The organism is Acinetobacter sp. YH12108 (assembly GCF_013419055.1).
In the GTDB taxonomy this organism is placed as follows: domain Bacteria; phylum Pseudomonadota; class Gammaproteobacteria; order Pseudomonadales; family Moraxellaceae; genus Acinetobacter.
In genome coordinates, this window is sequence record NZ_VPAW01000017.1 from 1 (window position 1) to 57,671 (window position 57,671).

At 43.0% G+C, this 57,671-nt stretch carries 51 protein-coding genes, 1 tRNA gene and 1 rRNA gene; 23 read left to right on the forward strand and 30 right to left on the reverse strand.

The window, feature by feature from the left end; genetic code table 11:
- Positions 1–104: ribosomal RNA gene (gene rrf / locus FTU46_RS11395) — 5S ribosomal RNA — on the forward strand; the annotation flags it as partial.
- Positions 105–300: 196 nt separating this feature from the next.
- Here rrf and FTU46_RS11400 read toward each other — a convergent pair.
- On the reverse strand, positions 301–1,698 hold the full coding sequence (locus FTU46_RS11400; RefSeq protein WP_180105047.1) for a dihydrolipoyl dehydrogenase: 1,398 nt from the start codon (positions 1,696–1,698) through the stop codon (positions 301–303).
- 172 nt (positions 1,699–1,870) lie between these two features.
- Here FTU46_RS11400 and FTU46_RS11405 point away from each other — a divergent pair, with 172 nt between their 5' ends.
- A complete protein-coding gene (locus FTU46_RS11405) occupies positions 1,871–6,703 on the forward strand; it encodes a hypothetical protein (RefSeq protein WP_180105018.1) in 4,833 nt (1,610 codons plus the stop codon).
- Positions 6,704–6,921: 218 nt separating this feature from the next.
- On the opposite strand, the gene FTU46_RS11410 is transcribed toward FTU46_RS11405, so the two are convergent.
- Entirely contained in the window at positions 6,922–7,257 is a 336-nt protein-coding gene (locus FTU46_RS11410; protein WP_180105019.1) for a TIGR01244 family sulfur transferase, read from the reverse strand.
- Between the two features lie 125 nt (positions 7,258–7,382).
- On the opposite strand from FTU46_RS11410, the gene FTU46_RS11415 reads away from it, so the two are divergent.
- The 3 genes from FTU46_RS11415 (at position 7,383) to FTU46_RS11425 (ending at position 9,161) form a co-directional block, all read left to right on the forward strand.
- The gene (locus tag FTU46_RS11415) at positions 7,383–8,279 is read left to right on the forward strand and encodes an alpha/beta hydrolase (RefSeq protein ID WP_180105020.1); all 897 of its coding nucleotides are present in this window, start codon (positions 7,383–7,385) and stop codon (positions 8,277–8,279) included.
- Positions 8,280–8,714: a thioredoxin TrxC gene (gene trxC, locus FTU46_RS11420; protein WP_004783672.1), complete on the forward strand. Its 435-nt coding sequence runs from the start codon at positions 8,280–8,282 to the stop codon at positions 8,712–8,714.
- 75 nt (positions 8,715–8,789) lie between these two features.
- A complete protein-coding gene (locus FTU46_RS11425; protein ID WP_171523022.1) occupies positions 8,790–9,161 on the forward strand; it encodes an acyl-CoA thioesterase in 372 nt (123 codons plus the stop codon).
- Positions 9,162–9,218: 57 nt separating this feature from the next.
- On the opposite strand, the gene FTU46_RS11430 is transcribed toward FTU46_RS11425, so the two are convergent.
- Positions 9,219–9,722, reverse strand: coding sequence for a DUF4442 domain-containing protein (locus FTU46_RS11430; RefSeq protein ID WP_180002955.1), 504 nt, complete (start codon positions 9,720–9,722; stop codon positions 9,219–9,221).
- 25 nt (positions 9,723–9,747) lie between these two features.
- Positions 9,748–10,236, reverse strand: coding sequence for a YajQ family cyclic di-GMP-binding protein (locus FTU46_RS11435; protein ID WP_004783667.1), 489 nt, complete (start codon positions 10,234–10,236; stop codon positions 9,748–9,750).
- Positions 10,237–10,327: 91 nt separating this feature from the next.
- Here FTU46_RS11435 and FTU46_RS11440 point away from each other — a divergent pair, with 91 nt between their 5' ends.
- A complete protein-coding gene (locus tag FTU46_RS11440) occupies positions 10,328–10,642 on the forward strand; it encodes a rhodanese-like domain-containing protein (RefSeq protein ID WP_179993326.1) in 315 nt (104 codons plus the stop codon).
- Positions 10,643–10,793: 151 nt separating this feature from the next.
- Here the strand turns inward: FTU46_RS11440 and mnmC are convergent, their stop codons facing one another.
- From mnmC to FTU46_RS11460, 4 genes are read right to left on the reverse strand one after another with little or no spacing between them, the layout of a single operon-like run.
- Positions 10,794–12,701, reverse strand: coding sequence for an FAD-dependent 5-carboxymethylaminomethyl-2-thiouridine(34) oxidoreductase MnmC (mnmC, locus tag FTU46_RS11445; protein WP_180105021.1), 1,908 nt, complete (start codon positions 12,699–12,701; stop codon positions 10,794–10,796).
- Positions 12,702–12,740: 39 nt separating this feature from the next.
- Positions 12,741–13,259, reverse strand: a complete 519-nt coding sequence (locus FTU46_RS11450) for a hypothetical protein (RefSeq protein WP_180105022.1) — start codon at positions 13,257–13,259, stop codon at positions 12,741–12,743.
- A 5-nt stretch (positions 13,260–13,264) separates the two neighbouring features.
- Positions 13,265–13,567: a YciI family protein gene (locus FTU46_RS11455; RefSeq protein ID WP_004783657.1), complete on the reverse strand. Its 303-nt coding sequence runs from the start codon at positions 13,565–13,567 to the stop codon at positions 13,265–13,267.
- Between the two features lie 28 nt (positions 13,568–13,595).
- Positions 13,596–14,207, reverse strand: a complete 612-nt coding sequence (locus FTU46_RS11460; protein WP_005233839.1) for a septation protein IspZ — start codon at positions 14,205–14,207, stop codon at positions 13,596–13,598.
- Positions 14,208–14,251: 44 nt separating this feature from the next.
- Here FTU46_RS11460 and FTU46_RS11465 point away from each other — a divergent pair, with 44 nt between their 5' ends.
- On the forward strand, positions 14,252–15,103 hold the full coding sequence (locus tag FTU46_RS11465; RefSeq protein ID WP_159123093.1) for a PHP domain-containing protein: 852 nt from the start codon (positions 14,252–14,254) through the stop codon (positions 15,101–15,103).
- A 2-nt stretch (positions 15,104–15,105) separates the two neighbouring features.
- On the opposite strand, the gene FTU46_RS11470 is transcribed toward FTU46_RS11465, so the two are convergent.
- From FTU46_RS11470 to radC, 3 genes are all read right to left on the reverse strand, one after another.
- The gene (locus FTU46_RS11470) at positions 15,106–16,128 is read right to left on the reverse strand and encodes a hypothetical protein (protein WP_159123092.1); all 1,023 of its coding nucleotides are present in this window, start codon (positions 16,126–16,128) and stop codon (positions 15,106–15,108) included.
- A 67-nt stretch (positions 16,129–16,195) separates the two neighbouring features.
- Positions 16,196–17,107, reverse strand: a complete 912-nt coding sequence (locus FTU46_RS11475; protein WP_159123091.1) for a bestrophin family protein — start codon at positions 17,105–17,107, stop codon at positions 16,196–16,198.
- Positions 17,108–17,179: 72 nt separating this feature from the next.
- The gene (radC, locus tag FTU46_RS11480; RefSeq protein WP_159123090.1) at positions 17,180–17,875 is read right to left on the reverse strand and encodes a DNA repair protein RadC; all 696 of its coding nucleotides are present in this window, start codon (positions 17,873–17,875) and stop codon (positions 17,180–17,182) included.
- Between the two features lie 113 nt (positions 17,876–17,988).
- On the opposite strand from radC, the gene coaBC reads away from it, so the two are divergent.
- Together coaBC and FTU46_RS11490 are read left to right on the forward strand one after the other, a co-directional pair.
- Entirely contained in the window at positions 17,989–19,263 is a 1,275-nt protein-coding gene (gene coaBC / locus FTU46_RS11485) for a bifunctional phosphopantothenoylcysteine decarboxylase/phosphopantothenate--cysteine ligase CoaBC (RefSeq protein ID WP_180105023.1), read from the forward strand.
- Positions 19,264–19,485: 222 nt separating this feature from the next.
- Positions 19,486–19,998, forward strand: coding sequence for a hypothetical protein (locus FTU46_RS11490; RefSeq protein WP_004783647.1), 513 nt, complete (start codon positions 19,486–19,488; stop codon positions 19,996–19,998).
- Between the two features lie 49 nt (positions 19,999–20,047).
- Here the strand turns inward: FTU46_RS11490 and dusA are convergent, their stop codons facing one another.
- Positions 20,048–21,070: a tRNA dihydrouridine(20/20a) synthase DusA gene (gene dusA / locus FTU46_RS11495; protein ID WP_159123087.1), complete on the reverse strand. Its 1,023-nt coding sequence runs from the start codon at positions 21,068–21,070 to the stop codon at positions 20,048–20,050.
- 294 nt (positions 21,071–21,364) lie between these two features.
- Between dusA and FTU46_RS11500 the strand changes: the two genes are divergently transcribed.
- Positions 21,365–22,009: a HEPN domain-containing protein gene (locus FTU46_RS11500; protein WP_180105024.1), complete on the forward strand. Its 645-nt coding sequence runs from the start codon at positions 21,365–21,367 to the stop codon at positions 22,007–22,009.
- Between the two features lie 6 nt (positions 22,010–22,015).
- On the opposite strand, the gene FTU46_RS11505 is transcribed toward FTU46_RS11500, so the two are convergent.
- Entirely contained in the window at positions 22,016–23,203 is a 1,188-nt protein-coding gene (locus FTU46_RS11505; RefSeq protein WP_180105025.1) for an MFS transporter, read from the reverse strand.
- 968 nt (positions 23,204–24,171) lie between these two features.
- Here FTU46_RS11505 and FTU46_RS11510 point away from each other — a divergent pair.
- From FTU46_RS11510 to FTU46_RS11520, 3 genes are read left to right on the forward strand one after another with little or no spacing between them, the layout of a single operon-like run.
- A complete protein-coding gene (locus tag FTU46_RS11510) occupies positions 24,172–25,299 on the forward strand; it encodes a Re/Si-specific NAD(P)(+) transhydrogenase subunit alpha (protein WP_180105026.1) in 1,128 nt (375 codons plus the stop codon).
- 11 nt (positions 25,300–25,310) lie between these two features.
- The gene (locus FTU46_RS11515) at positions 25,311–25,634 is read left to right on the forward strand and encodes a proton-translocating transhydrogenase family protein (RefSeq protein ID WP_004783638.1); all 324 of its coding nucleotides are present in this window, start codon (positions 25,311–25,313) and stop codon (positions 25,632–25,634) included.
- 3 nt (positions 25,635–25,637) lie between these two features.
- Positions 25,638–27,083, forward strand: coding sequence for an NAD(P)(+) transhydrogenase (Re/Si-specific) subunit beta (locus FTU46_RS11520; RefSeq protein ID WP_180105027.1), 1,446 nt, complete (start codon positions 25,638–25,640; stop codon positions 27,081–27,083).
- A gap of 328 nt (positions 27,084–27,411) precedes the next feature.
- Here FTU46_RS11520 and rsfS read toward each other — a convergent pair whose 3' ends face one another.
- From rsfS to FTU46_RS11545, 5 genes are all read right to left on the reverse strand, one after another.
- Positions 27,412–27,813 (reverse strand): ribosome silencing factor, encoded by a 402-nt coding sequence (gene rsfS, locus FTU46_RS11525; RefSeq protein WP_004783634.1) that lies wholly within the window; start codon positions 27,811–27,813, stop codon positions 27,412–27,414.
- Between the two features lie 81 nt (positions 27,814–27,894).
- A complete protein-coding gene (locus tag FTU46_RS11530) occupies positions 27,895–28,683 on the reverse strand; it encodes a hydroxypyruvate isomerase family protein (RefSeq protein ID WP_159123083.1) in 789 nt (262 codons plus the stop codon).
- A gap of 41 nt (positions 28,684–28,724) precedes the next feature.
- The gene (locus FTU46_RS11535) at positions 28,725–29,591 is read right to left on the reverse strand and encodes an NAD(P)-dependent oxidoreductase (RefSeq protein WP_180105028.1); all 867 of its coding nucleotides are present in this window, start codon (positions 29,589–29,591) and stop codon (positions 28,725–28,727) included.
- Between the two features lie 36 nt (positions 29,592–29,627).
- Positions 29,628–30,416, reverse strand: coding sequence for a crotonase/enoyl-CoA hydratase family protein (locus FTU46_RS11540; protein ID WP_005233879.1), 789 nt, complete (start codon positions 30,414–30,416; stop codon positions 29,628–29,630).
- Positions 30,417–30,518: 102 nt separating this feature from the next.
- Positions 30,519–33,326, reverse strand: coding sequence for an ATP-binding protein (locus FTU46_RS11545; protein ID WP_180105029.1), 2,808 nt, complete (start codon positions 33,324–33,326; stop codon positions 30,519–30,521).
- A 331-nt stretch (positions 33,327–33,657) separates the two neighbouring features.
- Between FTU46_RS11545 and cysM the strand changes: the two genes are divergently transcribed.
- The 5 genes from cysM to FTU46_RS11570 all read left to right on the forward strand — a co-directional run bounded on the left by cysM (position 33,658) and on the right by FTU46_RS11570 (position 39,883).
- Positions 33,658–34,587 (forward strand): cysteine synthase CysM, encoded by a 930-nt coding sequence (gene cysM, locus FTU46_RS11550; RefSeq protein WP_034702431.1) that lies wholly within the window; start codon positions 33,658–33,660, stop codon positions 34,585–34,587.
- A 17-nt stretch (positions 34,588–34,604) separates the two neighbouring features.
- The gene (locus FTU46_RS11555; RefSeq protein WP_034170844.1) at positions 34,605–35,423 is read left to right on the forward strand and encodes a 3'-5' exonuclease; all 819 of its coding nucleotides are present in this window, start codon (positions 34,605–34,607) and stop codon (positions 35,421–35,423) included.
- A 6-nt stretch (positions 35,424–35,429) separates the two neighbouring features.
- Complete coding sequence (gene rlmD / locus FTU46_RS11560; RefSeq protein ID WP_180105030.1) at positions 35,430–36,806, forward strand: 23S rRNA (uracil(1939)-C(5))-methyltransferase RlmD; 1,377 nt, start codon at positions 35,430–35,432, stop codon at positions 36,804–36,806.
- A 44-nt stretch (positions 36,807–36,850) separates the two neighbouring features.
- A complete protein-coding gene (locus tag FTU46_RS11565) occupies positions 36,851–39,160 on the forward strand; it encodes a bifunctional (p)ppGpp synthetase/guanosine-3',5'-bis(diphosphate) 3'-pyrophosphohydrolase (RefSeq protein WP_159123078.1) in 2,310 nt (769 codons plus the stop codon).
- 93 nt (positions 39,161–39,253) lie between these two features.
- Positions 39,254–39,883 (forward strand): hypothetical protein, encoded by a 630-nt coding sequence (locus FTU46_RS11570; RefSeq protein ID WP_180105031.1) that lies wholly within the window; start codon positions 39,254–39,256, stop codon positions 39,881–39,883.
- 76 nt (positions 39,884–39,959) lie between these two features.
- Here the strand turns inward: FTU46_RS11570 and secF are convergent, their stop codons facing one another.
- The 8 genes from secF to queA form a co-directional block, all read right to left on the reverse strand.
- Positions 39,960–40,934 carry a protein translocase subunit SecF gene (secF, locus tag FTU46_RS11575; RefSeq protein ID WP_171064806.1) on the reverse strand — a complete coding sequence of 325 codons (975 nt, stop codon included), beginning with the start codon at positions 40,932–40,934 and terminating at the stop codon, positions 39,960–39,962.
- A 7-nt stretch (positions 40,935–40,941) separates the two neighbouring features.
- Complete coding sequence (secD, locus tag FTU46_RS11580; RefSeq protein WP_159123076.1) at positions 40,942–42,840, reverse strand: protein translocase subunit SecD; 1,899 nt, start codon at positions 42,838–42,840, stop codon at positions 40,942–40,944.
- 52 nt (positions 42,841–42,892) lie between these two features.
- Entirely contained in the window at positions 42,893–43,222 is a 330-nt protein-coding gene (yajC, locus tag FTU46_RS11585; RefSeq protein WP_004783613.1) for a preprotein translocase subunit YajC, read from the reverse strand.
- A gap of 100 nt (positions 43,223–43,322) precedes the next feature.
- On the reverse strand, positions 43,323–44,453 hold the full coding sequence (gene tgt, locus FTU46_RS11590; RefSeq protein WP_004783611.1) for a tRNA guanosine(34) transglycosylase Tgt: 1,131 nt from the start codon (positions 44,451–44,453) through the stop codon (positions 43,323–43,325).
- A 122-nt stretch (positions 44,454–44,575) separates the two neighbouring features.
- Complete coding sequence (locus FTU46_RS11595) at positions 44,576–45,430, reverse strand: DUF4303 domain-containing protein (RefSeq protein WP_180105032.1); 855 nt, start codon at positions 45,428–45,430, stop codon at positions 44,576–44,578.
- A 111-nt stretch (positions 45,431–45,541) separates the two neighbouring features.
- A complete protein-coding gene (locus FTU46_RS11600; RefSeq protein ID WP_180105033.1) occupies positions 45,542–46,111 on the reverse strand; it encodes a LemA family protein in 570 nt (189 codons plus the stop codon).
- Between the two features lie 24 nt (positions 46,112–46,135).
- The gene (locus FTU46_RS11605; RefSeq protein WP_180105034.1) at positions 46,136–47,164 is read right to left on the reverse strand and encodes a hypothetical protein; all 1,029 of its coding nucleotides are present in this window, start codon (positions 47,162–47,164) and stop codon (positions 46,136–46,138) included.
- 18 nt (positions 47,165–47,182) lie between these two features.
- Positions 47,183–48,217, reverse strand: a complete 1,035-nt coding sequence (gene queA, locus FTU46_RS11610) for a tRNA preQ1(34) S-adenosylmethionine ribosyltransferase-isomerase QueA (protein ID WP_004783603.1) — start codon at positions 48,215–48,217, stop codon at positions 47,183–47,185.
- A gap of 167 nt (positions 48,218–48,384) precedes the next feature.
- On the opposite strand from queA, the gene FTU46_RS11615 reads away from it, so the two are divergent.
- A tRNA-Leu gene (locus FTU46_RS11615) sits at positions 48,385–48,471 on the forward strand.
- Positions 48,472–48,735: 264 nt separating this feature from the next.
- Here FTU46_RS11615 and FTU46_RS11620 read toward each other — a convergent pair.
- Complete coding sequence (locus FTU46_RS11620; RefSeq protein ID WP_180011732.1) at positions 48,736–50,379, reverse strand: acyl-CoA synthetase; 1,644 nt, start codon at positions 50,377–50,379, stop codon at positions 48,736–48,738.
- Between the two features lie 241 nt (positions 50,380–50,620).
- On the opposite strand from FTU46_RS11620, the gene FTU46_RS11625 reads away from it, so the two are divergent.
- The 4 genes from FTU46_RS11625 to infC all read left to right on the forward strand — a co-directional run bounded on the left by FTU46_RS11625 (position 50,621) and on the right by infC (position 55,790).
- Positions 50,621–51,904 (forward strand): D-arabinono-1,4-lactone oxidase, encoded by a 1,284-nt coding sequence (locus FTU46_RS11625; RefSeq protein WP_180105035.1) that lies wholly within the window; start codon positions 50,621–50,623, stop codon positions 51,902–51,904.
- A 12-nt stretch (positions 51,905–51,916) separates the two neighbouring features.
- On the forward strand, positions 51,917–53,083 hold the full coding sequence (locus tag FTU46_RS11630; RefSeq protein WP_180105036.1) for an alanine racemase: 1,167 nt from the start codon (positions 51,917–51,919) through the stop codon (positions 53,081–53,083).
- 227 nt (positions 53,084–53,310) lie between these two features.
- On the forward strand, positions 53,311–55,233 hold the full coding sequence (gene thrS / locus FTU46_RS11635; RefSeq protein WP_004783592.1) for a threonine--tRNA ligase: 1,923 nt from the start codon (positions 53,311–53,313) through the stop codon (positions 55,231–55,233).
- A 5-nt stretch (positions 55,234–55,238) separates the two neighbouring features.
- Positions 55,239–55,790, forward strand: coding sequence for a translation initiation factor IF-3 (gene infC, locus FTU46_RS11640; RefSeq protein ID WP_081400954.1), 552 nt, complete (start codon positions 55,239–55,241; stop codon positions 55,788–55,790).
- A 61-nt stretch (positions 55,791–55,851) separates the two neighbouring features.
- Here infC and FTU46_RS11645 read toward each other — a convergent pair whose 3' ends face one another.
- The 3 genes from FTU46_RS11645 to FTU46_RS11655 all read right to left on the reverse strand — a co-directional run bounded on the left by FTU46_RS11645 (position 55,852) and on the right by FTU46_RS11655 (position 57,588).
- Positions 55,852–56,247, reverse strand: a complete 396-nt coding sequence (locus FTU46_RS11645; RefSeq protein ID WP_004783587.1) for a hypothetical protein — start codon at positions 56,245–56,247, stop codon at positions 55,852–55,854.
- A gap of 225 nt (positions 56,248–56,472) precedes the next feature.
- The gene (locus FTU46_RS11650; protein ID WP_034590072.1) at positions 56,473–57,024 is read right to left on the reverse strand and encodes a hypothetical protein; all 552 of its coding nucleotides are present in this window, start codon (positions 57,022–57,024) and stop codon (positions 56,473–56,475) included.
- A gap of 99 nt (positions 57,025–57,123) precedes the next feature.
- Complete coding sequence (locus FTU46_RS11655; protein WP_180033834.1) at positions 57,124–57,588, reverse strand: Hsp20 family protein; 465 nt, start codon at positions 57,586–57,588, stop codon at positions 57,124–57,126.
- Positions 57,589–57,671: the final 83 nt, after the last annotated feature.

Genomic DNA, 57,671 nt, shown 5'->3' on the forward strand with positions numbered 1-57,671 from the left:
TAGCAAGAGTGAACCACCTGATCCCTTCCCGAACTCAGAAGTGAAACCTCTTAGCGCTGATGGTAGTGTGGGGTCTCCCATGTGAGAGTAAGTCATCGCCAGCTCATTATTCCAAAAGCCCTCTGCTAGCGCAGGGGGCTTTTTTATGCGTGGGATTTCATGGTTATAGATTTTTCTATTGATACTTTATGATCTAAAAAAAGAGTTAAAGAGTAACAAGGTGCAGCCAAAACTTCAGAGCTATTAGCTGCACCATATTGTTTGAAGTAATTAAATTTTATCTATCCTTCTTTAAGATATTTAAGAATTGTCAATTACTTCCTGTTGATCAAGCTGACGACGAGCATGTTTAAATGCTGTTCTTAGCCCTTCTTCTAAAGTCGGATGATAGTAAGGCTTTGCCAGAATCTGATGAATATCCTGCTCTGCATCAATCATCCAGGCTAGTATGTGTGCTAGATGTTCGGCTTGAGGGCAGAATAATTCAGCACCTAATAATTTTCCTGACATTTTATCTATATATACTTCAGCCCCACCTTTATTTTCTGAAAGAATTAACGCGCGTCCCTGTCTTTCATAAGATACAAAGCCTCTAATATATTCCGTATTTTTCTCTTCTAGCTGTTTGAAACTTTGTCCAATAATCGCCATTTCTGGTTGGCTAAATACGATTGCCAAAGGAGTTAGGGCAGAAATAGTCTGAACATCTGGAAAATTTAAGCAGTTCTGGACCACTTCTTTACCATTATGGGCAGCTTCATGTTGAATTGGGACATCAGGGGCTGCATCGCCAACAATAAAAATAGGCAAGTTTTCTAATTGCTTGGTTTTTTTATTAATAGGTAGCTTTTTAACATCTTGGAATTCAGGATTAATTTTTTCCAAACCTAATCGATCCAAATTAGAACTACGTCCAGTAGCTGAGAGTACATAATCTACTTCAAGACTTTGTTTTTGATCATTCTCTATATAGTCAATTTTTACCTGATCAGTAAGGAGTTTGACTTGATTAGGTAAAGTTTTAAATTTGATATCCAGCTCGTTATTTAACTGCTCTCTAACCAAAGCTTGTAGAGTTGGGCTGGTGAGTGCACCTATTTTCTGACTACGAGCAAACATAGTAGTACGTACCCCTAAACGTTGCATGGCTTGAGCCAATTCAATTGCAATAACGCCACTACCAATCACTGCTAAGGATTTAGGTAGCTGTGTAAGTTCAAAGATTTCATCAGATGTCAGGAGTTTATCGCCTAGTTCATCTTTTAAGGTAGCATCAAAATTTGGTCGAGAGCCTACTGCAATAATAAAACTTTTAGCTTGATAAGAATTTCCTTTTACTTGGACTGTTTGAGCATTGGTAAATTCTGCGTGCCCAGATACCTTGTGAGTTGAATCCCATTGTTCTACTTCTTTTAAAGTGGCTCGAATATAATGATCACGAAGCTTATGTAGGCGATCCATAACGGTGGAGGTATTTATTACGGCATCATGCTGTAATCCGAGATTTTCTGCAGTTTTTATCTCATGCATACGGTTAGCAGAAGAAATCAGAAGCTTGCTCGGCATACAGCCTACACGAGCACATGTTGTATCCCATGAACCGGCATTAATAATTAAAATATTTTGGGTATATTTAATAGCTTCTTTATAAGCACTAATTCCTGCTGTGCCTGCACCGATAATAATAATGTCATACATAAATTGTTTACCAATTCTCAGAACATGAATATTTATATGCATGATTTACAATGTTTCTGATGTAAATTATGTAACTAGATTGCTTATTTTTGCTATTTTGAGTAAATTTTGTGTAAAAGCCAGAAGATTAACTTTTATGGCAGCTTAACTATTATATGCAGTGGGAAAAAACATGAGTTTGTTTATAAATTTAAAAAAACTTGGGGTCAATACAACAATCTTGGCAACGTCAATTTCTTTAGTGGCGTGTGGTGGTGGTGGAAGTGACGGTTATTATGATAACGGTTCTTCAGGAAATACTGGTGGAGGCAATTCAACCGGTAATAATGGTGAGCAAACTGAGTTAAAGGAGGTTGCAGCGCTTGTTATTAGCTCTTTTGATGAAAAGAATAATGTAAAAACAAATATTACCCGTAAAGGCGATACACTTATTGTAAAATTACAAGCTGTTGATAAAGATGGTGGTGGTATTGCTGGTCGCGAAGTTAAATTATCTATTAAAGACTTTGAAAAATATAACATTACAAGTGATGCATCAGTAAAAACTACAGATGAAACAGGTTATGCCAGTTTTACAATTACTGTTCCTGAGATTACAGCTGAAATTAAAAATCTTAATCTTACAGGGTCAATTGTTGGGACTAGTATTACTCAATCACATTTGATTGGCATTACAGGCGGTACCGAAAATGTTGCTCAAAGTAAACTTGAAGTAGTATTTGAACCAATTAATGCAATTAATGTAACAGGTGGTGAAACTGAAATTAAACTACGAGCTAGAGATGTTAATGGCGGTGGAGTACCAAATCAAAAGATTTCATTATCTGTTCCTAAAGACCAGCAAAATATTTTTTCTATTTCTGGACAATCAGAACTTTCCACAAATAATGATGGTTATGCGACATTTAAATTAAAACTATTGTCAGGTAAAGAATCTGATCGACAAACATTGGTAAAAGATGGCTTAACCTTGAATGCCATTTTAGTAGATAGTGAAGGTGCAGTAGCAACTCAAACTTCCAATCTTGCGGTTCGTTCTGCAGTTGGTATTGTAGATAAAGTTATTTTTAATACTGATATTTCTAATAATAAAATTAATGCTTCTAATGGTAATGCACTTGTAGAAGTAGTACTTCTTAATCCTGAAGGCTTACCTGTAGCTAATCAACGTGTAAATCTTGAAATCGTCGATTCAGTAAAAACTGTAGGTGGAGAACAAGTCGCTATTAATGCTTCTTCTTATGGCACCAGTATTTTAAAACCAACCGTATTTACTGATAAAAATGGTGTGGCAAAATTTGATGTGTCAGTTTTAGAAAATAATACTAGCGCGCAAAGGCTACTGGCTGAATATGGTATTTCTTTAAGAGCTACAGTAATTGATGTATTGAATAAAAGTACAGTTCAACAACATAAATTAACAGCTGTTGCGAACATGAATGAAGCTGTTACAAACTTAACTTTCTTGACAAATCAGATGGATATCTCTGAAGGGGAGGGTAAGGTTACCATTAAAGCTGTTGATGAATATGGTGGTGCTGTTGCAAATCAAAGTATACAGTTGAATATTAAAGATTCGGATATACTTGGGGTAATATCAAATTCTTCATCATCGCTTACCACTAATGAGAAAGGTGAAGTCACTTTTGATTTGGTATTTAGTAAATTAGGAAATGAAGTAATATTCAAAGAGTTGATTGCAAAAGGTATTCAACTAACCGTTACACATACCAATACAAAAAATGTGAAAATAACTCAACCTAATACTATTACGTTGACTTCAAAGACTGATGTACAGGATCCGTTATTTGATATCCAGCGTCTAGAATTAATGTCAACTAAAGGTGTTGTTGCTGCTCAAGGTGGTGAATTTGAGATTACAGTGAAAGCCATCAACAATGCTGGGGAACCTGCTTCACAAAAAATTATTGCATTTGCTTTAAGTGAAAATGCCGTAAAAAATGGAGTTACATTTGTGGGCTCTAATACTCAGCCAACAGATGCTAAAGGTCAGGCAACTTTTAAAGTTAAAACAAATGCAGCTAATACTGCAGCAATTGAAAATCTTGTACAACAAGGTATTGGAATTGGCGTATCTACTAAACTGGCTGACCAAACCACTGTTACCAACAGTATGTTAATTCAAGTACAAGAGGATTTAGTCGTTAGTCCTAAAGATAGCGTTGCCTATGTTGCCATTGATTCATTACAGCAAGATGCAATTTTAGATGTTATTAAATCTGGTCAAACAACTATTCGTGTGAAAGCCTTGAATGTAGAAGGTGCTACTTTAGCCGGTCAGCCTGTAAAACTATCAATTGCAAATCTCTCTGATTTAATGTTGAATGGTGTAATTCCTCTTTCAATCGTAGGTGGTTCAGAAAAACCTACAGGTCAAGATGGATACGCAGAATTTACTTTGTCATACAATGCTACTAATGATAAACAACTCATTTCTAAACTAACATCAGGTAATGGCGTTAAGTTAAAAGCCGCTGTTGGGGAGAAATTTAATAATACTCAATTGTATTTAAAAAATTCAAATAATGAATCGACCACTGTCCAGCTCCAGCGTATTCAAATTACATCGAATACTGGTACAGTAACTGCATCAGGAAATAAAACAGTTACCTTTACATTACAAGCGTTTAATACAGATGGTACACCTGCCAAAAATCAATCTATCGGTTTAGGATTAAATGAAGTTGCAACACAAAATGGTGTGACTTTTACAGGTACTAATAGTGTTAAAACAAATGACAATGGTATCGCGACTTTCACTATAAATGTGAATGCTCAAAACTTAGATGCTATTAAGAATTTGGTAGAAAGTGGTATTACCTTAGCAGCAGTTCATAAACGTGCGGATGGTGTATCAATTAATAATACTTATCGCATCATGGTAACAGAACCTGCAACACCAATCACTTTAGTCAATCAATTACTGATTAATGCAAGTGCACCAACAGTCAGTGGTCTTGGTGGTGAGGTAGTTGTTGCTGTTCGGGCTGTAGATGCAAATGGTATAGGATTAGAGGGTAAGTCTGTTGCTTTTGCTTTAACTCAAAATGTTTCTTCTCGTGTCACAGTTGATCAAAATTCTGGTATAACAAATGCTCAAGGCTATGCATATTTTAAACTAAATGTAGCACCTGGTTCGATTGAAGAGGAAATGGTTAGATCTGGCATTACCTATGCTGTATCGACATTAAATTCAAGTAATGGTTCTACTGTAAACCAAGTGAATAGAATTCAGGTAACTGTGCCTCAGCAAGCATTAGATGTGAGTCTTTCTAAATCTAAAGCCACAGTATTTGAAACAGGTGATACACTTGATATTGGTATTAAAGTAGTTAGTAACGACATTAAAGTTACAGGTTATCCTGTGAACCTGGAAATTTTAGATGGCGCAATCAATGGTTTAAGTCTGAATGCTGCAACTTACGCTGTTGATGCTAATGGTAATGCTAAAGCGATATTGACAGTACCAGCTACTTTAACCGCCGAACAGCGTTCCCGTTTGCTGCGTGATGGTATTGTTATTCGTGCAACTATTACATTACCAAATGGTGAAAAACGTGGTAAAGAACTAACTATTGATGTTGATGAAGTTTCTAATACTAATCATCTCAATATTCAACGCTCAAAAACTTCTTTACTAAATAGCGGTGATTCAGCATTAGTAACAGTAAAGCTGTTAGATGATAATAATGGTGGTGTTAAAGAACAGCCTGTAACTCTTAAATTAGAGGATAATCCAAATGCAACGATCCGTGGCGGTTCTACAGTCGTTACGAATGAATTTGGCGAAGCTACCTTTGAAGTGGTGATACCTGAAAATTCTGTCACCACTCCAATAAACTTACTTGCTACACATACAAATGCTGCAGGCAAACAAGTTCATCAAAGAAGTGTACTTACTGTTCATACTCCAGCTATCCAAGCCCCTCAATTAGTATTGAAATTTCTAAGCAATAAGAACCGTGTAAATGTTCGAGGTGATCAGTTCGAACTTTCGGTTCTTGTATCAGATACAGATGGAACGAGTGTTACAGGTAAAGCGGTTACTTTAAGTTTACCAAATAATTTAGGTTATGTTTCTGGCCCTTCAGTTGTTGAAAGTGATGAATCTGGCTTTGCTAAATTTAAACTTATTTTAGATGAAAGACTGCTAAACACTTCAGATATTAATAGTTTGTTGGCTAATGGCTTGGATATTAATGCGACTGTAATAGATGAAAATAATCTTAAAATTACAGAACCATTTAATATTGCTGTAGTACGTACTGTGACTCAAACTCAGGGGTCAATAGCAATTAATATATCCAACTCTTTAGTAAGTACTAATCGAAACGAAGACTTGGATATTTATTATAATCTGAAAGGCTCTGTGCAGTTAGTTGATGTGGATGGCAAGCCAATTACCAATCAAGAAGTGACCTTAGCTACACGTCCAACGCAGTATACCGTAGGTCAATGGCGTTATGAGATTCTAACGAACCCATGGGTAGAAGTTACAGAGAATGGTGTAACTACTTTAGTTCTCAAAGAAGAATATCCATATAAGAGCTTGAAAGATTGGATAGCTCCAAATACGTTCTATTATGCAATGTCAAATGATGGAATCACACCAAATAAAGGCTTGACGCAAAATACTGCAACCGTATGTCCTATTAATACAGCAACAACGAATTGGACTGCAAACAATCAAGCACTGCGTGTTGTAAGATTCTTAGATGGTACTATAACCACGACAGGAGCGAAGTACAGAACAGATGGAGCAGGTCGTTTCGATTTCACGATTGAATATCCGAAAGCAAATGCACATTGGGTGACTGCGAATATTGAAGCAACAACAGCATTAGCTGATGGATCGGCACAAACACCAATTCGTGGCAATATTACCTTTACTTTGCCTGCCTCAGAAGGAGATTATGCTGCTAATGGTAGTAGTGCTCCAAATAGAGTCAGTCCTTATGGAGTATTTGGTAACAGTTGTCAATAAAGCATAAAAAAACAGCGCTTCGGCGCTGTTTTTTTGAGAACTTCTTTTTAAAAGTTACATAGAAGTTCCCACACTGACACCCACAGTAGGCTTAAAATTCATGGAACTACAACCTGTCAATGCAAGACTGCAACATATAACCAGTAAGAATTTATTCATAGGTCGATCTCTGAAATTAAAAGGAGAGGTTGACTAAAAGTACATTCCCCCTAAATACCTTAGTTATCCAGTAGATCCATCTGTTTCGCCAGCTGATATAAATTGTTGGAGCGATTTCCTGTACGGCAGAACATCAAGATCGGTTTTGGTAATTCGTTATAATGGTTAGCAAAGGTGCGCACATCAAGCTCGGTAATCTGGCCAGCAACTACTGGCTGGAAGACATAATCTAGACCTGCACTACGAGCAGCCTCCTCAATTTGTACGCTGGTTGGCTGTTCAGGGCCACCTTCCATATCCGGACGGTTATTGATAATTGATTTAAAACCTTTTTCAACTACTTGAGAGATATGTTCAGGACCAATTTGGCCAGCAAAGCCTACATTTTCGCTCATGATGTCACTCCATTATGTCATTTATCTTGATATGCTTTATGATAGCATTAAGCTGAAAACATGATGGCCTAGTTCTGAAAAATTTATAAATGATTACAACTATAAAATAACGCAATGGAGCGCGTATGTACGCCTATACAGTCGAACCACTGTATGTCAAAAGCGGTCAGGAAGTGATTGCTGCGGATTTCTATCGTCCTCAACAGATTGACAAACCAGCTGTGATCCTGATGGCTCATGGCCTGGCTGCTTTACGTCATTTTAAACTGGTACAATATGCCCAACGTTTTGCCAGTGCAGGTTATGCGGTGGTTCTGTTTGATTATCGCTATTGGGGAGGCAGTACCGGGCGTCCGCGTGAACTGGTATCGATCGGTGCTCAACTTGAAGACTGGCGTACAATGATTCAGCATTTGCAGGCACGTAAATCCATTGATGCTAAACGGATTGTATTATGGGGAACAGCATTGAGTGGCGGGCATGTACTGACATTGGCCGCAGAACTAAAAAATATTCAGACGGTAATGGTACAGGTTCCTTTTGTTGATGGTGCAGAAAGTGCCAAACTTTATCCTTTGCAGCAATTGCCTAAAGCCCTGAAGATTTCCAGTCAGGATTATATGGGGGCAAAGGTAGGAATGGCGCCCAAGACCTTGCCGGTGGTTGATCGTCATGAACTCTGTTTTATGCCGACACAAGACAGTTATGAAGGATATCTATCCATTGTGAATCCAGATTATTACTGGAGTGGTCATATCCCAGCCCGGGTATTCTTTAAATTAATGCGATATCGTCCTATTCAGGAAGTCCGCAAAATCACTATTCCTGTCCTGTTTATCGCAGCACAACAAGACAGCCTGATTCCCATTGAAGCCAGTCGGGAAACCGCAACCAATATTGCACCATTTGTACAATATCATGAGTGGAATATGCGGCATTTTGATATTTATCATGGTGAATGGTTTGAAAAAGCAGTCTCGACCCAATTAGAATTCTTACATCAACATATTGGAGTGCGCTAGATGATCATTGTATGCCCGAATTGCCAGGCTAAAAATCGTGTGCCTGAAGAAAAATTAACGGCCGATCCAGCATGTGGTCAGTGTCATCAGGCTTTGGTTCCACTGGCGCCGATTGAGCTAAATGAACAGAACTTTAGTCAGTTTGTCACCCATAGTGATCTTCCCATCCTGATTGATCTATGGGCAGACTGGTGTGGTCCATGTAAAATGATGGCACCGCATTTTGCTGCTGTAGCAAAAGAAAATCCACAAGTGGTATTTGCTAAAATTGATACCGAAGCCAATCCGCGATTAAGCTCAGCATTTAATGTACGTAGTATTCCGACGCTGGTTTTGATGAATAAAACCAATGAAATTGCTAGAATAAGCGGTGCATTACGTTCAAGCGAACTACAAAAGTGGCTTGATCAGCAGTTAAATAATGCTCAATCCTAATTTAAAAAGCCTGGAGTTCAAGTGACAGATTCTCATATTAAACCAGAGGGAGTACTTTCCCTGCAGACGATTGCAATGCCTGCGGATACCAACTGGAGTGGAGATGTATTTGGTGGCTGGATTGTTTCACAAATGGACTTGGCGGGAGCAATTCATGCAGAGCGCTTTAGTAAAGGACGCTGTGCAACGATTTCGATTAACCAGATGACCTTCCTGGTTCCTGTGAAAGTCGGCGATGTCATTAGCTGCTATACCAAAATTCTAAAAGTCGGTAATACTTCAATCCAGATGCAAATCGAAGTATGGGACAGTCATGATAACTCACGTGCACCTGTACGCGTGACTGAAGGGGTATTTACCTTTGTCGCAGTGGATGTCAAAGGCAATAAACGTCCAATTCCAGATGAAGCAAAACAGAAATTTGCAGAATCTCAGCAGAACTCATAATTCATTAAATAAAAAATCCCAGATCAATAATCTGGGATTTTTTTGTCTGTATTGAAATTAGCCTGGCTTCAACTGGTTCTTGGCAATCCAAGCCCAGAGCATTTCACATTGAATCGGTGCTTCACCAGATTCATCAGTTACAATAACTTGTACTAGCGTTTCACCTTTTTCTGAACTTTGCATCAATTGCTGCTGTTCAGGAGTCAACGTAGCCACCGCAGTCATGGCACCTTTGGTTGGACGCTTAAAGTCCACTTTTAGGCTTTTAATCAGAACCACTGCGCTGTCAGGTACATTCATCGCAGTCACAAAGCCGGTTGCTGTTTCTGCCAGCAGTGCCATCGCACATGCATGAATCTGACCGATATGGTTCTGCATGGCCTTATGATTGGCCATACTCACCACAACTTTGGCTGCACTGATTTCCTGATAGCGAATCTTGGAAGAGCCAACCATTGGAACCACTCGGCCAAAGGTCTTACTTAATAAAGCAGTACGTATACCTTGCGGTAATCTTGATGTCGCTTTGACCAGTCTGGTCAGTCGGTTGCTCTTTGCCATAATTCTATCTACAGACGTTGCTGCCTTAGTCTTTAAAGTTGTTGAACTGTAAAGGCAGACCGAATTGTTGTTCTTTCAGGAATGCCATCACTTGTTGCAAGGTATCGCGCTTTTTATCAGTCACACGAATCTTGTCGCCCTGAATTGAAGATTGCACTTTAATACCGCTTTCTTTAATGGCCTTATTAATTTTTTTCGCCGTATCTGAGTCAAGGCCATCTTTAAGCTTGATCACCTGAACTACATTTTTGCCTGAAGCGGTCATTTTTTGTGGATCTAGTGCCTGAATATCCACTTTACGCTTGAAGAAATGATTTTCCAGCATGGTATACACTTGCTCACATTGGAAATCACTTTCTGTGCTAATTTTAATTTCCTTGTTTTTTTCATTCAGTTCAATAGAAACATCCTGTCCACGGAAATCGAAGCGGGTTGCAATCTCTTTTTGGGTATTTTGAACTGCATGATTTACTTCAAAAATTTCTAATTCAGAAACAATATCGAAAGAAGGCATAGTTTAGACCTTTACAAAGGGAAAGAATATCTGAGATGCTAGGGATGTTTTCTTCATTTGCCAAGTGTTGTTTACATCAAAGGAGTGCGCAATGATCCGTAAACAAGAAATTACAACATTTGAGTTCCCAGAAAATGCTGTAATCTGGGATGTACGAGATGCAAGTGCTTATGCTGAAGCACACGTGAAAGGGGCGGTCAATCAGCCCATTAACGATCTTTCAGCAGATAGCCTGACTCAGGTGTCAGCGGATCAACCGATTTACATTTTATGTGGTGGTGGGAGTAAAGCTCCACGTGCAGCTGAAAAGTTAGAGGGTTTTGACAGCACACGTGAATATGTCATTCTGATGGGTGGTACTCGTGCTGCTCGTGATGCAGGTATGCCACTGGAACAAGGTGCATAATTGACCTTGTGAAAAAAAGCGCCGTCAGGCGCTTTTTTGTTGTCTAGATTTCTTCAAAATCGTCCTTCTTTAAAGGAGGATTAACACTCTTTCTAAAAATCCCTCCCTTGCGGAACAGTATTCCTCACCTTTTATTAAAGGGAGGAGTTCTTTAATCTTGAGGCTTAAAATAAGGCTTCTTGGCTTTTACCTTTTTTTGAAAACGTGTCACGTCGAGTTTCTTTACCAAGTTCGAAGGTACTGGGCAGGCTTCTCCCAAAATTTGGGCAGCCAGAATTTCACTACACAATGGCGCAAATAGAAAACCTTTGGAGCCGAGACCTGCAAAACTGTAAATCTCTTCATCTGCCTTCATTTTTCCGAGTAAAGGAAAATAATCCTGACTCTGTGCGCGTACTGCCGCTCGACCTTGCCAGGTTTCGGTAGAGGGTAATAACTGTGCATATTCAGGAAAGACACTGTGGATAAGTTCATAATTATGCACATGATCTTCTACTAAGACTTCTGCATCATCCCGGCCTGGATAGAATGAAGCACCCAAAATCAGTTGTTCTGGATTGAGCTGCATACAGTAACCGCCGTAACTATAGGCTGTATCCTGATTCAATGGCTGATCTTGATTATTGACCCAGCTGACCTGTCCACGAATCGGTTTCAGGACTGGATAATGTTCAAAGAATTGCTGGGTATCACGTGCGGTACATACAATGATGTGATCAAACTTGCCTAAGGATTGCTGCTCTGCAAATAACGCAGGCTGTTCAGCAGCCTCAATATGACTAATTTTGGCTTGTTTATACTGAATAAGAGGATGCTGCAGAATTTCATCACGCAGTTGATGAGGTGAAACTGCACCCGCTGCTAATAGTTTTAAAGCTGGAAATTCAGTTTGAATCTCTTGGTCTGCTGCACTTTGAGCAGCAAGAATTTCTGTGGGATATTCATCTGCCAATCCTAAAAGCTGTTCAGGATTTTTTAAGGCAAGCTGATTGACCTGAATTGAGCGAAAAGCTTTAAATTTCTGATAATGAATTAAGGCATGCTGCCAGGCCACCGTCATCAGATGTTCAGCACTTTGCTCAACTGGACACAGTTTAGGATTGAGCAGGGCAAGGGGATTGCCGGAACCGCCTGAAAGCGGTGCTGACTGGTCGTAAATCGTGACTTGATGACCACGCTGAGCAAATGCCCATGCTGTACTTAAACCTGCGATTCCAGCGCCAATCACAGCGATTTGACGAGGTCTGGTAGGACGCTCTAGATCGGGTTCAATTTTTTTTTGAGCAATTTCCTGTTCTAAAGCCGTTTCACTGCCTTTATTTTCTTCAACAGGATTCCAGATCGCTTTCAGCATTTCACGTTTATGGCCAAATCCACGTGGACGGGAAATAGAGATGCCGTGCTGTTTTAAACCACGTTTTAAGACACCTGCAACGCTAAAAGAAGCAAAAGTCGTTCCGATCTCGGATAAACGCACAATGTTATTTAAAACATTTTCTTCCCACATGTCTGGATTACATGATGGTGCGAAGCCATCCAGAAACCAGGCATTAACAGGTGCAGTTTTTTCAATGACAGGAAAGACATCATGTGCATCTCCCAGCCACAGATCCAGACTGAAACGCTCTTCAGGAAAGCTGAGACGATGACAACCGGCAATCGGCATTGGATACTGGGAGATGAGTTGATCTGCTAGTGGTTTCAATTCTGGCCAGGCATTTAAGGCGCGGACTAAATCTGCTTTAGAAAGCGGAAATTTTTCTACTGAAATCGCATGCAGATGGCTTTGATTATCCGGACGAACCTGTTGCCAGAGCTGCCATAACGCCAGAATATTTAAACCTGTACCAAAACCCGTTTCACCGACACAGAAATATGCAAAAGGTTTTAAATCGGCCAGGCGGGTACTAAGGTCATTACCATTTAAAAAGACATGCCGGGTTTCCAGCAATCCATTGTCTTTGGAAAAATACACATCACCAAATTGCTTGGACACAGGCACATCAATGCCATCCACCAATTGCCAATCCAGATCGGCAGTTTGAATTGCATGCGACAAAACGGGTACAACCTTAAAGATATTTGGACGGCTTATAGATTACCACTGACGGCGACGTTTGGTATAAACATAGCTCGCGATCAGAAAGCCAAGTAATACACCGACTGCCAAAGTTGCAGCGCCGTAGAGAAACATCTGGGCACTACGTTCACTTTGCAGGACCTGTACCTGAACCCCCAGATTGTCGTTCTTGAGCTGCAATTCCTGATTTTGTGACAGGGCTTCCAGATTGGCTTTTTCCAGTTGCTGTAGACGCGTTGCCTGATCTTTGACTAAAGCTTTGACTTTGGCATCTTGCTGGGCTTTCTGCTTGGCGATTTCTTCTGCAGTGAGCGGCTTTTTCTCAGTCGGCTGAACAGTCTGAGCAGTTGTTGCAACTGCTGGAATAATTCCAGCCTTCTGTGCAGAAGCGCCCTGAACAGGGGCTTGTGTGGTAACAGCTTGGACAGGAGTAGCTGCTGGCTGTGTAGCCGGGGCAACTGGAGCAGAAACTTCAACAGCCCAAGCAGAAGGAATCATGAAACAAAAGCCAATGAAACTGGCGGTAACAGCGCGCATGAACCTTATCCTTTAGGAAATGCTTTATTAAATGGTTTCACATCAATATGCGCGTACACGCCTTCTTTCAGGAAGGGCTCATCCTGTAACCATGCATCCAGTGCTTCACGACTGTCAAAATCAACGATGATGGTGCTGCCATAGAAACCGGCTTGGGGATTGGCTGGATCTTTAGGCATGGCACCTGCAACAATCAGACGGCCTTCAGCATCTAACTGTTCCAGACGTGCAAGATGTTGTGGACGAATCGCAAGGCGTTTTTCAACTGTACCTTCCCGGTCGGTACAGCTAACGACGAATAATGGCATGATGACTCTCTATCGTTTGTAGTTGGACTTATTCAGCTGTTCTAAAGTATTTGCGCAATACAATAAACTGAATAATGATAAAGGAAAACATCACAATCATGTCACCGAATGCAGTAAATTCGCCCCAATATTTTCCATCCATCCATAAATAGGCGAAGAAAGTATGCAGAAATGACATAAGGGTAAACATACCGACCCAGGCATAGTTCAATTTAAGCCAGCCTTTGGCGCTCAAATTGAATACCGGACCAAACAGGCGCTGGATAAGTGGCTTCTTATCTTTGCTAAACCATGGCGATAACAGGAAGACACCAGCAAAGACCAGATTTAGTAGAACTGCTTTAAGACGGATATAGAAATCGTCGCTGAGCATCAAGGTAATACCACCGAAGATCACCGTCATAAACAGAACGATCCATTGCTGTTTGTCCAGGCGGAATTTCTGCATGACAAATAACGCACCATAGACCACCAGCATGGAAATGATCAGACCCGTAGTTGCAACGAGAATATTGTTATTGTCGACACCCCCCGCAGAACCGATCAATTGTAGAAGTTGATGGTCAGTGTCTTTTGGATCTACAGTTTTATATAAATAAAAGAAAATAATGAGTGGCACAAAGTCTAAAAGTGCTTTCATGTTAGAGTATCTAAATCTGATCAAATAAATGTCATAGTATAGAGATGCACGGCGTAGATTTACATACACATAGTAATATTTCTGATGGAACTTTGAGTCCTCAGCAACTGGTCGAAGCGGCTGCGGACAAACTTATCCATACTTTGGCCCTGACTGATCATGACACTATGGACGGTTTAGTGTTGGCTGAAGAAGCTGCCAAAAATCATGAGATTAAGATAATTTCTGGAGTCGAGATTTCCAGCCAGTGGTCACGTCCTGCGACCAAGAAAAATTATGGCGTACATATTGTGGCACTCAATGTTCAGAATCCTGAGCCGTTACAAAAAGCCCTCAATCAGCAGAAGATCATTCGTGCCGAACGCTCTAAACAGATCTGTGACCTTCTGGTTCCTTTAATTGGTCAGGATATTTATGCTGACGTGATTGCCAAAGTTGACAATATTCCTGATCGGGTTACCCGAACCCATATTGCCAAAACGCTGGTAGAAAAAGGCATTGTGACCCGTCCACAACAGGCTTTTGATAAATACATCAAGGAAGGTAAAAAGGCCTATGTCAAATTTGATGGTCTGGGTCTGGAAGAAACCATTCAGGTCATACATGACAGCGGTGGCTTTGCCGTGTTGGCGCATCCAACCCGTTATGATTTATCCGCGACTAATATTCGTTATCTGATCGAGATCTTCGCCAAGTTTGGTGGAGATGCGGTGGAGTTGCCGCCCGCTATTGATCCAAGTTCAACCCGTCAGATGGTTGACCGGATGATTGCAGAGCAAGGACTTAAAGTTTCAATTGGCAGTGATTTTCATGGTGACCATATGCCCTGGATTAAACTGGGGAATGTGCCGAGCTTAAAACCAGGGCAGGTCGGGATTTGGGAGAGTTTTTGTTAATTCTAAATCTTGATGAATGGATCAGTTTTAAGATCTTGGGCGAATTTATACATCAAATGCAGAATGAGGACATTAACAAGTAATAAGGCCCATTCAGAAGTGATTAAAGTCATGATGACGATATACAGCATGATGGAAGTCAGGACTAAATTTCGATAAAAGTTTGGATGTTTTTTTGAAATGAACAGATGATCAATCTTGAGATCAAGTTTGAACTTACGATAGGCAATCACATCAATGCGTGAGGATAAGGCGAGTTCCAATTGTTTAAAGTATTTTGCATGAGAATGAATGAGATAAGTTTTACCATAACCTGTGGTTAACTGTAAGTCATGACTTTCTGGACAGGTTCTCAAGGCTTCTATGTGTGTAATTCGGGATAAGTCGAGCATAAGCGCCGATGGGATTTTTTCTAATCTCCCTAGTCCTCTTTGTGCTCCAACTTCTGTGCCAATGAATATTGAAAAATCATTATTTTGGGAAATTTCAAATAACTGGATGATTACATGAGAGCGTGTCAAAAAATGTATATCGATCAGTTGCCCAATCATCGCATCACTTAATTTGACTTGAAGTGTAAAAAAAGGCGAAAGATTAAAAACCTGTTTTAAATCTACATTAAACCAGATGCCTTGATCATGATTGGGCAGTTGTAATAATAACTGTGGCTGTTTCACCTGCCACCATTTTGCACGAATAGTACGTTGAGCCAGAATAATTGCTTGTGAATGTTGGACTGCTTGCTCAGTCATATCTTTTTTGAGTTGAGGATCGATCAAATATTTTTGTATAAAAAAAGGAAACTTTAAATTTATTCCTCGATCCTGAAACAGAAAGAGGGGAACACATAGACTAAATAAAATATGGAAAACAGGCCTACGTTGAAGATCGAGAAAAAGTTCTGATTGGACTAATGAACTCACTATAAAAGCCAAGATGGCACAAAGTAAAAATAGTGCTAAAGCCAACCATGGTCGAACAATGGGTTGAGGCACCGCTTGTTGAATTTTTTGTTTTAATTTCATATTTTTTTGAATTTTTAGATAAAAATTAGAACCTCAAAATGCTAATTCTGAGGCATTTATTTATAAATTATAGCAAATTATTATCTTGTGCCTGAATCGGTGGCGGTGTCGGTTTGCCCAGAGTGCCTAACAGTTCGATTTCAATGGTACGAACCATGGAGTCCAGTGGCAAGTCATTGCTTTGAGTTCCGAAAGGTTCTTCAATCTCTGAGCTTAGTGCATCCAGTCCCAAAAAAGTATAGGCCAAAATACCGACCAGCAAAGGCGTAAACAGACCAAGCGTTGAGCCCAGACTAAAAGGTAAAATAAAACAGAAAAAATATACGGTACGGTTCAAGAGTACCGAATAGGCAAAAGGCAAAGGCGTCGTCGCAATCCGGTCACAACCTGTCTGCACAATACTGAGTTCCGCGACATGATTATTCATCTGCATATAAATGATGTCAGAGATTTCACCTTCTTTGAGAGCTTGCATTAGCTCCCACTGAATCAGACTCAAGGTATATTGCGGTGCATTGGCCTGTTGATAGAGCTGAGTAATCGCCTGCTGGCTCATCCCACTTGTTTCCACCAGTTCAGTCGGATTGGCTGTCTGATGGCGCAGACGGTCACGCAGTACGTTCGCGAAAACGATGACGTGCTGAATCACACGTTCACGACGGCCTTGAGACAACATCCGGCAGTCACGGTCAAAATGACGTGCATTGGCAATCAGAATACCCCAGAGTTTACGTGCTTCCCACCAGCGGTCATAACAAGCAGTATTTTTAAATCCGAGAAAGATAGACAGTACTACGCCGATGAGGGTAAAGCCGACGAGAGGGAGTTCTGGAAAATGAAAATAACCTACACGTGAAAAACCACCAATAATGGCTGAAATCAGCATGACCACGCCTAAAGGAGGTAAAACCTTAGGTAAAATCGTTCCTCGCCAGGAAAATAATAATTTAAAAACGTTCTGCTGGTCACGTACGATCATTTATTGGAATCATCACAATTTTTTTTCATGATCTTCTTGAGTTGTAGCTGCTTTGTCAAGTGCTATTCCCCCTTAGGCTTCAGGTTTGATGAGTTGCTGCTCAGCAAAGGAAAAACTGCCCTCCAGCGCGATGATGCAATGGTCAATTAAACGGATATCGACCAGTCGACATGCCTGCTGAATCTGGCGGGTCAGATACAGGTCAGCCTTAGAAGGAGTGGCTTGGCCCAAGGGATGATTATGCGCAATCACAATTGAAGTTGCCTGTTGGGTAATGGCATATCTGAGCAACTGATTAATCGAAATATCACATGCATTCACAGAGCCATAAAACAGCTTTTTAAATGCAATTTTCCTTAAACTGGCGTCCAGACACAGGACCGCGAATACTTCCTGATTTTCACTCAATAATTCGAAACGTAAATAATCCCGTAGTCTTTTTGAATTACTTAATTCTAAAGAATCCTGTTTAAGATGCTCGGCAATATAACGCCGTCCTAATTCTTTAACCGCCATCAGTTGGGTATATTTACTGATGCCCATGCCATGAAACTGGCTGACTTCCTGCAAAGGTGCATCGAGTAAAGCAGTTAAATGACCAAAATGTTGAATCAATAGCCGGGCTAATTCTACGGCCGAATGCTGTTGTGATCCTGATCGGAGAAAAATGGCCAGCAGTTCTGCATCAGATAAACTTTCTGCCCCATATTGAATTAAACGTTCCCGCGGCCGTTCCAGTTCAGGCCAGTTTTTGATTGAAAATTGCATAGTTATTAGACTTATTTATTATGAATTATGAGTTTTCCCTGAAGCTGATCTCTTGGGAATGCAATTATTTAATGCTATTGTGAGCCCCACTGCAACAGAAAGGTAAGCTGTTCGTGAGCTTTGATCTAAGTGTAATTCCTCATAAAAATATCATTTTAGCAGTCACTGGCGGTATTGCTGCCTATAAAAGTGCCATTCTGGTTCGCCGTCTGAAAGATGCCGGGTTTAATGTGCGGGTTGTCATGACTCAAGGCGCACAGGCTTTCATTACCCCTTTGACCTTTCAAGCCTTGTCAGGCAATCTGGTACATACCGAGTTGCTGGATCCTGAAGCTGAAGCGGGCATGGGGCATATTGAGCTGGCACGTTGGGCTGATCTGTTATTGGTTGCGCCAGCCAGCTGCGACACGCTGGCAAAATTTGCAGCAGGCCTTGCAGATGATTTGCTGAGCACTTTGTATCTGGCAACCAATGCACCGGTCTGGGTCGCACCAGCCATGAACCAGCAGATGTGGGCTGCCAAAGCAACCCAGCGTAATCTTGCGACTTTGATTGAAGATGGCGTACATGTGATTATGCCGGATGCCGGTTCACAAGCTTGTGGTGATGTAGGCTTGGGCCGTATGCCGGAGCCGGAAGAGCTGGCACGTCAGGTCACAGAATATTTCCATAAAGCTCAGCGCGCGATTGCAGAAAAATTTGGCATGCTGGCGGGCAAGCAAGTCACGATTACAGCTGGTCCGACCCGTGAAGCGATTGACCCGGTACGTTATATTTCCAACCATAGTACCGGGAAAATGGGTTTTGCATTGGCAGCAGCCTGTTATGCAGCTGGAGCGAATGTCACCCTGATTGCTGGTCCGGTGAGCCTAGATACCCCAAATGGCGTCAAACGTAAAAATGTTTCTTCGGCAGTGCAAATGCTGAATGAAAGCATGCAAATGCTGGAGCAGGGTTGTGACATCTTCATTGCGACCGCTGCAGTAGCTGATTATCGTGTCGCACAGGTAGCCGAGCATAAAATCAAGAAAGCAGGCGATGAGCTGAATGTCGCTTTAATAAAGAATCCGGATATTGTGGCGACCATCGCACAGCAGGAAAAACGTCCATTTATGGTAGGCTTTGCTGCAGAAACCCGAAATATTGAAGAATATGCAGCGGGTAAACTGGTAGCGAAAAAACTGGATATGATTGCCTGTAATGATGTTTCGCGTGCGGATATCGGCTTTGCTTCTGATGAAAATGCCATGACGGTATTCTTTGCCGAACACTATCATCTGGATAAGCGTGATCTGGACAAAGCCTCTAAACAGGAAATTGCCCAGCAACTGGTTGAAGCGATCCATGATGCCTTGCACCATGATCCTGCTGCAGAAGATGATTTTTAAGTTTTAAATGACGATTAAAGCCCTGACTGGTTCAGGGCTTTTTTATAGGTTTTTTTACCATGAAGTTAAAAAGCCAGTACAACATAAAAATAAAAACGACTTTATAGACTAAGGATTTATTTATTCATTTATTTAAAAAAAGTATAAAATGGATCACAGAATAATCCAAAGATGAAAAGTTTTACACATCTGTAAAGCAGTGAGAGAACACAAGGGGGCGGGATGAAAAAAATCATAATGATATTGATGATCGCCTGTCTGGCTGGATGCAGCTATTTTGTATCGATTGATGAACTGGCCAGAAATATTCAAGGACAAATGCAGCAAGAATTTAATGCCAATCCGAATTATCAGCATTATCGTCTGACTGTAGTAAATGTAAAAATCCGCCATCGCAAAGGCAATGAGTTTGAAGCAGTTTCACATCTGAATTATCAGGGCAATGAATATCCCATTAACGTTAAAATTTCAAAGGTGAATGGTGGTTATAGCTGGGCCATTGAAGATGATGCTTTTGCCTTTATCGATGAAATCGAGATTGAGAAATATCGTCAGCAACTGGATCGTGAACTGGAACAGCTGGCCTCATCACTCGATGATCTAGAACCTGTGAATGAACCTACCAGTATTGAGTTAGGGCCAGATGTCCGTCCAGTTACAGAACCTGTCCTGCAAGCGGCTTCCTATGATGAAGAACCGATTCCGGTCGGGAATATTACGGCCTATACCCACTAATTTTTATTTTAGGTCATAAAAAAGCACCGGATCTCGGTGCTTTTTGATTTTAAGGCTGAACTTGATGTTCACGCAGATAATCTTCAGTGCGCTGCATGGCTTCCTGAATATTCAATAATGCTGTTTCTACATCTTTTAGCGTTTTGGCATTGCCACCACTTAAAGCCTGACGCCATTTACGTGCACCTGGTAAGTTCTGAAATAAACCTAAAATATGACGGGTAATAATTGACAATGGTGCACCTTCAGCCATACGTTGGGCAATATAAGGCAGCATTTGTTGCATGATCTCAAAACGGTCCGGTGCTTCGAGATTCCATAGTTGACCCAGCTCAGCTAACAGGTACGGGTTGTGATAGGCTTCGCGGCCAATCATCACGCCATCGACATGCTTGAGATGTTCAAGCGTTTCTGCATAAGTTTTAATTCCGCCATTAATTTCAATGGTCAGTTTCGGACGGTCCTGCTTCAGACGGTAAACATCTTCATAGCGTAGTGGCGGGATTTCACGGTTTTCTTTAGGTGAAAGACCTTGGAGTAAAGCAATTCGGGCATGCACAATAAAGTTATCGCAACCGGTTTTGGCGACCGTATCCACAAAATGCAGCATTTCTTCATAAGAATGCATGTCATCAATACCAATGCGGTGTTTCACACTCACCGGAATATCCACGGCATTACGCATTGCATCAATACATTCTGCGACCAGATCAGGTTCAGCCATCAGGCAGGCACCAATTTTATTATTCTGTACCCGATCACTCGGACAGCCGACATTCAGGTTAACTTCATTGTAACCCCAGTCCTGAGCCATTTTAGTACAAGTTGCCAGATCTTGAGGATTGGAACCGCCGAGCTGTAACACAATCGGATGTTCTTCTTGATTGAAGTCCAGATGGCGTTTGGCATCGCCATGAATGATGGCGCCCGTAGTCACCATCTCGGTATATAAAATGACATTTGGATTAAACAGGCGCGCAAAGAAACGATAATCTTTGGTGGTCCAGTCCATCATCGGCGCAACACTGATGCGAGGTTGAAGTTTGTTTTCAATGGTGCTGAGATCAGTCATTCAAAATCACGCCTTAAATGAAATGGAAGAGTAATAGCAGTACAAGAATGAGCAGGAATTGCTGGAAATCTGCTCAAAAAAGCAGTACTGCAAAAAGAGGGCGTAATACTAGCATAAAATTTGCATGACCAAAGGCTGAACTGCATGAGGAACGATAACTGTCATTCCAATAAAAATATTTAACAAGAGAAATTGTGGGAATTGAAAAAATAAACTCCCAGTCATTCTGCAATGCTATATTTTGAGATATTTAAGATTAAGATAAAGAAAACGAGATAAATAAGGAGAATAACGATGCTCATGTTGGAGGAGATTTATAAAAGCAAAAAACCTCAGCATTCAGACTATTTTAATTTACGGATTCAACGGGGACTTAGCTGGTTTAAAAAAGCATTAGAGTTGGATCAGGAATTAGAGTTTAAGTTTATTAGCCTGTGGATCAGTTTTAATTCGATCTATGCACAAGAAACAGAGGTTCGTCAGGATCAACAAAGCCTGCATCAATTTCTGGAAACCCTCTGTCAAAAAGATGTGGAGCAAAAACTTCAGCATATTGTCTGGGAAAAATACAGCCAGCCAATTTCTACACTGCTGGATAGCCCTTATACCGATCAAGGTTTCTGGGATTATCGCCATCATAAAGTCAGTCTGGAAAGCTGTCGTGAAGCATTAGATCAGCAAAAACAGAAAATACAAAAAGCTGTTCAAGAGCGGAATTTAAGTGAAATCTTATTGGTGATTTTTAACCGTCTTTCCACCTTGCATTATCAGCTTATGCAGGGCGGTGCGACTTATCAGAGCTCATTTAACGTCAAACAGCTCCAAGACAGTTGCCGGGTTCTGGCCGGGTTGCTGCCCACTTTTATCTGCATTCTTTTGGAAAATGCAGCGACTTGGGATTCGGGTAAACCTTATTATCCCGTAGTACAAGTTAGTTAAATTTGTTTAAGCTCTTGCTCGATGTTGCTGCCATTGATCCATCAGCGCAAACAGGGTGGCACATAGCGCCAAGCCAAGTCCAAACAGACAGGTCATGCTCCAGCCACCATGATGCCAGGCATATACCCCCAGAGCTGAACCACAGGCACCACCAATAAAATACAGCGTCATGTAAATAGAGTTCAGTCGTGATTTGGCATCTGGGCGCAAGCGGAAAATCACGTTCTGATTACAGCTATGAATAATCGCCAGACCTAAGTTAATCAGGGCATAACCCAGAATATAGCTGAGCAATGATACGCCACCAAAATATAAAAATAGCCAGCTTCCTGCCAGAATTGAACAGCCAATCCAGGTCAGGATCTTGATATAACCACGATCCGCCCATTTGCCAATAACCTGAGTCGACAGCGCACCAAAAACACCAACTAGTGTTACTAGGCCCACTATCACATCAGAAAGATGAAAAGGTTTCTGGGTCAGCAGCAGGGCAATGGTTGAAAACAGCATACTCATGGCGGCAAAGGCACATGCACCAATCAGGGAGCGTAAGCCCAGTCGCGGTTCCTCACGCAGTAGCATACCCATCGATTTAAAAATTGCTGCATAGCTGATACGCATACGCGGCATGCTGGGCAATTGTCCTTTTAAATAAAAGCCCAAAACCAGCAGTGCCATACTACTGAGCGCATAAATGGTTTTCCAGTGAAACAGGTCAGAAAGCAATCCGGCAATACTGGTCGACAATAAGATACCGACTAATAAGCCACTCATGAGAAAACCGACCACTTCTCCGGTTTTTTCAGGTCGGACAGCCATCGTAGCTAAAGGAATCAGAATCTGGGCAGCAACAGAAAATAGCCCGGCAATAATAGTCCCCACCCAGAGCATCGGCAGGTTGACTGCTGTAGCACAGATCAGCAAGCCTAATGCGGCACCAAACATCAAGAAAGGAATGAGTCTGGACTTATTCAGCATGTCTCCCAAAGGCACAATAAACAGCAGGCCCAAGGCATAAGACACCTGCGCAAAGGTCACGGTCAGCGCCACTTGGGATTCTGGTACCTGATAATATTGCTGAATTGAGGAGATAAGCGGTTGGCAATAATAGTTTGCACCTGCACATAAACCACATGCGATCGCCATCAGCCATAACAGAGATTTATTTTGACTGATATCGAGAGGAGGAGACATGGCAAGTACCTTAAGCTCAGGGAGAATTTTTATAAAGAACATCAAAGATGATGCAGAAGTTGCAGGCACTATAGGCGAAAACCCATCAGGATAAAAGTAGAAAAATAGTGCAAAGTGCTCGAACTCATAGAAGAGAAATGCCACAAAAAAGTACGTTTCTGGATGGAGAAGAGATGAAAATTCGCTAGAAATTTAACTTTTTCACTTGAGAAAATGTACGTGAAAGCGCTTTGTATTAAGTCATCTCATTTAAGACCAAGTGACAGAGATCAATCTGAATCAGTGATTGCCCAAAATTGGTGCAAAATGAAGAGTTCGTAAATCTGACAGTGGACTGAGTATTAATATAATAAATGTTGCAGAATATTTTTTTCACCTATTTCAGGCAAGTCTTAAGACTTGAGCTGAATAAGTCAAATAAGTGAATCCTAAATCAATTTTTTCATCATTAATTCATATTTTTTATGAGTGAAAAATGAAAAAGTTATAGGAAAACAGTATTTTTAGATCTTAAAAATGAATATTCCAAAGTAGATTAAATTTGTCAAAAAGGTCAAAAACAGAAAACTGCCCTAGAAAAGTGCCCTAATTTAGGCTTTATCAGTTCATTTGAAATAAAGATTTGCTGAGCAGAAAAAATGAAATATCTGTCAGAATGATCAATGTAACAAAATAAAACAAAAAGTAATCTAATAAAAAATAACCAGGAAAACAGTCATCGTTCAAGAGAATGAATATCGTTTATAAATTCAGCAAATCAAAATAATCAGGCTGAACTAATAAATGCTATATGACAGCATCATTTTTATGAATCGTCAGTTCAAAATATGGGTATTTATTAAATAAATAATAGGTAGTAATTTCTAGAAGTTTAATTAGAATCCAAAAATTCAACAAAAACACATCCTGAGGGGAAGCACCGTAAATCACGGTGTTTACTTAAGAAAAAATTAGCTTGAGGGACGCTCATGCAGATTGGAATTCCAGCCGAAACTGTCGTCGGTGAAAATCGCGTCGCTGCGACGCCTGAGACAGTAAAGAAATTGATCAGCGCTGGTCATAGTGTGGTGATCGAAGGTGGAGCAGGTGTTAAAGCTGCTTACATCGACAGTGCCTATGAGCAAGTTGGTGCCAAAATTACGGATGATGCCTACACCGGTAGCCAGATAGTTTTGAAAGTTCGTGCACCGAAGGGTGAGGAAATTCAAAAGCTGTCAGCCAACACCACGGTTGTAGCGATGTTTGACCCATACCGCAATACCGAGCTTGACCAGTTCGCGGCACAGAATGTGTCTGCATTTGCTCTTGAGCTTTTGCCACGTACTCTATCACGTGCGCAAAACATGGACGTATTGTCTTCGCAAGCGAACCTTGCAGGTTATAAATCAGTGCTTTTAGCTGCTGCTGAATATCAGCGCATGTTCCCTATGCTGATGACAGCGGCAGGTACGGTAAAACCGGCTCGTGTCGTGATCATGGGTGTCGGGGTAGCAGGCCTTCAAGCAATTGCAACAGCGAAACGCCTGGGTGCAGTCGTAGAAGCAACTGACCTTCGTCCGACTGCCAAAGATCAGGTTGAGTCTTTGGGCGGTAAATGGCTAGACGTACCGATGTCTCCTGAAGAGCAGGCACGTGCTGATGAAGCAGCTAAAAACGGTTATGGCTGGATGCCAGGTGAACAGTACATCAAGGATCAGGCAGCGATTGTCGATAAAGCGGTATCGAATGCCGATATCGTGATTACCACTGCCTTGTTACCAGGTCGTGATGCACCACGCTTAATCCGTGCTGAAACTGTAGCCAAGATGAAACCAGGCTCAGTGATTCTGGATATGGCAGTGGAATCAGGCGGTAACGTGGAAGGTTCTAAGTGCGGCGAAACTGTTGTGACTGAAAATGGTGTGAAGATTCTGGGTGTTCCAAATATTCCATCAACGGTGTCGACTGAAGCGTCAGCGCTATATGCACGTAACGTGTATAACTTTGTTGAAACACTTTTTGATGCAGATAAGAACTTTGTCCTGAATCAGGAAGATGAAATTCAAAAAGCCCTACTTGTCACTCACGGCGGCCAAGTGCTGTTAAAACGTGGTTAAGGAGCAGACTCATGGTTGAAACAATTACGATTTTCGTCCTGGCCATCTTCGTGGGTTACTACGTGGTTTGGGGGGTAACACCAGCACTACATACGCCATTGATGGCGGTGACCAATGCCTTGTCTTCGATCATTATCGTGGGCGCAATGATTCAGACTGTTGGTCTGCCAATGGTGGGCGTTGAAGGCAGCGTGGATTTCCAGACCATTAACGTGGTGAGTGTACTGGGGGCAATCGCAGTATTTCTGGCGAGCATTAATATTTTCGGTGGCTTTGCCGTGACTGCACGTATGCTGGAAATGTTCAAACCTAAGCAAAAGAAAAAAGAGGGTTAAACCATGGAATTTATTCGAGAGTATGCGGATTGGTTCTACCTGATTGGCGCCGTTCTTTTTATCTTAACGCTACGTGGTTTGTCTGGTCCTAAAACTGCAATTGCAGGTAACCGCTACGGTATGATTGCCATGGCGATTGCTGTAGTCACCACATTCTTTGTCGCTGAAAATCCAGTAGTCTGGATGATTCTTGCAGCAATGGCGGCGGGTGCAGTAGTGGGTATTGCGCGTGCACGTACTGTACCAATGACCCAGATGCCAGAAACAGTAGCACTCATGCACTCACTGGTGGGTCTGGCTGCGGTACTGATTGCAGTTGCGGCAATTATCCATAACAACAAGCTGGTTGAATTGGGCCCGGACCTGTTAACTGCAAATGGTGTGACTTTCCATGAAATGAGCAAGGTTCACCTGTTTGAACTGTTTGTGGGCTGTTTTGTGGGTGCGATTACCTTTACTGCTTCTGTATTTGCATACGGTAAGCTGGCTGCAAAGAAATGGGCAAAAACCATTTCAGGTGGCTGGGTAAAACCGGTTCAGGCTCTGATCTTTATTGCAATGCTGGCAGCAGGGATTCACTTCTTCCTGACAGGTAGCATGACATCTTTCTGGGCAATGACTGGTCTTGCGCTGGCATTTGGCTGGGTATGGATTGCGCCAGTTGGCGGCGGTGATATGCCGGTTGTGGTTTCGCTGTTGAACTCATTCTCAGGCTGGGCAGCAGCGGGGATTGGTTTCACACTGGAAAACAACATGCTGATCGTTGCGGGTTCGCTGGTTGGTTCTTCAGGTGCGATTCTGTCTTACATCATGTGTAAAGCGATGAACCGTTCAATCATCAATGTATTGTTTGGTGGTGCGATGGGTGGTGCAGCTGCGCCGACAGCTGCTGCGGGTGCACAAGTGCAACGTAACTACCGTTCAGGTTCTGCAGATGATGCTGGCTTCCTGATGTCAAATGCAGACAGCGTTGTCATTGTACCGGGTTATGGTATGGCGCAAGGCCGTGCACAAAACGCAGTCAAAGAACTGGCAAACTTGCTGAAAGAGCAGGGCGTGACTGTACGTTTTGCGATTCACCCGGTTGCTGGACGTATGCCAGGTCATATGAATGTATTGCTTGCAGAAGCTGATGTTCCTTATGAAGACATTCTGGAAATGGATGAGATCAACTCGGACTTCCCGGCAACTGACGTAGTACTGGTTATTGGTGCAAACGACGTTGTAAACCCGGCTGCAAAAGACGATCCGAACTCACCGATCTACGGCATGCCAATTCTGGAAGCTCACAAGGCGCGTACCATCATGGTCATCAAGCGTTCTATGGCGACCGGTTATGCAGGTCTGGACAATGACTTGTTCTATAACGACAAGACCATGATGATTTTCGGTGATGCGAAGAAAGTTGTGGAAGATATGACTAAAGCGATTAATGGTACAGGTCACTAAGACTTTCCATTCGCTGGATCATCTTAAATCCTCCTTTTAAAAGGAGGATTTTTCTATTTAAATAAGAGAGAAATTTTCCCTCCTATATAAAAGATTAAAAGATGAATCGGGAAGAATTACAAAATAAAATTAGCTACGGTGTTTTATTTTTAGAAAATTGGTCTGGATAAAATTGCAACAAAACGTTTAAAAAAATAGGCTGAATGATTAAATCTAATCGAAAAGTGAATTTATTAAAGTTGCTGATCCATGAATTTCCTTTTTGATTTAAATCAAAGGATATAAAAAAAGCGACCTACATAGGTCGCTTTTTTTGAATATTCGATATTTATGCTACAGAATCTGCAGGATTGCGCCATAGGCTTTCTAGGTCATAGAATTTACGCGCTGTAGGCAGCATGCAGTGCACTACAACAAAACCTAGATCAATCAGGATCCATTCTGCATCACGTTCGCCTTCGATACCAAGCGGACGGAAACCTGCTTTACGTGCTTCTTCAGCAACATTATCTGCAAGTGATTTGATATGACGGGTTGATGTACCGCTTGCAATCACCATGGCATCTGCCACGTTACTGATGCTAGCAACATCAAGCTGAACAACTTCTTTAGCCTTTACATCTTCGAGGGCTGCATGTACAACTTTCAAGCATGCGTTTACTGCTTGTGCATGAGAATTCATAGTGTGATCGTGAGAATTAGAAGCGCTGGGCGATGGTTCTAAATTCATAGGGAGTATAATTTCCTAACAATTATGCATGATCTAATATAGCGGTTTTAGCCCAAAATTTCAAATGCACATTCCGCCGCTTTAGTCATACTCCGGGAAGAACTGTTCTTTCCAGCCAAAGGATTCTTCCGAAGTCCCCAGAGGTTTATATTCGGCTGCGACATAACCATTGTATTGGCTATTCTCTAACCATTGAAAAATCTCATAATATGGAATGGAAGCGGTATTGGGTTGATGACGCCCCGGGCAGTCTGCAAACTGGATATGACCAATCTCTGCAATATTTTCTTTTAAGGCTTCAAGTACATCTTCACCCATCATGGCCATATGATAACAGTCATATTGCATTTTCAAGGCAGGATGATTGACAGCTTCCAGCATCTCCTGAGCTTGGGCCACATTCTGAATCAGGAAACGTGGCATGTCCTGACCGTTGATCATTTCAAAGACCGGCTGAATCTGATAATCAGAGAGCATGGAGCAGGCAATTTTCAGATTACTCGCCAAGGTGTTCAGGCAAGGAAGCAGGTCACAATCCAGTGGCTGTTTGCCGGCCAGAATATTGACACTTGGCACATTCAGAGCAGTCGCATATTGAATGGCCTGCTCTACAGCATGACGAAACTCGATTTCCTGTCCAGGAATACCGGCCAGACCGTGTCCACCTTGCATCAGATCACCGGCAGGCACATTAATCAGGCAGATGTCCAGATCATGCAACTGAAGCTGCTGCTGAATCTGCTCAATGCTCAGTTCATAGGGAAACTGGATTTCCACATGTTTAAAACCGTGCGCATGAGCCAAGGCAAAACGTTCTAACAAAGGTACTTCCGTAAAAATCATGGAGAGGTTAACGGCGAGTTTGGTCATGGACTTTTCCTTGCTCAAGGCAGAATATTGAAATGAAATATTTAATGGTCTACGTGCTTGATTACAGTAGCCAGATCGGCCTCAGCAAATCCGTCTTGCTGATGGGCTTTGAGCTGAGACAGGGCCTGGCTTGCCACAGGGATATCCAAAGATAAAGTAGCAGCCAGTTGCACCGCATTGTTCAGGTCTTTTGACAGTGTCTGCACTTTCCATTGCACGGGTTCAAACGTCTGGCTGGCCATACGTGGGGCCAGAATCTGAAAAGGCTTGGAGTCAGCAAAACCACCGGCTAATGCGGGTGCAAGCAGGGCAGTATCTACACCGGCACGATCAGCCAAAGCTACTGCTTCAGCAATCAAGGTGCTATTCGCTGCCACAATCAGCTGATTACAGATTTTAGTCGCCTGACCGGTTCCCGTATCCCCCATACGAGTAACACGTTGTGAAAGCACCTTATAGATTGGATCAAGTGCGGTAATAGTTTCTGTATCACCACCAGCGAAGATGACTAGCGTGCCTTGTTCTGCACCGGCTGTACCGCCAGACACAGGAGAGTCAATCCAGATCGCTTGTTTAGCTCGGGCCTGTTCAGCTAGAGTTTTGGTTTGATGTACGGAAAGACTGGAAAAATCGACAATAACCTGTCCAGCCACCAGATAGGGCTGAATCTGCTCAAAGACCGATTGCACTGCGGCATCATCTGCCAGACAAGTCAGAATAACCGGATAATTTGCAATTTGATCTAGAGATAGCGGAGTGGCTCCAAGAGCAAGCAAAGGATCGCAGGCACTGGCCGTACGGTTCCAGACTGCAACTTGAAAACCTGCTTTTAGCAAGCGGGTTGCCATACGACTGCCCATGAGTCCCATACCTAAAAAGGCAATTTTGCTATCATGATCGAATTGCATTTTATCTCTCATCTTTTGATTTTGCTTCAGCCATAATTATCGATATTGACGTGGCACAAACTGCACGTCCGGATTTTTATCCTTCTTGCGTGCCAGTTGACTGTTTTTACCGAGTAACAGTTTAAGCTGCCAGATTTTTTCCATACGCAATGACTTGTTGGGTTTGTGCTCCATCGCATCCAGCACAAATTTAGAGGCCATCAAGGCATCTGGAGAGCGTTGTAACATTTCTTCAGCCAAAGCTTGTGCTTTTGCTAATGGCTGTTCATCAACATGGGTGATCAGGCCAATTTCTTTGGCATAGGCACCTTCAAAAATACGTGCGGTTAAGGTCAGCTCTTTGGCCAGATCAATCCCGATCAGACCTTTGAGTGAACGCGTTAATCCCATGTCTGGTACTAGGCCCCAACGAGTTTCCATAATTGACATTTTGGTCGCAGGGTGAGCGATCCGGATATCCGCAGCCAGCGCAAGTTGCATACCTGCACCAAAGCAGAAACCTTCAATGGCTGCAATGACGGGGACAGGCAGTTCCTGCCAGACCAGAAAAGCTTTCTGGAATAAGCTCTGTCCAGGACGGATCAGTTCCCAAGCCGCATAGGCCCGATTTTTAGGATTATTTAAATCGGCCAAGTCAATGCCGGCACTAAAGACCTGCGCTTCACCGGTTAAAATGACACACCGCACTGACTTGTCTTTTTTAATCCGGTTCGCAATCTGCACCAGTTCACGCAGCAGGGCAAAGCTCATAGCATTACGTTTGTCTGGACGGCTGAGAGTAACCGTGGCAATTCCATTATTTTTTTCAAAGCGCACAAGTGACATGGTATTCATCCTTAATTTTTCTGTAAGCGAGCATAGCATGAGCAATCTGTGCTTGCATGACAGCGCAGTCATACAGATATGAGTGATTAAAACAACAATGATTTAACCACTATGCTTGTTTAAAATTTGCTGAGCTGCCTGTTCTACCTGCTCAATCACTGCTTTCAGTTCATCCAGATATTTCAGTACTTCCTGAACAAAACTGTCATCGGCCTTACGGCGTTCCTTACGCAAGGTCGAGACAAACTGCTCAAAACTTCCGGTAACTTTTTGCAGAGTCGGTGTGCCGACATAACGAGTAGCCCCATAGAGACGGTGCAAAACATGTTCCAGCTGCGGAAAATCTTCCAGCTCAATTAATTGCTCAATTTCATCCAGCTCTTTTTCAAAACTGTCGACCAGCATGCTGAGCAGATCGACGGCCAGATCTTCTTTATTGGCCGCCAGTTGCAGGCTTTGCTGCCAGTCCAGAATATTCGGATCCAGCGCATCAATGACATTGGCACGTTCCAGCACCGGAATCTTTTTAAAACTCTCAGTCGTCCAGTGCGTCAGGATCTGCACGATCTGATCAATCTGAATAGGCTTGGTGACATAATCATCCATACCATTTTGCAACAGTTTTTGCTTCTCATCGGAAAGGGCATGTGCCGTCAGGGCAATAATCGGCAGACGCTGATGATTTTCAAAAGTTGATTCCAGTGAACGGATTGCACGCGTGGTATCGATACCGGACATCACTGGCATCTGGATATCCATAAACACCAGGTCAAAGGACGGCAGACCCTGTTCATAACGGCTCTGGATGATATCAATCGCTTCCTGTCCGCTAATGGCTTTGGTCGTGGTGACATTCAGTTCGGCCAGTAAAGCTTCCAGAACAATCAGGTTCGGCAGATGGTCATCAACAGCCAGAATATGCAGTCCCTGACCATTAAAGTCTTCATGCTGTTCCTGATCGAAGACAGGTTGATTACCAAGTAGCTGAATCAGAGCACTACGACTCAGTGGCTGATGCAGGGCACGGGCACGATGATCATTCAGCATGCTCGGATCCAGCTGCATTTGATAACCATACACAGCCAGATGTCCCTGATAGCGAGAGCGAATCTCTGTCAGTAGAGCCTGGCTATCGCCACTATGGTCAACAATTAGCCAGGTATTCTCAATATTCTGTAAATGGTTCAGACGACTGAACAGATCCAGAATGGAAGTCGATTCAATATGTTTAACGCGATAATTTTCCAGATAATGTCTTAAGACATTCGCTGTTGCCGGATGGGCAAGATAAGACACAACGGTCAGATCACTGAAGTCCGGATGTTCATGAACAATATCTTCATCCACCGGGAATTGGGCAGTAAACCAGAAGGTTGAGCCTTTTTCTGTTGGTGCACGTTCCTGGTTATCTTCAAAGCCGATTTGACCATGCATCAGGTGAACCAGCTGTTTAGAAATGGCCAGTCCTAGACCTGTACCACCGAATTGGCGGGTGACCGAGGTATCGCCTTGCGAGAACGATTCAAACAGTTTCTTGCGGTCAGTTCCGCTCAGGCCAATGCCGCTGTCCTGAACACTAAAATGCAGCAGACATTGTCTGATATCATCATGCTCCATGCGTGCCCGAACAATGATTTCGCCATCTGGAGTAAACTTGATCGCATTGGAAATCAGGTTGGTCAGAATCTGCTTGAAGCGTAGTACATCACCAATCACATGTTTTGGCACATTGTCTGCAAAGTAGAACGCCATATCGATATGCTTCTGTGCAGCCAGTGGTGAGAGCATGTCCATCACATCGAAAATGGCTTCTTCCAGATCAAAAGGTGCGGTTTCCAGTTCCAGTTTGCCGGCATCGATCTTGGAGAAATCCAGTACATCATTGATTAGGGCCAGCAGATGCGCAGAAGATTTGCGGATGGTCTGTAAATACAGGCTTTGCTCATTGCTAAGATTGCCTTGACGCAGCAGCAGGTGAATAAAACCATCAATACTATTTAAGGGTGTGCGTAATTCATGGGAAATATTGGCCAGAAACACCGACTTGGCCTGGTTGGCCGAAATCGCCTGATCACGTGCCTGACGATAAGTAATATTTTGAACTTCTAAAGTATCTAGAGTACGGCGCAAATCATCTTCAGTCTGTTCGGTATGCTCGCGCAATTCCAGAAAACTGAAATGCAGACGTTTCACCACATTGGCAATATCACGCTGCAAAAGACGCAGTTCACCGGTACTGTTAATCACCATATGCTGATCTAGGGTGTCGGCATTCAGGCGTTGTAGCTGCATGCGAATCTCATACATCGGTGCAATCCAGCGACGAGAATAGAAATTCAGACATAACAACAAGAGCAATAAGGTCAATAAGCCGGTCGCAATCAAAACGATCAGGACCCGGTAGCGGGCAATTTCTAAGGGCTGATTGTCCAGTTCGATCGCCAGCCAGCCTGCATTCATGCCATTTTCATTTACTTTGACTGCATAAATATGATTGTTTTTATCTAAGATCGGGCCAACAAAATTGCCGTCTTTTTTAAAGTCCGGCCAAGGCGCCTGTTCCTGAAACCCAATACCGAGTTTACTTTTACCATTTTCATCCAGAATAGCCGCACGAACCAGATGCTTTTCATTCAGCATATTTTGCATGGCGTCATGAGCTTGTTCATATTGCCATGGATAAAGGCTCAAAATGTCCAGCGCATATTCAGAAGTGGCCTGAAAACGGGTCAGAATCGCAATGGCCATCTGCTTTTGCTGGGCACGTGCGGCATTGGAAGTTTCCGAGATGACCAGAGCAGCACCAACACAGGCCAGAATAGTAATGGGTACAAAAATCAGTGCAATCAGCTGTCCATAAGCATGATTTAAGTGTAGGCGTTTAAACAGCTTTTTGTTGATATTTGACATGATTCAAGCAGTATTTTCCTTATGCTTTGCATATTAGCATGCTTTAAATCTACTGTTAAAATTTCAGTATTATTTTTCTAAAGCTCCAGATTAACGCAGAAAATAAGAACCATTGCGCTGAACAGTCATTATGTGTGTTTAAGCAAATCTTTTCAGGGGGAGAAGTGAGCTAAGTCACTGTCACGATTGAGGAGTTTTATCAAGCTAAAACAGGGCGAATTGGCCGTGCTGATCGTGATCTATACAGTTTTATGCAAAAGCACTGCTATAAATGGGTGCAGGGAAATGCATTTTTTCATACAATAGCCGCACCTCGATATAGGTGCAAATAATGAGTAATACCACCCCTGATTTTCAAGCAGACGAATTTTTACTGGACCATTATGTAGGCAAAACGCCACTGGTGCGTTTGCAGCGTCTGGCTAGTCACACTCAAGCCACAGTACTCGCAAAACTCGAAGGAAATAATCCGGCAGGCTCGGTCAAGGACCGTCCAGCATATAACATGATCATGCAGGCGGAAAAGCGCGGACAGATCAAACCGGGTGATACCTTGATTGAGGCGACCAGCGGAAATACAGGGATTGCATTGGCGATGGTTGCGGCCATGCGTGGTTACAAGATGCAGCTGATTATGCCGAATAACATGAGTCAGGAACGTAAGGACGCAATGCGTGCTTATGGTGCTGAACTGATTGAAGTGACCAAAGAGCAGGGCATGGAAGGTGCACGTGATCTGGCCTTGCAAATGCAGGCTGAAGGTAAAGGTCTGGTGTTAAACCAATTTGGTAACCCGGACAATGTCGAAGCGCATTACCTGACCACAGGTCCTGAAATCTGGCAGCAAACAGGTGGCAAAATTACACACTTTGTCAGCTCAATGGGTACGACCGGTACGATCATGGGCGTGTCTAAATATCTGAAAGAAATGAATCCGGATATTCAGATTGTGGGCCTACAGCCATCTGATGGTTCTAGTATTGCCGGTATCCGTCGCTGGCCAGAAGAATATTTGCCAACGATTTTCGATCGTAGCCGTATCGACCGTATTATTGATATTCCACAGATTGAAGCGGAACGTACCATGCGTAAACTGGCGCAAAAAGAAGGCATCAGTGCCGGTACTTCTTCTGGCGGTGCAGTTTGGGCATCCATCAAGCTTGCAGAAGAAAATCCGGATGCAGTGATTGTATGTATTATCTGTGACCGTGGTGACCGTTACCTGTCTACAGGCTTGTTCTCTGTACAAGACCCTGAATAATTTTTGAGAAATCTTTTATGCGCCTGCCTGTTTTAACTTTCGATATTGAAACTCAAACCGATCTTAAATCAGGCGCGCATCTGTTTGGTCTGGATTTGCCTGAGGCGGATCTGGATCAGGCCTTGACCAAATTACGCCGTCAGGAATCAGGCTCGGACTTTCAGCGTCTGCCTTTGCATGAAATTGTCTGTATTTCCGGTTTATGGATGGATGAACAGGGCATGCGCCTGTTTTCTTTCAGCCGTGAACAGTACAGTGAAGCAGAGATTTTAAAAAAATTCTTATCTATTTTTGACAAGCGTCATCCGACGCTAGTCAGTTGGAATGGCTCACAATTTGACCTGCCGGTTATTCTTTATCGGGCCATGTATCATGGTTTATCTGCCCCAAGTCTGTTCGATCAGGGCGAAATCGATACGCAAAAGCGTTATAATAACTACCAGAATCGTTACCATCAGCGTCATGTTGATTTGATGGATGTTATGGCCATGTTTCATGCCCGTCATTTTCAGAAACTGGATGATGTTGCTCATTTACTGGGTTATCCAGGCAAGCGTGGTGATGGTGGCTATCATGTACCTGAATATGTACGTAACCAGCAATGGAACGCACTCACCAGCTATTGCGAAGGTGATGTGCTCAATACCTGGTTGGTCTATATTCGCTGGCTGTTGCTAAAAGGCCAGTTGATGTTGCCTGATTATCAGCATCTGGTGCAGAGTACGATTCAATACCTGCATACCCAGCCGCAACATGCAGATTTTTTATCAGTCTGGCGTGAAACCTCACAAAGAACTGAATTTACCCGTTTTGATTTTCCCATCTCCACATCCTAGGTTTTCATGAAACGTCGAGTACAACCACGTCCAGCGCCGCAATCCGAGTATATTTTTCAGGTTGAATCACTCTCACATGAAGGACGTGGCATCGCTCACTATGGTTCACATCCGGATCATCCACTTGAAAAGCATGGCAAGAAAGTCTTTATCCGCTATGCCTTGCCGGGTGAAACCGTACGTGCCCGCATTACCCGTGAAGTCAAAAAACTGGAAGAGGCGGATAGCCTTGAGTTGCTCAGTGAGGCTTCCGAGATCAGGGTCAAACCTGTGTGTCCACATTTTGGCGTATGCGGCGGCTGCAATATGCAGCATATCCATCCAGATGCCCAAATTGAACTTAAGCAGAATGTTCTGAAATCACATTTGCAGCATTTTGCCGGGATTCAGCCTGTAGAATGGCTGCCACCGTTACGTTCACAACGTGAAGATTACCGTCGTAAAGCCCGGATTGGGGTGCGTTATCTGCCTCAAAAAGAAAAGTTGGTGGTTGGTTTTCGTGAGAACCAGTCCAATAAGCTGACTTCGATTGACCGTTGTATGATTCTGGATCGCGAGTTTGGAGCGGTTACACGTCTTAAACAATTGCTCCAAAGTCTCGATGGTCAGGCAGATATTGGTCATATAGAATTGGCTATGGGTGATCATGACATTGCGTTGCTCATTCGTGAAACCGCAGAATTATCGGTAACAGATGTCAACCGATTGCGCCAATTTACGTTAGAGAAAGGTTGGCAGCTTTATTTGCAACCTGCAGGCCAAGATTATTTGAAGCGGATTGATGAGCCTGAACAGGCAGCACGCTTACACTATGGTCTTGATGACTTTGATGTGGAATTCGGTTTTAATCCATTGGACTTCACTCAGGTCAATTCAACGATCAATCCGCAAATGGTGCGCTTGGCATGTGATTTGCTTCAATTACAGCAGGGCGAACGCGTTCTGGATCTGTTTTGTGGATTAGGAAACTTTTCTTTGCCACTGGCGCGCTGTGTTGGTGCGTCTGGTCAGGTGGTTGCGGTTGAGGGAAGTGAGGAAATGGTGCAACGCGGTGCGGAAAATGCTAACAATAATGGTATTGCACAAGTTTCGTTCTATTCACAAGATTTAACCAGAGATTTTTCGCACCAGTCTTGGGCAAATCAAGGATTTGATGCATTATTAATCGACCCGCCACGTGCTGGAGCAGAAGAAGTCATGCATTATATTCCTCAGTTTGGTGCCAAAAGAATCGTTTATGTGTCATGTAATCCTGCTACGCTTGCAAGAGATGCAGGGCTACTGGTACAACAGGGTTATCAGCTAACCAAAGCCGGTGTGATGGATATGTTTACGCATACCGGACATGTCGAGTCGATTGCCTTGTTCGAAAAAGAAAATTAAATAAACGATCAAAGAGATGATGTATCTAAAAGTAGGAGAAGGGTATGGTCACAGTACGTGAGCAACTGCCTGGGCGGCTCAATGAGTTGTCACAGGAGGCGACTGTAGAACATGCCGAACAAGCACAGCAGGATCTGACTGAATGGTTAGATCGGGTTCGTGGCATATTAGACGGGGCTCCCCTGAAGCAGCTCGAAGAAGTTGCCCGTTTAACCTTAGAAAAAGAGCTACAAAGTACGGTTCAGCATCGCTCTAATACCTTCTATACCGGTATTGAAATGGCGGATATTCTCGCGCATCTCTATGTCGATGAAGATACCTTGTCCGCTGCCATGCTTTACCGCGCAGTACGTGAAGGCGTCATGCCACTGGCAGAAGTGCAGGAAAAATTCGGTGAACAGGTCTACAGTCTGGTCAAAGGCACGCTGTCCATGGGTAAGCTGTCTGAGCTGATTGAAAAAAATAAACGCCTGGAAGATCACTTTAATAATAACCAGCGTGAACATCTGTCTGGCATTTACAAGATGCTGATTTCAGTGACAGAAGATGTCCGCGTCGTGTTAATCAAGCTGGCAGAACGTACCTATGCACTGCGCGAACTGGCCAATTCTTCACGTGAACGGCAAGAACGGGTCGCACGAGAAATTCTCACCATTTATTCTCCTCTAGCGCATCGTCTCGGGATTGCCCAGTTGAAATGGGAACTCGAAGATCTGGCCTTCCGCTATCTGGCGCCAGAACGCTATAAAGAAATTGCCTCTTTGCTGAATGAAAAGCGTCTGGAACGTGAACAATATATTCAGTTCGTGATTGATAAATTGCGTGAAGAGCTGGCAGAACACGGCATTGAAGCTGAAATTAACGGCCGGGTGAAGCACATTTATTCGATCTATCGGAAAATGAAAAGCAAAAGCCTGAGCTTCGACCAGCTGTATGACATCCGTGCGCTGCGTGTATTGGTGAAAAGTGTGCCTGAGTGTTATCACACGCTCGGGATCGTACATCAATTGTGGCGACATATTCCGCATCAGTTTGATGACTATATTACCAATCCGAAGGCCAATGGTTATCGCTCTTTACACACAGCTGTGATTGCGGAAAACAAGTCACTTGAAGTGCAGATTCGTACTTATACGATGCATGAAGAGGCTGAACTTGGCGTATGCTCACACTTCAACTATAAGGAAGGTTCGAAAAATACCGATACTTCCTTTAATCATCGTCTGCACTCCCTGCGTGCAGTGATTGAGCATTATCAGGAACGCAATGAAGCCAGTGCACATAAGGATGAAGAAGAGGAAGTTGAAAATTTTGAGCATATTCAAGATTTTGAAGGCTTTGAAAAAATCTATGTGTTCAGCCGTGATGGTGATATTAAAGAGTTACCACGAGGGTCAACCGTACTCGACTTTGCCTATCATGTACATACGGAAGTCGGTAACAAATGCTATGCGGCCCGGGTCAACCAGCGCTATGTGCCTTTAACCTATGCCTTGAAAACCGGGGAACAGGTTGAGATTCTGACCAAGAAAGACCGCGAACCAAATCGGGACTGGTTGGTTAATTCACTGGGTTATATCAAGACTGCACGTGCCCGTGACAAGTTACGTCACTGGTTCCGTCAGCAGGATCGCAGTAAGAACCTGGAAGTGGGTCGTGAAATTCTGAATAAAGAATTGGCACGTCTAGCAATTCACCCGAAATCAATCGACTTGGGTGATTATTGCAACCATTTCAATGTGAAAAGTGGTGAAGACATTCTGATTGGTCTGGTGAATGGTGATATCAGCCTGCATGCCCTGATCAATCAGGTGAACCGTCATATGCATCTGGATCAGGATGAGCCTGAACTGGTGCTGAAACCAGCCTTGAATCCGCGTGCCAGCCATACTTTGTCTGCACATGGTATTCTGATTGATGGTCTGGATAACGTCGAACTGCATGTAGCCCAGTGCTGTCAGCCGGTGCATGGTGAATCGATTGCGGGTTATATTACGCTGAATCGCGGTGTAAGCATCCATAAGGTGGCTTGTCCGGATTATGTACGCATGATCTCGCAGGAACCGGAACGTGCGGTAGAAGCCGACTGGGAGATGCAACCGACTCGCGGTCAGAGCGTGCAGATCGTGGTGGAAGCCTATGACCGTCGTGGTTTGCTCAAAGACCTGACTCAGGTGATTTTCTCAGATCAAATCAATATCCGTCAGGTAAATACCATTTCAGAAGCGGATGGTATTGCCAATATGAAACTGTTGATCGAAGTTAAAGGCCTGGCTCAACTTTCCAAATTGCTGGCCCGTCTTGAACAGCAGCCGGGAATTATCAGTGCGCGCCGTCTGGTACAAGGCAACTGATTCTATTTAGGCATGATTAGAAAAGCCCGCAATTCAATTGCGGGCTTTTTTGTTATAAGGTGTGCTGAAGAGGGAAAAGAGCAAATAATAAACATGAGTGCCACAGAAATATTTGAACTGAGACGAAATAATCTGGCCAAAGTGATTGATCAGTTGATTGATAGCCAGCAGTTTAAAAATGGCAAAGAGATTTGCGAGAACTTTGGTCTGTCTGCAGCTTATATTACCCAGCTATTGAACAGTAAGCGCCAGATTGGAGAAAAGGCCGCACGCGAGCTGGAGCAGCAACTTGGTTTAGAAAGTTTAATATTGGATCGTGCTCAAGCACCTGTTATTGAAGTGGCATCTAGTCCTGTAAAAATAACTTTGTTCCAGATGCAGGTTGTTGAGCAGCAAGCCTTTAAACTGAAAGCCATAGATTCGGTAGAAGGGCTTTTACCGTGGTTTAAATCAGAACCTCAGTATTATGCCATTCAGGTGACAGGACGTTATTATTTCCCGAGTATAAAAGCAGGCTGGTGGTTGGTCTGTGATGCGCAAGCCGTATTACAGTCATCTGACTTGGTGTGTCTTTATTTAATTAATGGACTGCAACTCATTGTGGAGCTGATGTCGGAAAACCAGGACAGCTATCAGATCCAAAGTCTGGATGAAAGCCGCAAGGTTAGTTTCCAGAAATCTGATGTAGCTAGAATCCATCCTGTGATTGCCATAGTGCCTTAGCATTCAATTTTCTTAGACCAGAAAAAATTCAGCCCATCATAAGATGGGCTGAATAGTGAAATCGAAAACGGGCAGCTTATGGAAGCTGATTTTCGTCTTCAAATTCTGGTTTCACCTGAACAATAAAGTCCTGGCGATTCAGACCGCGCCACAGGGCAAAGGCTGTACCGATATAGATCGAAGAATAGGTACCGACAAAGACACCCACAAACATCGCAATCGAGAACCATTTCAGACCAGCACCGCCCATGATCATCATGGCCACTACAACCAGTAATAAAGTCATAGAAGTATGAATGGTACGGCGTAAGGTTTCAGTCAAGGCAATATTGATAATTTCAACAGGTTCGGCACCCCGGATCTTACGGAAGTTCTCACGGATACGGTCAGAGACCACGATATTATCGTTAAGTGAGAAACCGATGATCGCCAGTAGTGCAGCCAGAACCGTAAGGTCAAATGGCCATTGCATCATGGCAAAAATACCAATCGTCACCACGATATCGTGGAACAATGACAGTACCGCACCCATCGCCAGTTTGAACTCAAAGCGGATAGTGACATAGACCAGCATCAGCAAGAGGGCAAGAGCAACTGCACCCGCAGAACGCACATACAGCTCATTACCGACCTGTCCACCGACTACATCGACCTTAGGTACCTGAGCCGCATTGCCTGGCAGCTGAACTGCTGCAGTAACGGCTTTGGTAAGGTCTTCTGCTTCAATATCTTCCTGAACCGGCATACGTACCATCAGGTCACGTTCCGAGCCCAGAGTCTGCACGACAGCATCATCAAAGCCAGCTTTGCTGAGTGCCTGAGTTACATCATCAGGTTTTACCGGATTGGTATAGTTCAGCTCTGCTGAGACACCACCAGTAAAGTCCAGACCGAGGTTCAAGCCTTTGGTCGCAATAAAGAAGATGCTGGCAACCGTCAGGATGATAGAGAACACTGCCGCAGGCAATGCAATCTTCATAAACGGAATGATACGTTCGTCTTCAGGGCGACCGTACTGTTTCTGATTCAGTTGAGTATTTTCAGTCATCATCGATCTCCTAAATGCTCAACTTTTTCAAGTTACGTTTTTTGCCATAGATGATCTGTACGATCGCACGGGTTACGGTAATCGCCGTAAACATCGAGCAGACAATACCAATCATCAGGGTTACAGCAAAGCCTTTGATTGGACCAGTACCAATTGCGAACAGAATGAACGCGACCAGGAAGGTAGTTAAGTTCGAGTCGAAAATGGTGTTATAGGCTCGATCATAACCGGCCACAATTGCCTGTTTCGGCGAGGCGCCCCATTTCATTTCTTCCCGTATCCGCTCACAGATCAGTACGTTGGCATCGACCGCCATACCGATGGTAATCACGATACCCGCGATACCCGGCAGGGTGAGGGAAGCGCCAATCCATGACATCACTGTCAGAATCATCGCCAGGTTAACAACCAGTGCGAAGTTGGCAATCACACCAAACAGACGGAAGAATACGACCATCCAGATTGCCACTAAAATGAAGCCGATTTGAGTAGAGAGTACGCCTTTATCAATATTTTCCTGACCCAGACTTGGACCAATCACACGTTCTTCAACGAAATACATTGGCGCAGCCAGCGCACCGGCACGTAGCATCAAGGCAAGCTCAGAAGCTTCCTGAGGTGAGTCCAGACCGGTAATACGGAATTGAGAACCCAATACTGCCTGAATGGTAGCAGCGTTAATCACCACAGATTCGGTATATGGTGTACGCACTTCAGTTTGTGCACCTGTTGCCGGGTCTTCTACGTAGCTGATCTTTTGCTTGTTCTCAATGAACAGTACCGCCATACGTTTGCCTACGGCATTACGTGTGGCATCTGCCATCAATTTACCGCCAGCGCTGTCCAAAGTAATATTAACTTCAGCACCACCAGTATCCTGACTAAAGCCAGAAGATGCATTTTGTACACGTTCACCGGTCAAAATACGGTTACGGTTCAGCAATAACTGACGACCACTGTCCAGGGATTCATAAGCAAATGCCTGAGTTCCTGCTGGAGCTGTACCACTTAATTGGCCAGTATAAGGATCGATGTATTGATCATTCAGATCAGACACCAGACGGAATTCCAGGTTCGCCGTACGACCCAAGACACGTTTTGCTTCTGCGGTATCCTGTACACCCGGAAGTTCAACCACAATACGGTTGCTACCTTGGGTTTGTACCAGCGCTTCAGCCACACCTAACTCGTTAATACGGTTACGTAAAGTAGTTAAGTTCTGGTTCACCGCATAAGATTCGATTTCCTGCTTACGCGTATCGGTATAGTTGAGGCGTAAAGTCGAACCGGTTTCAGTCGCCACTGCCTGCTGGTTGAATTCATTGCCATTACGGCGCAAGAAATCCATGACAGCAGCACGATCATCATTATTGGCAAACTGCACAACAATGGTGTTATTGCTTAAATTCAGGCTATTGAATTTCAGGTTGTTATCACGCAGCTGACGACGCAGGTCAGTTGCTGAGGTGTCCATGCGCTGTGCAATCGCCTTGTCCATATCCACTTCGAGCAGGAAGTGAACACCACCACGTAAGTCCAGACCCAGTTTCATTGGTTTGGCACCAATTTTCTGTAGCCATTCTGGAGTGGTTGGAGCAAGGTTAAGTGCTACGACGTATTCATCACCTAAACCACGGCGTAAAGCTTCTTTGGCTTTCAGCTGTGCTTCACTTGAATTTACACGTAATAAAGCAGCGTTATTACTAAAGCTATTGTCGTGAGTTGCAATATTTTCAGTTGTTAAAATCTGCTCTGCTTTTTGTACGATGCCTGCGTCAATCTGAGTACCGGCTTTGGCACCCGAAATCTGTACAGCAGGTTCATCTGGATACAAACTTGGCAGGGCATATAAAGTACTGACCACCAGGACAACCAGGATCAGCACATATTTCCATGCTGGGTAACGCATTCGTTTTCTTCTTAAAATGAAAAAGTCGTGCGGGGAGCACGACTAATTTTGATTAAATGTTATTTAAAGTGCCTTCAGGCAGAACTGAGATCACACTCGCGCGTTGAACTTTGACTTCTACACCGCGGCTCAACTCAACGACTGCGAAATCACCTTCAATTTTAGTGATTTTGCCCATTAAGCCGCCTGCAAAAACGACTTCGCTGCCTACGCCAAGGCTGTCAACCAGAGCACGGTGCTCTTTGGCACGTTTTGATTGAGGGCGCCAGATCAAGAAATAGAAGATTGCAACAAAAACCGCAATCATCAAAAGGTTAGCCATCAAGCTTGGTTGTTGTGCAGCTTCACCTGCAGCGTGAGCAGTCGAAATAAATAGGCTCATTTCATTTTCCTAAAATAAAAAACTGGTGATCAACTTGATAATAAATTGACATATTCTTGCAATTTACCCTGTCTTTTTCCTCAGCGCAAATGCTGAAAGATTAATCTTGTGGACAAGGTGGAACTTCCAGGCCACGACGAGCGTAAAAGTCCTGAACAAATTCATCAAAAGTTCCGTTATCCAGCGCATTGCGGATATCTTCGGTAAAACGCTGGTAATAACGCAGGTTATGGATGGTGCCGAGCATAGAACCCAGCATTTCTCCACATTTCTCTAAATGGAACAGATAAGCACGGGTAAAGTTCTGACAGGTATAACAATCGCAATGTGGATCAAGTGGGCTTTGATCATGACGGTATTGGCTATTACGGATACGCACTAGACCATCGGTCACGAAATAATGACCATTACGTGCATTTCGGGTTGGCATGACGCAGTCGAACATGTCTACACCACGGCGGATACCTTCAACAATATCTTCCGGTTTGCCGACACCCATCAGGTAACGCGGTTTATTTTCCGGCATTTTGTTCGGAAGATAATCCAGTACCTTGATCATTTCTTCTTTCGGTTCACCGACAGACAGACCGCCAATCGCATAGCCGTCGAAGTCAATCTCAAGCAGGCCTTTTAAGGATTCATCGCGCAGGTCTTCATACATCCCGCCCTGAATAATCCCGAACAGGGCATTTTTATTGTTGAGTTCATCATGATGATGTTTCTTGCAGCGCTCAGCCCAACGTAAAGACAGCTGCAAAGATTTCTGCGCTTCTTCATGGGTTGCAGGATAAGGCGTACATTCATCAAAAATCATCACGATATCGGAGTTCAACGTATGCTGAATTTCCATTGAAATTTCAGGTGAAAGGAAAACTTTTGAACCATCGATCGGGGAGCGGAAGGTCACGCCTTTTTCTTCAATCTTGCGCATTGCACCCAGACTGAAGACTTGGAAGCCGCCTGAGTCAGTCAGAATCGGTTTATCCCATTTCATGAAACCGTGCAGGCCACCATGCTGCTTGATGACTTCAAGGCCCGGACGCAGGTATAAGTGGAAAGTATTACCGAGGATAATCTGTGCTTTAATACCTTCAACATCACGTGGCAACATGCCTTTAACCGTGCCATAAGTACCAACTGGCATAAAGACGGGTGTCTCTACTACGCCATGTTCAAGCGTTAAACGACCACGACGGGCACGACCCGACTGACCTAATTTTTCAAACTTCATAAGAGTTCCAAATCAAGGCGAAAAAACAGTTCGCTGATTACTAATGCGAATTAAAGGGCGCTATTTTCCTTGATTCTGACCTTAAACGCCAGCATTGTAGAGAATTCACTCTGTAATTTTATTTATCGATGAATAGAGGAAATATCAGGTGAAAGAGGTAAGTTTGCAGAAAATTGCTGTAAACGCTGCATAATTTCTTCCCGGCTCAAGGCACAGCTACCATCAGGTTCAGCCGCCATGGCAGCAATATGCTGGATCAATTTTTGGATATAGATATTGCTGTCGACAAAATAAGATTCCAGCGTTAGTAAATAGGCATCCTGCGCCACTTGCAAATAGTCATAAGGCTCCATAGCCAGCATCTGTTCCAGATCAATCAGAATATCCTTATCACTTTGTGAGAGTTTTAAACGTTTATTGACTCTCGGTTGAGACAGGGTCTGTCTGAAAGCTAAAAAGTCCTGCAATAAGCGACTGTCAGAATTGAGTTCAAGTGCAGATCGGCATTCAAATTCGGTCTGGGTCGGAACGCTGAGGAAAAAGATAATCGAATCTAGATCCAGGCCATAAGCTTCAGATAATTTGCGTTTGGCTTGCTTAAAAGTTTCTAGCAATAAATCCAAGTGAGTAGCAGGAAGCTGTTTTTGTTGAGCTAAGACAGGATGGCCAAAACTATGCTGGGTTTTAAAATACTCTGCCAGCCAAGTTTTAAAAGGCACGAGTTCAGATTGTGACGAGGCTTGAGTTCTATAGCGCCATTTTCGTACATTCCAGCGATCCCGTTCGGCCAGATATTGCTGTGGATCTTCAGGGTCCTGAAAAATGCTACGTTCTGTGGAAATCGCCAGATCATCCAGCAATAAAAATTCGTCAAAGACCAGACTACAGGCATAGATGTGGTCATCCTGATAGCGGTCATACAGCTGATAAAATTCCTTGACCAGCGTCTGTTGCAAGTGTTCTAAATAATCCAGCATGATTTTTTATTCTTTTTATTGGGTTTTTATAAGTGTATTGCTTTATCTCTCGCTATTGCATCATAAGCCAATGTATTGCAAATCAAAAACTATAAAATGTAATGATTTTTCTCAGTGGAAGTTCGGACGATAGTCAAAGTTTTGAGTCACGGTCTGGTCACGGAAAGGGCGTACTGCTTTCTTTTTGAGGAACATGTTATTGATAATATTGTGTGGGAAAATCTGAATCTGGTTATTGAAGAGTTCGACATTGCGGTTGTAGATGGTAATTGCAGCGCCGACATTTTCATTCTGTTCTTCAATTTCATTCATCATTTTCAGATAAATGTCATTTGCTTTCAGTTCAGGGTAGTTTTCAATCACCACATTCAGGCTGCGCATCAGTTCTTTATTCAGGTTTTCAACCCGTTGTAACTGGGCAATATCGGCATCCTGAATATTCAGGTTCATAATGTTCTGGCGCAGTTCAGTGACTTTTTCTAAAGTTCCTTTTTCAAAACTGGAATATTGCTCAACCAGAGGTTGCAGACCATCCAGGATTTTTAGTTTTTGCCGCTCATAGCTGGCGACATCGGACCATGCACGAATAGTGGAGTTATGATGACGCACAATGCTGTTACGAATCATGATAATGGCAATAATGACCAGAAGCGGGATAATGACAAAAACAAAAAATCCCATAAAAGTAGTCCCCAGAAAAAATAATTATTTTAAAAATTGCGTCAGATCAGTATGTAACTTTTCCAATTCTATTAATTTAAACGTTCTGAGATGGCCACGCAATGTGGAAATATCGCTAATTTTATCGTGTTTACTGGATACCTCAAATAAATCATGTGGTCCCAGATAGCAGAGTATATGGCTTTCCGGGTGGAACAGTAAATCGCCCTGACGCTGTTCAAAAAAATCCGCCAGTCGAAGTACAAAACCAGGCGTGAGCATTTTGGCTATTTGCATCGGATCACTGCCAAAGAAATTTAACTTCTGGTTGGTGCGAATGTCGCTGCTGTGCCAGGGATAAGCATAAGGATAATGAAATTTCTTTCTGGAGGTAGTCACGGCTAGCCCCTGAATCTGAACATCAAAAACAAATACCCCCCAAAGGTCTTTATGTACCTGGGTCAGTTTGACCGGTTGACCTTCCTTATTGCGTACCTGAACTTCATGTACATAATGATATTGAAAGACTAGAACCTGATGTTGTTGACCATCTTCATCTTCCCAGACGGTGCTGGCATAGCGTGAAATTTCATTACTCAGAGAGCCTTGATTAAATACCGGAAAAAGACGTTTTAAATGGCTAATAAAATGTAGGGGATTCAGTGGAATAGAAATATGTTGTGGCTGCCTCTGAAAAGCCAGCTGGTATTTTTTGGCGAGCGCCTCATCTTCCAGATAACGAATGACTTCATCCAGTGGCTTTCGATGTTCATAGCTGATATAAGCCCAGAATACCAATAGGCATCCAAAGAAAACACCGCTTTGCATCCAGATATTGGCAGGCGCTACAAAGATGCAGCCAATCAGAAAGAGTCCGATTCCGGCCAGAGCAAGCGGTAAATTATTTTCAAATTTTAAGCTAATTGGGCCATTCCAGGGGTGCAAGCCATCCAATAATTCCTGATAGCTTTTGGCCTGACGACCCAGATCCCAGAGCCGGGCGATATTGCGAAACACCACTTCATTTTTCTTACGTCGAATATGAATGGAATGCTGCACAGACTCGATCGGCATCGGGACGGTTCCTGTTGGTTATTGCGCTTGATCAATCAGCATGGCATCGCCATAACTGAAGAAGCGGTATTTGCTTTCAACCGCGTGCTTGTAAGCATTCAGGATGTTTTCGCGGTTAGATAGAGCCGAAACCAGCATGAGCAGGGTAGATTCCGGTAAATGGAAGTTGGTAATCAGACGATCCACCACTTTGAACTCATAACCCGGATAGATGAAGATTTGAGTATCACCGGTCCAGCCTTTCAGTTCACCACCATTGGCCTGAGCCGCACTTTCGGTCGCACGGGTTGCGGTCGTACCGACAGCAATCACTTTATTACCACGTGCTTTGGTGGCTTTGATCAATTCCATGGATTCATCCGACACCTGACACCATTCACTGTGCATGATATGGTTTTCGATATCATTGGTGCGAACCGGCAGGAAAGTACCTGCACCGACATGCAAGGTCACAAAGGTTTTCTGAATGCCTTTTTCTTCCAGTTTCTTCAGCAACTCTTCATCGAAGTGCAGGGAAGCGGTTGGTGCAGCCACACTGGCCAGTTTTGTCGGATCGTTAAAAACAGTCTGATAACGTACTGTATCAATTTCTTCTGCTTCACGGTTGAAATAAGGTGGAATTGGTAGCGCACCGTATTGATCCAGCACATCCAGAATCGGCTGAGAAAACTCGACAATAAACAGATTTTCATGACGGCCTTGAACGGTGACTTTGACTTCATCTGGACCGATAAATAATTCTGCACCAGCTTTAGGTGTATTGCTGGCCTTGATATGACAATGCGCAATGAACTGATCCATCATACGCTCAACCAGTACTTCAACTGCACCACCAGAGGCACGTTTACCTTTCAGACGCGCTTTCATCACTTTGGTATCGTTCAGAACCAGCAAATCGCCTTCATTCAATAAATCCAGAATATCGGTGAACTGGTGATCGTGATATTGGCCATGTGCATCAAGGTGTAACAGGCGGGAAGCACTACGTTGTTCAAGAGGATAGCGAGCAATCAGCTCATCAGGGAGATCGAAACTAAAATCAGAAAGTTGCATGACAATTTACGATAAAAAAACTGCGGCTAGTATAAACTTTTTTCTTTTTTATGGCGGGAATTGCTCGATTATAAAACAAAAAAATAAGAATTGTTTTAAAATTAGGCAAATGTGTTTTTTCTGCGTTGACAAGTTTTTGAAACAGAGTAATATAGCCGTCATCCACTCCCGAGGTGGTGAAATTGGTAGACGCGGCGGACTCAAAATCCGCTGTCAGAGATGACGTGTCGGTTCGAGTCCGACCCTCGGGACCAAGATTCTGAAGAACCCCAAGCATATTAAGTCTTGGGGTTTTTTATTGCCTAAAAATAAGCACGTAGATGTGGACCTCATTGATTGATCGCATTCTGTATCTTTAATTTGGTAAGGCATCTTTCAGGATAAGAACCTTAATCAGCACTTAAATAAACTAATTGCCTTTATTCTGAATATAAAAAAACCCCACTCACCAAATTTTTCTTTTTTCACTATTAAAAATAAAATTCAGGAGTGGAGCTAGATATTACAGTCTTAATAAATTAAGAAAATTCACCCGTTGAGCGTTCTTTGGCCCAGTCACGCAGGATAAATTTCTGCAATTTCCCGGTTGAAGTTTTTGGAATCTCGGTAATCACCACATCTTTAGGTACTTTAAAACGCGCCAGATGTTGCTTGCAGAATTCGATAATCTCTTCTGCTGTGGCAGTTTGTCCTACTTTCAGTTCGACAAAGGCACATGGCACTTCCTGCCAGCGAGGATCTGGTTTTGCCACCACGGCTGCCGTGAGAATAGCAGGATGCTGATAGAGCACTTCTTCCACTTCCAGCGATGAAATGTTTTCACCTCCCGAAATAATCACATCTTTAGAGCGGTCAGTGATTTTTGCATAACCATCAGGTTGGCATACTGCCAGATCGCCAGTATGGAACCAGCCACCGGCAAAGGCTTCTGCAGTTGCTTCCGGATTCTTTAAATAACCTTTCATGACGATGTTGCCACGGAACATGATTTCACCCATGGTCTGACCATCATGTGGCACTTCCTGCATAGTGTCAGGATCAAGTACTTTCATGCCATCTTGCAGCGGATATGGTACACCTTGACGAGAATGCAATTGCGCCTGCTCCTGAATCGACAGATCTGACCAGCCTGCCTGAGACGCACAGAGCGCAGAAGGGCCGTAGGTCTCAGTTAGACCATAGACATGAGTCACATTAATACCGATATTGCGCATGCCCTCAATGATTGCAGCAGGAGGCGCAGCACCGGCTACCATCACTTCGACACGATGATCAAACTTAGTCTTTTTCTCTTCAGGGGTATTGATCAGCATCGACAGCACAATGGGTGCACCGCAGAAATAATCCACTTTATGTTCAGCAATCAGCTTAAAGATCAGTTCCGGATCAACTTTACGTAAACAGACGTTCGTACCGCCATTGGCTGCCATGGTCCAGGCAAAGCACCAGCCATTACAGTGGAATAGCGGTAAGGTCCATAAGTAAGTGGCACGTGGCATCATGCCACAGGCAATGATATTACTGGCTGCATTAATATAGGCGCCACGGTGATGGTAAACCACGCCTTTCGGGTTACCTGTGGTTCCAGAAGTGTAGTTCAGGCTAATCGCATTCCATTCATCATCCGGTAAATGCCATTCAAAATTGGCATCGCCTTGAGCCAGCCAGTCTTCATATTCAATCTGGCCGATACGGGTATCTTCACCCTCGAATTCTTCATCAGTCACGTCAATCACATAAATGTCTTGCTGTGGAACCAATGCCAAAGCTTCTGTTGCAACTGCGGAAAATTCTGGATCGACCAGCAGTACTTTGGTCTCAGCATGTTCCAGCATGAACGCCAATGTTTTGGCATCCAGACGGGTATTTAAAGTATTCAGGACCGCACCCGCCATTGGCACAGCAAAGTGTGCTTCGATCATCGCAGGTACGTTTGGCAGTAAAACTGAAACGGTGTCATTTTTACCGATGCCTAAATTCTGGAGCTGGTGGGCAAACTGACGGCAACGATTGTATTTTTCACGCCAGGTAATACGACGCTTACCATGAATGATCGCATTTTGATTCGGGTAGATATAAGCCGCGCGATCGAGATAGCGTAAAGGTGACAGCGCTACAAAATTGGCAGGGGTGCGCGGTAATTCATCGTATGCCTTAACCATTGTAAAACTCCGTTCTATATTTATTTTTCATATCCTGTTAAAAAAGATATGCAATTCTTGGAAGTCTTGCAGTTATGCTTTAGTCGAGTGCGAATGTATAATTTTAAAAATTTAAATAATTGAATATTAATAAAATTATTTTTAAGCACCGATTTTTTTGAACCTATGGGTTCCCATATTTGCCTTTTTAGGTATTTTACTCTAAATGGGTGTTAAATATAGCCTCAGCCAAGGAATAATAATGAAAATACAACAGGCGGATGCAACATGGCGCAACTGGTCAGGAAGCCAGTACAGTTCTCCTCAAATTTTTGAGCCTAAAGAAATCAATGAATTACAAAATCTGGTGAAGTCACATGCGCAGATTCGTGTGGTGGGTGCAGGACATTCATTCAGTGCGCTAGCCAAAACCGATGAGGTATTGATTCGTCTGGATCATTTCAAAGGCGTGATAGATGCAGATGAAGCGACAGCTCAATGTACTGTACAGGCAGGTACACGTTTATATGAGCTGGGTGAATATCTGGTTCCTCTTAATCAGGCTTTGATCAATCAAGGCGATATTGATCAGCAAAGTCTGGCGGGTGCCATCTCGACCGGTACGCATGGCACGGGAATTGATTTACCGTGTTTGTCTGCTTTCGTTCAAGGCTTTGAATTACTGACTGCAGATGGCGAATTATTGCAATGTGATGAGCAGCAAAATATGGAAATTTTTCAGGCAGGGCGGGTAGCACTGGGCAGTCTCGGAATACTCACCAAAATCACCTTGCAAAATCAGCCGCTTTATAAATTAAAAGAACAGATCCGGTTGTGTTCATTAAAAGACATATTTTCCAATATCGATCAATGGAAACATCAGCATCGACATCTTGAGTTTTGGGCTTTTCTGTATGCTGATCAGGTCATGCTGAAAACGCTGGATGAAACGGATGAATGCATTCAGCCGAGAAAAGAAAGCTGGCCATCAGAAGATAGTTTATTAATGTTGTGCTCGGAATTGACAAGGTTATTGCCGTCTACCAATCCTTATCTGCAAAAGCTGCTCGGTGTTTTTGTCAAACCGACCTGTTTTGTGGATTGGTCCAGTCAGATTTTTCCCACACCGCGTAATACCCGATTTAATGAAATGGAATACCAGATTCCGGTCGAACTAGGTTTGCAGTGTCTGGAAGAAGTGCTGCATTGTTTAAGGCAGCATCGTGTGCCGATGTTCTTTCCGATCGAGTTTCGTTATGTCAAAGCGGATGACATCTGGCTCAGTCCGTTCTATCAGCGGGATTCAGTTTCAATTTCTATCCATCAGTTTTATAAGCAGGATTATCACGTCATTTTTAATCTAGTGGAACCGATTTTTCAGAAATATCAGGGGCGACCGCATTGGGGCAAATTACATAGCATGCATGCTGCATCACTGCGCGATTTATATCCAAAATGGCCTGAATTTATAGCGCTACGTCAGCAGCTGGATCCGCAGAAAAAATGGCTGAATCCCTACTTGAAACAACTGTTTCTGGCTAAGTAGCAGGAGTAGAAGATGCGATCAACTTATTTTCAGCAACTGACTCAAGACCTAAAACAGCAGGGTACAGGTACACCACAACTGATTCTGGATTTGGTTCAGTATCAGCATAATCTGGATGTTGTGCAGGCAAAACTACCTCCGCAGTTAAAGCCTCGTCTGGTGGTGAAATCTCTGTCCAGTACTGAGTTGCTTCAATTCGCTAGTGAAAAGCTGAATACCCAGCGTTTTATGGTATTTCATCTGCCACATCTTCGGGAAATTATCGGAGCATTTGAGCAAGCGGACATTCTACTCGGTAAGCCAATGCCGGTTCATGCAGCGCAGCGCTTTTATCAAAGCTGGTTTGGTCAAATGGACTTAAATACTCAAGTAAATATTCAATGGCTGATCGATAGTCAGGCACGTCTGGAGCAGTATCTGCAACTCGCCCAAAGTCTGAATCTTTGCCTGAATGTGAATATTGAAATTGATGTGGGGCTGCATCGCGGAGGGGTGAACAGTCAGGAACAGTTCGTAGCCCTACTCAAGCTGATTCAGCAGCATCCTTTGTCTCTAAAATTCTCCGGATTAATGGGCTACGATGCGCATGTAGCTAAACTGCCAAAAATTCTTAAAAGTCCTAAAAAAAGTTATCAACAATCACAGCAGATTTATCAAAAATTCAAGATGACGCTGCAGCAATTTCCTGATTTATGGCATGAAAACCTATGTTTTAATGGTGGCGGCAGTCCGACCTTTATGCAGCATTGCCAGCAGAGTGTTTGTAATGATCTGACTTTTGGTTCCATGCTACTTAAACCCAGTGACTTCGATCTGAAAAATCTCTCTGCTTTAAAATGTGCCTTGTGGATTGCCACACCAATTTTAAAAGTGTTGCCTTATGGCCAGATTCCCGGTCTGGAAGTATTTAATTATCTACCGCATCAGTATAAAGCATTATTTATTTATGGTGGCTACTGGCAGGCGGACTATTATTTTCCAGAAAAAAGCCAGCTGCATGTTTTATATGGACGCAGTAGCAATCAGGAAATGGTTCTGGTACCGAAATCTTGCGAACTGAAAGTTGATGATTATGTGTTTTTAAGGCCGACCCAAAGTGAAGCCATCATTCCCCAGTTTTCTCACCTGTATGTCTATGCTGAAAGGCAATTTGAAGCGTGGCAAACCTTTAGAGAATAAATAATTCTTGAGCGAATAATGATCTTAACTCGTTGCAGCTCAAAAGAACTTTTTGGTGATAAATCCTATTTTTATTAGGGAAAAGGTTTAATCATTGGCTCAAGCCGTGTAAAATTCTAGGCGATTTTTTATTTATCCACCGTTTTTATCTTTTGAGGTTCTCCCTCGATCATAATCTCGCGGTGACATGCTCCATGGTACGGGGCATCACTCCTTAAGGATTTCATATGCCAATTATCACTTTGCCAAATGGCGATCAAAAACAGTTTGATCACGCCGTATCTGTGATGGAAGTTGCTCAAAGCATCGGTCCTGGTCTTGCAAAAAATACCGTTGCAGGTCGTGTAAACGATCGTCTAGTGGACGCGTGCGATCTGATTACTGAAGACGCAACCTTACAAATCATCACGCCTAAAGATGAAGAAGGTGTCGAAATTATTCGTCACTCTTGCGCACACTTGGTGGGTCATGCCGTTAAGCAATTGTTCCCAGAAGCAAAGATGGTCATTGGTCCAGTCATTGAAGAAGGTTTCTACTATGACATCTGGATGCCACGTCCATTTACTTTAGATGACATGGCTGCGATTGAAGAGCGTATGAAAAAGCTCATCGATCAAGACTATGATGTCGTGAAAAAAATGACTCCGCGTGATGAAGTGATTGCAGAATTCACAGCCCGTGGTGAAGAATACAAATTGCGCCTGATCGCAGACATGCCTGAAGAAACTCAAATGGGCCTGTACTACCATCAGGACTATCTGGATATGTGCCGTGGTCCGCACGTACCAAATACCAAATTCTTAAAATCATTCAAGCTGACTAAAATCTCTGGTGCTTACTGGCGCGGTGATGCGAAAAACGAACAGCTGCAACGTATTTATGGTACAGCTTGGGCGGATAAGAAACAGCTCGCAGCTTATATCAAGCGTATTGAAGAAGCTGAAAAACGCGATCACCGTAAAATTGGTAAAGCCTTAGACTTGTTCCATATGCAGGAAGAAGCACCAGGTATGGTGTTCTGGCATCCAAACGGCTGGACCATTTACCAAGTGCTTGAACAATACATGCGTAAAGTTCAGCAAGAAAATGGTTACCTTGAAATCCGTACACCACAAGTGGTGGATTTCACGCTTTGGGAAAAATCAGGTCACGCAGCGAACTATGCTGAAAACATGTTTACGACTCATTCAGAGAACCGTAACTACGCTGTAAAACCGATGAACTGTCCTTGTCACGTGCAAGTGTTCAACCAGGGCTTAAAATCATATCGTGATCTTCCAATCCGTTTAGCGGAGTTTGGTTCATGTCACCGTAACGAGCCATCGGGTTCTTTACACGGCATCATGCGTGTACGTGGTTTTACCCAAGATGATGCGCATATTTTCTGTACTAAAGAACAAATCGGTACTGAAGTTGCAGACTTTATCAAATTGACACTAGACGTATACAAAGATTTTGGCTTTGAAGAAGTACAAATGAAGTTATCTACACGTCCTGAAAAACGTGTGGGTGATGATGCACTTTGGGATATGGCAGAAAAATCTTTGGCAGATGCTTTAGATGCTGCTGGCCTAGATTGGGATTTACAACCAGGTGAAGGTGCATTCTACGGTCCGAAGATCGAATTCTCATTGAAAGACTGCTTAGGCCGAATCTGGCAGTGTGGTACCATTCAATGTGACTTCAACCTTCCAGAACGTCTGGATGCCTCTTATGTTACTGAAGACAACGATCGTGATCAGCCTGTGATGTTGCACCGTGCAATTCTTGGCAGTTTCGAACGTTTTATTGGTATACTGATTGAACACTACGCGGGCTTTATGCCACCTTGGTTATCACCAGTGCAAGCGTGTGTCATGAATATTACTGATGCTCAAGCCGAGGCTTGTGAGTCAGTCGTCGCGAAACTTAAAGAAAACGGAATTCGTGCAATTTCTGACTTGAGAAATGAGAAAATCGGCTTTAAGATTCGTGAACGTACTTTAGAGCGTATTCCTTACTTATTGGTACTTGGGGACCGTGAGGTAGAGGAAGGTACTGTGAATGTCCGTACCCGCTCAGGAAAAAATTTGGGTACTATGTCAATCGATGCTTTCGTTGACTTAGTAAAAGCAGCCGTTGCCGAACGCGGCCGGTACATTGTGGAGTAACAGCGATTAAACAGCCTGACCGTAATCAACAGGGCGGTAATAAATCAAACCGTCCTGCCTTGAATGATGAAATTCGTGCTAAAGAAGTTCGTCTTGTAGACGAAAATGGTGAGCAAAAAGGTATTGTAAGCCTTGCGGAAGCATTGCGCGCAGCAGAAAATGTTGAGCTTGATCTTGTTGAGATCGTAGCCAATGCTGAGCCACCTGTTTGCAAAATCATGGACTTCAATAAGCATTTGTTTGATCTGAAACAAAAGCAGAAAGAAGCGAAGAAAAAACAACATCAAGTCCAGGTGAAAGAAATCAAGCTACGTCCTGCGACAGATGTAGGTGATTACAACGTAAAATTACGTGCAATCATCAAATTCCTTGAAGAAGGAAACAAGGTTAAAATTACCCTGCGTTTCCGTGGTCGTGAAATGGCTCACCAGCAACTGGGTCTGGCTCAACTGCAAAAAGTTGAAGCAGACGTCGTTGAATATGGTGTTGTTGAACAAGCACCAAAAATGGAAGGTCGTCAAATGGGTATGCTGCTTGGTCCTAAAAAGAAAAAGTAAGCATCTCTTGATGAAAAAAGCCCTGCATTTGCAGGGCTTTTTTATGAGGTAACTTAATTTTTTATTGAGTAGGGTAGGATTTTCCTGCTTCTACAATCGGAATATTGGCCTCAGTGGGTACATAAATTATTTGTTGAATACGACCTTCACGTAGGGCTTCACCAAATGCACCAATAAATTCCTGCTTGCGATATTCAGGATAATCTTTAGCTGCCTGCCCAACGAGTTTAATAGCTTCTGCACGCAGTTTGGCACTTTCCAGTTCCGCTTTTGCAACTTGCACTTGAATCATTTTAGATTGTTCTGCTTCAGCCAATGCTGCCTGACCATCCATCCCTTGTTTCCAAACTTTATAATGTGGCCAGCCAAACAATAGCAGTAAAATGACAATCAATAAAAAGAACAGCAAGCCCAATAGCATGAATGGACTTAGGGCGTTGCGACGGACATAATTCATAGTGCACCTACGGCAGATTTTTTTATCTATGGTATTTATTGAATGTTTTATTCTGTTTCAGAAAAGCATAGCCGAAATTTTATGTAAATCAACTATATGTGGTGATAGGGGAAAGTCCCAACCAGAACACCATTTTTTAATAACTGCTTTTTATCCTTTGGAATCTGATGAGATAAATTTCTTTCAGCTTAAACCATATAGTTAAAAGTGTTTTTGAATCAGCTTTTATGATCTTAAATTCCAAGCACTGTGCATGGCCTGAATAATTTCTTTAGCTTGCTGACGGGAAAACATCGATAAATGAATCCGGAATAATCTTAAACAGAGCCGGTCGCGCCAACTGGACTGACAAAGAATAAAATCGAGAGTGCCATCTCGCTGATTAATTTGATGAGCGGGAAGTCTGGTTAGCCAGCGTTTGGTACGTGCCTTAATTGAATCATATTGAGGATTGATAAAGCTATAATGGACGGCTTCACGATATAAACACAGGCTGATCCGGTAACCTGCCAAAGTGTAATAAATTGTCCGCGAGGTGATTTTTAGTTTAATGCTATATACCAAGAGCGATAGCATCAGGAAACCCAGCATATAGCCATAAAAGCTTGGAGACTCCTGCCATAAAAATACCAATCCTCGAATAAAACTGGAAGGAGGATCTGGAGTATGAAGGTATAAGGTCATCAAAATCCCAATGGGATAGCAAAGAAGGAGAAGTCCCATATGTTTCATCGTCTGGGCACTTTGATGAAACAGAATAATATCTGATGTGCTCATATTATTATTTTTATAAGGAGTGAAAATTGAACACTTTCAAGCTTAAGGATTCTGTCCTAAAAAAGAAAGACCCATTCGGGTCTTTCTTTTGGCAGGTGATTAGCTTTGCTGCTCTTTAGATTCATTTTTTTCAGCTAACAGTTTTTTGCCAATCGGAATCTGACGAGGCAATTTTTCTTCTGGCACATTGCGCTGCAATTCGATTTTCAATAAACCATTTTCAAATTCAGCTTGTTGTACCTCTACATGTTCATCCAGTCTTAAAGACAATTTGAATGAACGGTGGGCGATGCCTTTATGCAGGAATTCCACAGTCGTATCTGAATTTTCTTCCACCGCTTTACCGCTAATGGTCAGAACCTGATTTTCCAGATTGATCTCTAGCTGATCTTCATTGAATCCGGCAGCAGAAACCACAATGCGGTAATTGTTGTCGCCGGTTTTTTCAATGTTGTAATGTGGATAGTTCGGTGCCTCACTTTGCATTGCATAATCAAAAAGGTCATTAAAGCGGTCAAAACCGATACTACGACGGAATAGTGGGCTAAGACTGAAATTGCTCATTGATCTTACCTCCTGATCTCAGAAAAGTTTTTTAAACAACATGCAATTCTTCAATATGAACTCAGTGATTAGAAACAATCTCC

Excerpts from the sequence above, each read along its gene's own strand:
- FTU46_RS11400 (WP_180105047.1), bottom strand. The coding sequence starts at position 1,698 with ATGTATGACATTATTATTATCGGTGCAGGCACAGCAGGAATTAGTGCT.
- FTU46_RS11405 (WP_180105018.1), top strand. The coding sequence starts at position 1,871 with ATGAGTTTGTTTATAAATTTAAAAAAACTTGGGGTCAATACAACAATC.
- FTU46_RS11410 (WP_180105019.1), bottom strand. The coding sequence starts at position 7,257 with ATGAGCGAAAATGTAGGCTTTGCTGGCCAAATTGGTCCTGAACATATC.
- FTU46_RS11415 (WP_180105020.1), top strand. The coding sequence starts at position 7,383 with ATGTACGCCTATACAGTCGAACCACTGTATGTCAAAAGCGGTCAGGAA.
- trxC (WP_004783672.1), top strand. The coding sequence starts at position 8,280 with ATGATCATTGTATGCCCGAATTGCCAGGCTAAAAATCGTGTGCCTGAA.
- FTU46_RS11425 (WP_171523022.1), top strand. The coding sequence starts at position 8,790 with ATGCCTGCGGATACCAACTGGAGTGGAGATGTATTTGGTGGCTGGATT.
- FTU46_RS11430 (WP_180002955.1), bottom strand. The coding sequence starts at position 9,722 with ATGGCAAAGAGCAACCGACTGACCAGACTGGTCAAAGCGACATCAAGA.
- FTU46_RS11435 (WP_004783667.1), bottom strand. The coding sequence starts at position 10,236 with ATGCCTTCTTTCGATATTGTTTCTGAATTAGAAATTTTTGAAGTAAAT.
- FTU46_RS11440 (WP_179993326.1), top strand. The coding sequence starts at position 10,328 with ATGATCCGTAAACAAGAAATTACAACATTTGAGTTCCCAGAAAATGCT.
- FTU46_RS11450 (WP_180105022.1), bottom strand. The coding sequence starts at position 13,259 with ATGCGCGCTGTTACCGCCAGTTTCATTGGCTTTTGTTTCATGATTCCT.
- FTU46_RS11455 (WP_004783657.1), bottom strand. The coding sequence starts at position 13,567 with ATGCCATTATTCGTCGTTAGCTGTACCGACCGGGAAGGTACAGTTGAA.
- FTU46_RS11460 (WP_005233839.1), bottom strand. The coding sequence starts at position 14,207 with ATGAAAGCACTTTTAGACTTTGTGCCACTCATTATTTTCTTTTATTTA.
- FTU46_RS11465 (WP_159123093.1), top strand. The coding sequence starts at position 14,252 with ATGCACGGCGTAGATTTACATACACATAGTAATATTTCTGATGGAACT.
- FTU46_RS11470 (WP_159123092.1), bottom strand. The coding sequence starts at position 16,128 with ATGAAATTAAAACAAAAAATTCAACAAGCGGTGCCTCAACCCATTGTT.
- FTU46_RS11475 (WP_159123091.1), bottom strand. The coding sequence starts at position 17,107 with ATGATCGTACGTGACCAGCAGAACGTTTTTAAATTATTATTTTCCTGG.
- radC (WP_159123090.1), bottom strand. The coding sequence starts at position 17,875 with ATGCAATTTTCAATCAAAAACTGGCCTGAACTGGAACGGCCGCGGGAA.
- FTU46_RS11490 (WP_004783647.1), top strand. The coding sequence starts at position 19,486 with ATGAAAAAAATCATAATGATATTGATGATCGCCTGTCTGGCTGGATGC.
- dusA (WP_159123087.1), bottom strand. The coding sequence starts at position 21,070 with ATGACTGATCTCAGCACCATTGAAAACAAACTTCAACCTCGCATCAGT.
- FTU46_RS11500 (WP_180105024.1), top strand. The coding sequence starts at position 21,365 with ATGCTCATGTTGGAGGAGATTTATAAAAGCAAAAAACCTCAGCATTCA.
- FTU46_RS11505 (WP_180105025.1), bottom strand. The coding sequence starts at position 23,203 with ATGTCTCCTCCTCTCGATATCAGTCAAAATAAATCTCTGTTATGGCTG.
- FTU46_RS11510 (WP_180105026.1), top strand. The coding sequence starts at position 24,172 with ATGCAGATTGGAATTCCAGCCGAAACTGTCGTCGGTGAAAATCGCGTC.
- FTU46_RS11515 (WP_004783638.1), top strand. The coding sequence starts at position 25,311 with ATGGTTGAAACAATTACGATTTTCGTCCTGGCCATCTTCGTGGGTTAC.
- FTU46_RS11520 (WP_180105027.1), top strand. The coding sequence starts at position 25,638 with ATGGAATTTATTCGAGAGTATGCGGATTGGTTCTACCTGATTGGCGCC.
- rsfS (WP_004783634.1), bottom strand. The coding sequence starts at position 27,813 with ATGAATTTAGAACCATCGCCCAGCGCTTCTAATTCTCACGATCACACT.
- FTU46_RS11530 (WP_159123083.1), bottom strand. The coding sequence starts at position 28,683 with ATGACCAAACTCGCCGTTAACCTCTCCATGATTTTTACGGAAGTACCT.
- FTU46_RS11535 (WP_180105028.1), bottom strand. The coding sequence starts at position 29,591 with ATGCAATTCGATCATGATAGCAAAATTGCCTTTTTAGGTATGGGACTC.
- FTU46_RS11540 (WP_005233879.1), bottom strand. The coding sequence starts at position 30,416 with ATGTCACTTGTGCGCTTTGAAAAAAATAATGGAATTGCCACGGTTACT.
- FTU46_RS11545 (WP_180105029.1), bottom strand. The coding sequence starts at position 33,326 with ATGTCAAATATCAACAAAAAGCTGTTTAAACGCCTACACTTAAATCAT.
- cysM (WP_034702431.1), top strand. The coding sequence starts at position 33,658 with ATGAGTAATACCACCCCTGATTTTCAAGCAGACGAATTTTTACTGGAC.
- FTU46_RS11555 (WP_034170844.1), top strand. The coding sequence starts at position 34,605 with ATGCGCCTGCCTGTTTTAACTTTCGATATTGAAACTCAAACCGATCTT.
- rlmD (WP_180105030.1), top strand. The coding sequence starts at position 35,430 with ATGAAACGTCGAGTACAACCACGTCCAGCGCCGCAATCCGAGTATATT.
- FTU46_RS11565 (WP_159123078.1), top strand. The coding sequence starts at position 36,851 with ATGGTCACAGTACGTGAGCAACTGCCTGGGCGGCTCAATGAGTTGTCA.
- FTU46_RS11570 (WP_180105031.1), top strand. The coding sequence starts at position 39,254 with ATGAGTGCCACAGAAATATTTGAACTGAGACGAAATAATCTGGCCAAA.
- secF (WP_171064806.1), bottom strand. The coding sequence starts at position 40,934 with ATGATGACTGAAAATACTCAACTGAATCAGAAACAGTACGGTCGCCCT.
- secD (WP_159123076.1), bottom strand. The coding sequence starts at position 42,840 with ATGCGTTACCCAGCATGGAAATATGTGCTGATCCTGGTTGTCCTGGTG.
- yajC (WP_004783613.1), bottom strand. The coding sequence starts at position 43,222 with ATGAGCCTATTTATTTCGACTGCTCACGCTGCAGGTGAAGCTGCACAA.
- tgt (WP_004783611.1), bottom strand. The coding sequence starts at position 44,453 with ATGAAGTTTGAAAAATTAGGTCAGTCGGGTCGTGCCCGTCGTGGTCGT.
- FTU46_RS11595 (WP_180105032.1), bottom strand. The coding sequence starts at position 45,430 with ATGCTGGATTATTTAGAACACTTGCAACAGACGCTGGTCAAGGAATTT.
- FTU46_RS11600 (WP_180105033.1), bottom strand. The coding sequence starts at position 46,111 with ATGGGATTTTTTGTTTTTGTCATTATCCCGCTTCTGGTCATTATTGCC.
- FTU46_RS11605 (WP_180105034.1), bottom strand. The coding sequence starts at position 47,164 with ATGCCGATCGAGTCTGTGCAGCATTCCATTCATATTCGACGTAAGAAA.
- queA (WP_004783603.1), bottom strand. The coding sequence starts at position 48,217 with ATGCAACTTTCTGATTTTAGTTTCGATCTCCCTGATGAGCTGATTGCT.
- FTU46_RS11620 (WP_180011732.1), bottom strand. The coding sequence starts at position 50,379 with ATGGTTAAGGCATACGATGAATTACCGCGCACCCCTGCCAATTTTGTA.
- FTU46_RS11625 (WP_180105035.1), top strand. The coding sequence starts at position 50,621 with ATGAAAATACAACAGGCGGATGCAACATGGCGCAACTGGTCAGGAAGC.
- FTU46_RS11630 (WP_180105036.1), top strand. The coding sequence starts at position 51,917 with ATGCGATCAACTTATTTTCAGCAACTGACTCAAGACCTAAAACAGCAG.
- thrS (WP_004783592.1), top strand. The coding sequence starts at position 53,311 with ATGCCAATTATCACTTTGCCAAATGGCGATCAAAAACAGTTTGATCAC.
- FTU46_RS11645 (WP_004783587.1), bottom strand. The coding sequence starts at position 56,247 with ATGAATTATGTCCGTCGCAACGCCCTAAGTCCATTCATGCTATTGGGC.
- FTU46_RS11650 (WP_034590072.1), bottom strand. The coding sequence starts at position 57,024 with ATGAGCACATCAGATATTATTCTGTTTCATCAAAGTGCCCAGACGATG.
- FTU46_RS11655 (WP_180033834.1), bottom strand. The coding sequence starts at position 57,588 with ATGAGCAATTTCAGTCTTAGCCCACTATTCCGTCGTAGTATCGGTTTT.